The 57,671-nt window shown below is 40.7% G+C and carries 39 protein-coding genes (2 of these 39 cut by a window edge); 22 read left to right on the top strand and 17 right to left on the bottom strand.

Annotated features, from left to right (window positions below):
• The 5 genes in view from CBW18_RS16160 to CBW18_RS16140 are tightly spaced (at most 56 nt apart) and all read left to right on the top strand, a layout consistent with a single transcriptional unit that may run on beyond the window.
• On the top strand, window positions 1–663 hold the 3' portion of the coding sequence (locus CBW18_RS16160; protein ID WP_088302356.1) for a response regulator transcription factor. It extends 15 nt beyond the left edge of the window; only the last 663 of its 678 coding nucleotides appear in the window; its start codon lies off the left edge, out of view; the stop codon is at window positions 661–663.
• Entirely contained in the window at window positions 663–2,015 is a 1,353-nt protein-coding gene (locus CBW18_RS16155; protein WP_088302355.1) for an ATP-binding protein, read from the top strand. The genes CBW18_RS16160 and CBW18_RS16155 overlap by 1 nt, the downstream gene beginning before the upstream one ends.
• 56 nt (window positions 2,016–2,071) lie before the next feature.
• Window positions 2,072–3,340 (top strand): TolC family protein, encoded by a 1,269-nt coding sequence (locus tag CBW18_RS16150; RefSeq protein ID WP_088302354.1) that lies wholly within the window; start codon window positions 2,072–2,074, stop codon window positions 3,338–3,340.
• 1 nt (window position 3,341) lies between these two features.
• Entirely contained in the window at window positions 3,342–4,442 is a 1,101-nt protein-coding gene (locus CBW18_RS16145; protein WP_253249066.1) for an efflux RND transporter periplasmic adaptor subunit, read from the top strand.
• Between the two features lie 30 nt (window positions 4,443–4,472).
• Window positions 4,473–7,601, top strand: coding sequence for an efflux RND transporter permease subunit (locus CBW18_RS16140; protein WP_088302353.1), 3,129 nt, complete (start codon window positions 4,473–4,475; stop codon window positions 7,599–7,601).
• An 87-nt stretch (window positions 7,602–7,688) separates the two neighbouring features.
• On the opposite strand, the gene CBW18_RS16135 is transcribed toward CBW18_RS16140, so the two are convergent.
• Window positions 7,689–8,222, bottom strand: a complete 534-nt coding sequence (locus CBW18_RS16135; RefSeq protein WP_253249065.1) for a DinB family protein — start codon at window positions 8,220–8,222, stop codon at window positions 7,689–7,691.
• A 281-nt stretch (window positions 8,223–8,503) separates the two neighbouring features.
• Here CBW18_RS16135 and CBW18_RS16130 point away from each other — a divergent pair, with 281 nt between their 5' ends.
• Window positions 8,504–10,339: an ABC transporter ATP-binding protein gene (locus CBW18_RS16130; RefSeq protein ID WP_088302351.1), complete on the top strand. Its 1,836-nt coding sequence runs from the start codon at window positions 8,504–8,506 to the stop codon at window positions 10,337–10,339.
• A gap of 198 nt (window positions 10,340–10,537) precedes the next feature.
• Here the strand turns inward: CBW18_RS16130 and msrA are convergent, their stop codons facing one another.
• The 4 genes from msrA to CBW18_RS16110 form a co-directional block, all read right to left on the bottom strand.
• A complete protein-coding gene (msrA, locus tag CBW18_RS16125; protein ID WP_088302350.1) occupies window positions 10,538–11,029 on the bottom strand; it encodes a peptide-methionine (S)-S-oxide reductase MsrA in 492 nt (163 codons plus the stop codon).
• Between the two features lie 367 nt (window positions 11,030–11,396).
• Complete coding sequence (locus CBW18_RS16120) at window positions 11,397–12,440, bottom strand: NAD(P)-dependent alcohol dehydrogenase (RefSeq protein WP_088302349.1); 1,044 nt, start codon at window positions 12,438–12,440, stop codon at window positions 11,397–11,399.
• Between the two features lie 143 nt (window positions 12,441–12,583).
• Entirely contained in the window at window positions 12,584–14,644 is a 2,061-nt protein-coding gene (locus CBW18_RS16115; protein ID WP_088302348.1) for an ATP-binding protein, read from the bottom strand.
• Between the two features lie 159 nt (window positions 14,645–14,803).
• Window positions 14,804–16,300, bottom strand: coding sequence for a PLP-dependent aminotransferase family protein (locus tag CBW18_RS16110; RefSeq protein WP_088302347.1), 1,497 nt, complete (start codon window positions 16,298–16,300; stop codon window positions 14,804–14,806).
• Between the two features lie 64 nt (window positions 16,301–16,364).
• Between CBW18_RS16110 and CBW18_RS16105 the strand changes: the two genes are divergently transcribed.
• The 5 genes from CBW18_RS16105 to CBW18_RS16085 all read left to right on the top strand — a co-directional run bounded on the left by CBW18_RS16105 (window position 16,365) and on the right by CBW18_RS16085 (window position 21,873).
• Window positions 16,365–18,230: a TonB-dependent siderophore receptor gene (locus CBW18_RS16105; protein ID WP_088302346.1), complete on the top strand. Its 1,866-nt coding sequence runs from the start codon at window positions 16,365–16,367 to the stop codon at window positions 18,228–18,230.
• A gap of 110 nt (window positions 18,231–18,340) precedes the next feature.
• Window positions 18,341–19,345, top strand: a complete 1,005-nt coding sequence (locus tag CBW18_RS16100; protein ID WP_088302345.1) for an SDR family oxidoreductase — start codon at window positions 18,341–18,343, stop codon at window positions 19,343–19,345.
• Between the two features lie 369 nt (window positions 19,346–19,714).
• On the top strand, window positions 19,715–20,521 hold the full coding sequence (locus CBW18_RS16095) for a phytanoyl-CoA dioxygenase family protein (protein ID WP_088302344.1): 807 nt from the start codon (window positions 19,715–19,717) through the stop codon (window positions 20,519–20,521).
• Between the two features lie 160 nt (window positions 20,522–20,681).
• Window positions 20,682–21,362, top strand: a complete 681-nt coding sequence (locus CBW18_RS16090) for a CDP-alcohol phosphatidyltransferase family protein (protein WP_088302343.1) — start codon at window positions 20,682–20,684, stop codon at window positions 21,360–21,362.
• A gap of 49 nt (window positions 21,363–21,411) precedes the next feature.
• The gene (locus CBW18_RS16085; RefSeq protein WP_088302342.1) at window positions 21,412–21,873 is read left to right on the top strand and encodes a GtrA family protein; all 462 of its coding nucleotides are present in this window, start codon (window positions 21,412–21,414) and stop codon (window positions 21,871–21,873) included.
• 31 nt (window positions 21,874–21,904) lie between these two features.
• On the opposite strand, the gene CBW18_RS16080 is transcribed toward CBW18_RS16085, so the two are convergent.
• The gene (locus tag CBW18_RS16080; protein ID WP_088302341.1) at window positions 21,905–22,897 is read right to left on the bottom strand and encodes an MBL fold metallo-hydrolase; all 993 of its coding nucleotides are present in this window, start codon (window positions 22,895–22,897) and stop codon (window positions 21,905–21,907) included.
• Between the two features lie 104 nt (window positions 22,898–23,001).
• Between CBW18_RS16080 and CBW18_RS16075 the strand changes: the two genes are divergently transcribed.
• Both CBW18_RS16075 and uvrA read left to right on the top strand, forming a co-directional pair.
• On the top strand, window positions 23,002–23,355 hold the full coding sequence (locus tag CBW18_RS16075) for a helix-turn-helix domain-containing protein (protein ID WP_088302340.1): 354 nt from the start codon (window positions 23,002–23,004) through the stop codon (window positions 23,353–23,355).
• A 94-nt stretch (window positions 23,356–23,449) separates the two neighbouring features.
• Window positions 23,450–25,957, top strand: coding sequence for an excinuclease ABC subunit UvrA (gene uvrA / locus CBW18_RS16070; protein WP_088302339.1), 2,508 nt, complete (start codon window positions 23,450–23,452; stop codon window positions 25,955–25,957).
• 126 nt (window positions 25,958–26,083) lie between these two features.
• On the opposite strand, the gene CBW18_RS16065 is transcribed toward uvrA, so the two are convergent.
• On the bottom strand, window positions 26,084–26,692 hold the full coding sequence (locus tag CBW18_RS16065) for a GIN domain-containing protein (RefSeq protein WP_088302338.1): 609 nt from the start codon (window positions 26,690–26,692) through the stop codon (window positions 26,084–26,086).
• A 288-nt stretch (window positions 26,693–26,980) separates the two neighbouring features.
• On the opposite strand from CBW18_RS16065, the gene CBW18_RS16060 reads away from it, so the two are divergent.
• Window positions 26,981–27,898 (top strand): hypothetical protein, encoded by a 918-nt coding sequence (locus tag CBW18_RS16060; protein WP_088302337.1) that lies wholly within the window; start codon window positions 26,981–26,983, stop codon window positions 27,896–27,898.
• 88 nt (window positions 27,899–27,986) lie between these two features.
• On the opposite strand, the gene CBW18_RS16055 is transcribed toward CBW18_RS16060, so the two are convergent.
• Window positions 27,987–30,782 carry a substrate-binding domain-containing protein gene (locus tag CBW18_RS16055; protein WP_088302336.1) on the bottom strand — a complete coding sequence of 932 codons (2,796 nt, stop codon included), beginning with the start codon at window positions 30,780–30,782 and terminating at the stop codon, window positions 27,987–27,989.
• Window positions 30,783–31,034: 252 nt separating this feature from the next.
• Here CBW18_RS16055 and CBW18_RS16050 point away from each other — a divergent pair, with 252 nt between their 5' ends.
• The 8 genes from CBW18_RS16050 (at window position 31,035) to CBW18_RS16015 (ending at window position 44,700) form a co-directional block, all read left to right on the top strand.
• Window positions 31,035–32,369, top strand: coding sequence for a sugar porter family MFS transporter (locus tag CBW18_RS16050; protein WP_088302335.1), 1,335 nt, complete (start codon window positions 31,035–31,037; stop codon window positions 32,367–32,369).
• A 7-nt stretch (window positions 32,370–32,376) separates the two neighbouring features.
• Complete coding sequence (locus tag CBW18_RS16045; RefSeq protein ID WP_088302334.1) at window positions 32,377–33,336, top strand: carbohydrate kinase; 960 nt, start codon at window positions 32,377–32,379, stop codon at window positions 33,334–33,336.
• 77 nt (window positions 33,337–33,413) lie between these two features.
• Window positions 33,414–36,485 (top strand): TonB-dependent receptor, encoded by a 3,072-nt coding sequence (locus CBW18_RS16040; protein ID WP_088302333.1) that lies wholly within the window; start codon window positions 33,414–33,416, stop codon window positions 36,483–36,485.
• Window positions 36,486–36,503: 18 nt separating this feature from the next.
• Window positions 36,504–38,201 (top strand): RagB/SusD family nutrient uptake outer membrane protein, encoded by a 1,698-nt coding sequence (locus tag CBW18_RS16035; protein ID WP_088302332.1) that lies wholly within the window; start codon window positions 36,504–36,506, stop codon window positions 38,199–38,201.
• 19 nt (window positions 38,202–38,220) lie between these two features.
• The gene (locus tag CBW18_RS16030) at window positions 38,221–39,591 is read left to right on the top strand and encodes a DUF4960 domain-containing protein (RefSeq protein WP_088302331.1); all 1,371 of its coding nucleotides are present in this window, start codon (window positions 38,221–38,223) and stop codon (window positions 39,589–39,591) included.
• Window positions 39,592–39,615: 24 nt separating this feature from the next.
• Window positions 39,616–41,175: a glycoside hydrolase family 32 protein gene (locus CBW18_RS16025; RefSeq protein ID WP_088302330.1), complete on the top strand. Its 1,560-nt coding sequence runs from the start codon at window positions 39,616–39,618 to the stop codon at window positions 41,173–41,175.
• Window positions 41,176–41,183: 8 nt separating this feature from the next.
• Window positions 41,184–43,145: a glycoside hydrolase family 32 protein gene (locus tag CBW18_RS16020; RefSeq protein ID WP_088302329.1), complete on the top strand. Its 1,962-nt coding sequence runs from the start codon at window positions 41,184–41,186 to the stop codon at window positions 43,143–43,145.
• 37 nt (window positions 43,146–43,182) lie between these two features.
• Window positions 43,183–44,700 carry a glycoside hydrolase family 32 protein gene (locus CBW18_RS16015; protein WP_216359255.1) on the top strand — a complete coding sequence of 506 codons (1,518 nt, stop codon included), beginning with the start codon at window positions 43,183–43,185 and terminating at the stop codon, window positions 44,698–44,700.
• A gap of 228 nt (window positions 44,701–44,928) precedes the next feature.
• Here CBW18_RS16015 and CBW18_RS16010 read toward each other — a convergent pair whose 3' ends face one another.
• From CBW18_RS16010 to CBW18_RS15970, 9 genes are all read right to left on the bottom strand, one after another.
• Window positions 44,929–46,329 (bottom strand): MFS transporter, encoded by a 1,401-nt coding sequence (locus CBW18_RS16010; RefSeq protein ID WP_088302328.1) that lies wholly within the window; start codon window positions 46,327–46,329, stop codon window positions 44,929–44,931.
• Between the two features lie 386 nt (window positions 46,330–46,715).
• Window positions 46,716–47,891: a TlpA disulfide reductase family protein gene (locus tag CBW18_RS16005; RefSeq protein WP_088302327.1), complete on the bottom strand. Its 1,176-nt coding sequence runs from the start codon at window positions 47,889–47,891 to the stop codon at window positions 46,716–46,718.
• Window positions 47,892–47,931: 40 nt separating this feature from the next.
• Complete coding sequence (locus tag CBW18_RS16000; protein ID WP_088302326.1) at window positions 47,932–49,368, bottom strand: PKD-like family lipoprotein; 1,437 nt, start codon at window positions 49,366–49,368, stop codon at window positions 47,932–47,934.
• Between the two features lie 11 nt (window positions 49,369–49,379).
• The gene (locus CBW18_RS15995) at window positions 49,380–50,114 is read right to left on the bottom strand and encodes a DUF4843 domain-containing protein (RefSeq protein ID WP_172406553.1); all 735 of its coding nucleotides are present in this window, start codon (window positions 50,112–50,114) and stop codon (window positions 49,380–49,382) included.
• A 13-nt stretch (window positions 50,115–50,127) separates the two neighbouring features.
• Window positions 50,128–51,561, bottom strand: coding sequence for a RagB/SusD family nutrient uptake outer membrane protein (locus tag CBW18_RS15990; protein ID WP_088302324.1), 1,434 nt, complete (start codon window positions 51,559–51,561; stop codon window positions 50,128–50,130).
• Window positions 51,562–51,587: 26 nt separating this feature from the next.
• Window positions 51,588–54,908 carry a SusC/RagA family TonB-linked outer membrane protein gene (locus tag CBW18_RS15985; protein WP_088302323.1) on the bottom strand — a complete coding sequence of 1,107 codons (3,321 nt, stop codon included), beginning with the start codon at window positions 54,906–54,908 and terminating at the stop codon, window positions 51,588–51,590.
• Between the two features lie 211 nt (window positions 54,909–55,119).
• The gene (locus CBW18_RS15980; protein WP_088302322.1) at window positions 55,120–56,313 is read right to left on the bottom strand and encodes a FecR family protein; all 1,194 of its coding nucleotides are present in this window, start codon (window positions 56,311–56,313) and stop codon (window positions 55,120–55,122) included.
• 94 nt (window positions 56,314–56,407) lie between these two features.
• The gene (locus CBW18_RS15975; protein ID WP_088302321.1) at window positions 56,408–57,007 is read right to left on the bottom strand and encodes an RNA polymerase sigma factor; all 600 of its coding nucleotides are present in this window, start codon (window positions 57,005–57,007) and stop codon (window positions 56,408–56,410) included.
• Between the two features lie 374 nt (window positions 57,008–57,381).
• Window positions 57,382–57,671: the 3' portion of a PleD family two-component system response regulator gene (locus CBW18_RS15970; RefSeq protein ID WP_088302320.1), read on the bottom strand. Its footprint extends 67 nt past the window's final position; the window shows 290 of its 357 coding nt (coding positions 68–357); its start codon lies beyond the right edge, outside the window — the gene reads right to left on this strand; it ends in the stop codon at window positions 57,382–57,384.

The following is a 57,671-nucleotide window of genomic DNA, read 5'->3' as shown; positions in this document are numbered from 1 at the left end:
ATAGCAGAAGATGATCATAAAATTGCCGGACTGCTGAAATCAGCACTGGAAGAAAATGGTTACCAGGTTTGGAACGCCTATAATGGAACAGATGCCTTAGAAAACTTTATCAAAAATGATTTTAATCTCCTGATTATAGATATTATGATGCCAGGTTTAAATGGCATCCAGCTGTGCAAACACTTGCGTGAAAGCCAGATCAATATCCCTATTCTACTGCTTACTGCAATGGGAACCGTAGATGATAAAGTGATGGGTTTAGATGCCGGGGCGGATGATTACCTGGTTAAACCCTTCCATCTGAAAGAACTTCTGGCCAGAGTAACAGCCCTATTAAGACGTCAGTTAATGACCGAAGTTCCTGAAAGCCATCATCTTTGTTTTCAAGACCTTTGCCTTAACACCTCAAGTAAAGAAGTAAGCAGGGCAGACAAAAAAATTGAGCTGAGTGCCAAAGAATTTGACTTGCTAGAATTGTTTTTAAGGCATCCAAACCGATTGCTTTCCCGCCAGTATATTGCCGAACAGGTGTGGAACATCAACTTTGATACCGGCACCAATGTGATAGATGTGTATATCAATTTTTTAAGGAAGAAAATTGAAAAGGGTTTTGAGCGCAAACTGATTCATACCAAAATTAACATGGGTTACATCCTTAAATAATGAAAATAAAAGACCGCATTGCACTGTATTTTACCCTCATCAGCACCTCCATGCTGTTTGCGGTACTATGCATGGTCTATTTTACGTTCATGAAGTTTCTTCAGGCCGATTTTTTTGAACGCCTGACAGACCGCACCATGGTTACGGCGAAGCTCTACCTGGAAGCAGACGAGATGAGCAGAGATGCCTTGAGCAGTGTTCGACACCAATATTTACAGAAACTAAAGGGCGAAGTCATCCGGATTTATGATGCGCGGGATCGGGCAACCTTTATCGGAGATTCTGCCCAATACTGGACAAAGGCCACCATCGACCTGGTTAGAAACCAAAAACACCTGCAATACAAAGATGGCGAGCGGCAGGTAGTTGGCATTTACTATAAAGACAATCAGGGCGATTTCGTAATTCTGGCTTCTGCTACCGATCAGGGTACACATAACCGATTAGAAAAATTGCTCAAAATTATGGTGGTTACTTTTGTTTCCATTTCAATCATCGTTTTATTGTTGAGCAGGTGGGTGGCCGTAAAGATGCTGAAGCCGCTTAAAAAATTCATGGGAGAAGTAAAACAGGTTGGCTCAGAAAATCTGGCTTTCAGGGTGGAAGAAAACCAGACCAAAGACGAAATTAACCTGATTGCACAAAGTTTTAACCATTTAATGGAAGAGCTGGAACAAGCCTTCATCTTACAGAAAACCTTCGTAGCCAATGCATCACATGAATTAAGAACGCCTGTAACCAGAATAATGATGACTGCCGAGCTGGCGCTCTTGAAAGAAAGAGACGTTCAGGCTTATCAAAAAGTTATTCAATCCATTTTAGACGATGCCGAAAATATGGAGCACATCATCAATGGCTTACTGGCTTTGGCTAAAATGGATCTTGAACTAATTAATTCGCAGTTATCAGCTGTTCGACTGGATGAACTTTTAATTAAAATTCAGTCTGACTGGCAATTGCATCACCATCAACAGTTAGACATTCAGAATTTACTGGAAAACGGCACCATACCCCTTGTCTCTGTGAATGCTGTTTTACTGCAAATTGCCATTGACAATATGATTTCCAATGCCTTTAAATTTTCAGGAAATCAACAGGTATTGGTGCAACTGGAATATTCACACCATCAATTCCTGGTTAAAATTATTGATCAAGGTCCTGGAATCCCACCGTCAGCTCATGAGGAAGTTTTTAAGCCTTTTTACACAAAATCTGCTGAAATCGGTCAGAAAGGTGAAGGCATGGGCTTGTATATGGCAAATAAGATCATTACACTGTTTAAAGGAAAAATAGAAATATCGGTTACAGCAAACCAACAGAATTGCCTCATCATCTACCTGCCTCAACTTTAATCTGCTTTTAATTCCGATTTAATTCGTGTTTAATTCGGCTGGGATAGATTTGCGGCATGATAAGGACAGGTACCCTGATTTTTTTATTGCTGGGCATTTTCGCCACAATTACCCATGCTCAAACCGATACTTTAAAATTAAACCTGCCCCAGGCAGAAGTACTTTTTCTAAAACAAAACTTCGATTTACTGGCGGCCAATTATCAGATTGATCAGGCTAAAGCAGAAATCATCACCGCCAGGCTTTTTGATAATCCGGAACTGGAATACGAAAATTTATTGTACAACCATGAAACGGGTAAATTTTTGCAAACTTCCTATGCCTATGGTCAGTTTGCAGGTTCCGTTTCACAGCTGATTAAACTGGCGGGTAAAAGAAATAAAAACATTAAACTGGCACAATCCGGCGTAAGGATGGCAGAAATGGAATATTTCGATGTACAACGAACGCTAAAATTTGAGCTGCAGAATACTTTCTACAAAGCATATTTCACTGCGCAATCAGTCAACGTTTTTGATGAACAGATCAAATCCACACAAATGCTTATTAAGGCATATGAAACGCAATTAAAAGCTGGGAATGTAGCGTTGAAGGATGTGATTAGAATTAAATCTTTACTGATCGGACTCCAGGCAGAACAAACCAATCTCCTGAATGAGCTGGAAGATCAATACCGCGACCTTCGTATGCTCTGTGGTTTAGCGCCAAATGCAATTTTATCTTTAGCCCTAGTGTCAGCTGAACCCGACCTTCCCCTAAACCAGATCCCTTACCTCACGTTATTAGATTCGGCCAGAAACAACAGAAGCGATTTAAAACGATCTAAAGCAGCCTTGGATTATAATGAGCTCAACTTAAAACTTCAGAAAGCAATGGCTATACCTGATGTTGAAATTTTATTGAGCTACGATTTGAAAGGAAATTACCCGGAGAAATATACTGGTATAGGTTTAAAAATTCCCATTCCGCTATTTAACAGAAATCAGGGAGAAATTAAAAAAGCCAAAATTGGCATTGATGCAGCAACGACCGAGGTTAACAAATATGAACTTTTGCTGAGTAACGAGCTTTTTAACAGCTACCAGAATGCACTTCGAAATGAAAAACTTTTTGAGGCAATCGATCCTGACTTTAACACCGGTTTTTCCAAACTGATCTCTGGCCTGATTAAAAATTTCAGGGAAAGAAACATCAGTTTAATGGAATTCCTGGATCTCTACCAATCCTACAAAGAAAATGTATTGCAGATCAACCAGGTTCAGCTACAAAGATTGAGCTCAAGAGCAGAATTAAATTATGTAACCGGTACCAACCTATTTAAATAACATGATGCATTACATTTACAAAAATACAATAAAGGTAATTTTACTTTCTTCAGTTGGTTTAGCCTTTGGGTGTGGCAGCCATCAAACAGAAGCTCCCCCCGAAAAATTTGCCATTACAGATTCCTTACTGAACAGGTTATTAATTGATACGGTGCAACAGGCCAACAGTAAAGCAGATCTTATTTTTTCTGCCAGGATAACGGCTAATGAAGACCGCAAATCGGAACTTTTTCCTATGGTAAGCGGATTGGTAAACCGGGTAAACGTGCGCCTGGGCGATCAGGTGAATACCGGGCAAACTTTAGCTACGGTAACCAGTTCAGAAATGGCGGGATTTGATAAAGAAGTAATAGCCGCCAGGGCCGAAGTTCAAAATGCCAATCGTGCCTTAAAACAAGCTGAACAATTATATGAAAGTGGCCTATCATCAGCAAAGGAACTGGAAGAAGCTAAAAATGATTTCCTCATTAAGCAGGCAGAACTGAAAAGAGCTAATGCCGTTTTAAAGCTTAATGGCGGCAGCAACACCGGTTCATACGCCATTAAATCTCCCATCAGTGGTTTTGTGATTGAAAAAAATGTGACCAATAACATGCAGCTGCGTAGCGATAACGACAAAAGCCTGTTCACCATTGCCGATCTTTCTAATGTGTGGGCGATGATTAATATTTATGAGTCTGATATTTCACGCATCAAAGCGGGAGACGAGGTTAGTCTCTCTACCCTATCCTACCCCGAACAGGTATTTAAAGGTAAAATTGATAAAATATACAACCTGATTGACCAGGAAAGTAAAGTGATGAACGCCCGTGTAGTGATTGCCAATACCCAGGCTTTATTAAAACCAGGTATGCTGGGTACGGTTAAAGTATCTGCACATGCTGGTATTGATCTTCCGGCAGTAAATGCGAGGGCGATTGTTTTCGACAATAATAAAAATTATGTGCTGGTATTAAATAACGAGAATAAGGTATGCATTCAGGAAATTGAAATCGGAAGAAAAACGGCCGATCGGGTATACATTAGTAAAGGCTTAACCGCTGGCGACCGCGTAATTGCTTCTAAACAGGTTTTTCTTTTTGAAAACCTTAAAACCCAGTAACCTCCGTTTCACCCAACAGATTTTTCTCCTATGAATAGATTTATCAAAAGCATTATCGGCTTTGCGCTGAAGAACAAATATTTTATTTTCTTTGCCACCTTTATCCTCATCCTTGCAGGTTATTTAAGTTTTAAAAACACCACTATTGATGCCTTTCCTGATGTAACCAATACCAACATTACCATTATTACGCAGTGGCCCGGACGAAGTGCTGAAGAAGTAGAGAAATTTGTGAGTCGCCCGCTGGAAATAGCGATGAATCCTACCGAAAAGCGGACAAGCATCCGTTCATCATCCCTGTTTGGGCTTTCTATTGTTAAAGTAAGTTTTGAAGATGATGTGGACTATGCCGAAGCCCGGGTTCAGGTAAATAACCATTTGGATGAAGCCGATCTTCCGGAAGGCATTCAGCCCGAAGTACAACCGCCCTACGGACCAACAGGTGAGATTTTTCGTTATACCTTAAGCAGTGATACCAAATCTGTCCGCGAACTTAAAACCCTGCAGGATTGGGTAATTCAGCGGGAGTTATTGGCTGTTTCGGGCATTGCGGATGTGGTGAGTTTTGGCGGAGAAGTGAAAACCTATCAGATTACGGTTGATCCGCAAAAATCCATTCAGTATGGGGTAACGGCAACCGAACTTTTTGAAGCCGTTTCTAAAAGCAACATTAATGTAGGTGGTGATGTGATTGTACAAAGCGGCCAGGCTTATGTGGTTCGTGGAATAGGTGTGCTCAATAACATTGATGAAATCAGGAATGTGGTGGTGGATAACATCAACGGAACACCAATTTATGTTAAAACCATTGCCGAAGTAGCAGAATCGGCCTTGCCCAGATTAGGACAGGTAGGACGAGACAGCGATCCGGATGTGGTAGAGGGCATTGTCGTGATGCGAAAAGGTGGAAACCCAAGCGAAGTAATTGCCCGCCTGAAAGAGAAGATTGAGGTAATTAACAACAATGTTTTACCTGATGATGTGAAGGTTAAAGCTTTTTATGATCGGGAAGATTTGGTTAATTATTCCGTGCATACAGTGATGGGCAACATGCTGGAAGGAATTTTATTTGTTACCCTGATTGTATTTTTATTCATGGCCGATTGGCGGACCACCCTCATAGTTTCCATCATTATTCCACTGGCATTACTGTTTGCCTTTATCTGTCTGAAGCTGAAAGGAATGCCTGCAAATTTACTATCTATGGGGGCGATTGACTTCGGGATTATTATTGACGGCGCAGTGGTGATGGTAGAAGGGATTTTTGTAACGCTGGATATGAAAGCCAAAAAACTGGGGATGGAGCGCTTTAATAAAATGAGCAAACTGGGCTTCATTAAAAAAGCCAGCCTTGAAAATGGAAAAGGGATCTTATTTGCCAAACTCATCATCATCACCGGGCTATTACCTATTTTTACTTTTGAAAAAGTAGAAGGCAAAATGTTTTCTCCACTCGCCTGGACACTAAGTTTTGCCCTTCTTGGCGCCCTCATTTTAACCTTTACACTGGTGCCTGCAATGGCGAGTGTATTGCTTAAAAAGAACGTTAAAGAAAAACACAATGTGTTTTTAGAATGGATTACTAAAGTAACGCTTAAATTTTACGACAAATGTTTCAGTAAGAAAAAACTGGTGTTTTCCATTTCGATTTTGGTACTGGTTCTGGGGATTTTCAGTTTTAAATTTCTGGGAACAGAGTTTTTACCCAGCCTGGATGAAGGTTCTATCTATGTAAGGGCAACGGGGCCATTGAGTATTTCTTTAGATGAAACCAAAAAGCTTTCCAATGAGATGAGAAAGATCTTTTTAAGTTTTGAAGAAGTGAAACAGGTGATGTCGCAAACTGGTCGCCCGAATGATGGTACAGATGCCACAGGTTTTTATAACATGGAATTTCACGTGGATATTTATCCGAAGAAAGAATGGAAGCGAAAACAAAGTAAGGAACAGCTGATTGAACGGATGCAGGAAAAACTAAAAGGCTTTCCGGGCATTAGCCTGAACTTTTCTCAACCGATATCAGATAATGTAGAAGAGGCCGTTTCCGGTGTAAAGGGCTCCATCGTGGTGAAGCTATTTGGCGAAAATTTCGATTTTATGGAAATGGAGGAAGAGAAAATTGAAAAAATTCTGAAAACTGTAGATGGAATCGAAGACCTTGGCATATTGCGAAACTTAGGTCAGCCGGAGTTACAGATTAACCTTGATCAGAAAAAAATGGCGCTTTATGGTGTTAGTACCGCTGATGCCAATGCCGTAATTGAAATGGCTATTGGTGGGAAGGCTGCCACGCAAATTTACGAGGGAGAGCGAAAATTTGATCTCATTATACGCTATCCTGAAGATTTTAGAAATGATGAAAGTTCCATAGGCAAACTGCGCATTCCTACCCTTTCCGGATCAAATGTTCAGCTGGCCGAGATCTCAAGCATTAGGAAGATTACCGGCCCCAGTATGATTTACCGCGATAAACATAAACGTTATGGCGCCATCAAATTCTCGATTCGTGGACGGGATATGGGAAGTGTAATTGCTGAGGCACAGCAAAAAGTAAATGCTGAGATTAAGCTGCCAAAAGAATATAAACTGGAATGGGCGGGCGACTTCGAAAATCAGCAACGGGCTATTTCCCGCCTGTCACAAGCGGTTCCGGTAAGTTTATTGCTGATATTTTTTATCTTGTTTGTACTTTTCGGCAACATTCGCGATGCCCTATTGGTATTAAACAATGTACCCTTTGCCATGATTGGCGGCATACTGGCCTTATTGGTCGCTGGGGTTAACTTCAATATTTCTGCCGGGATTGGTTTTATTGCCCTGTTTGGTATCTGTGTTCAAAATGGAGTGATCCTGATTACCAAATTTAAATCAAACCTGGCGGACTTAAAACACCATCAAAGCTGGACTTTTACCGATGCCATGCGTGATGGAATTGCCAGCCGATTCAGGCCTGTATTAATGACAGCACTGATGGCTGCTATTGGGTTAATGCCCGCAGCACTCTCTACCGGAATTGGATCTGAAGCTTCAAAGCCCTTAGCTATTGTGGTAATTGGTGGATTAATCACCAATACGCTTTTCAACCTTTTTGTTTATCCGATTGTTTTTTACTGGTCTTACCAGAAAAACGTGCAAAAGGTTAATCTGGTTCAGGCTTGATAACGCGCCTAAATGATTAACCAAAAAAGATTCAACATTTTAAAAAAGGCCATTAACGCTTAATAAAGGGTTAATGGCTTTTTTAAGTTAAAATAATTTTTCTTGTGGAGGGGTGGTTTTAGCCAAACGCAAATAAACAGTGGTTTGTCCGCGGTGATGGGTTTGGTGTTCAAATCCTTTACCTAAGGCCTGCTCGCGATTCATATCAAAACGGCCAAAAAGTTTTACCTTTTCGTTTAGTTGAGCCGGAGTCATCTTTTTAATGGTGGCGATCATATAATCGTAACTTTCTAACACATCCTTAGTCACTGCAGCCTTTGTTTTCTCAGTGGTTTTCTCCAGCTGATCTTTACCTTCCGGACTTTTCTCACCCGCAGCAGCGGCTGCAAAAACATAGTTATCTGCTGCCAGGTGTAACATCTGCTCAGCAAATGACCTCATTTCTGGTGTAGGTTTTAACGCATAACCTGTTTCTGGCATGGCATTTAAATATTCCGAAGTGTAAGTTTTAGCACGCTCCCATTCCTTCAATAAATCGGCAGTGGTGGTTTGTGCTTTGGCAACATTCATTAATACAAGAAACATGAATGTGCTGGTGAAGAGTTTTATAATTTTCATCATCTGTTTTTTTACAAAGTTAGCTTTCAGCTTTATATATTATAATCAGGCTGCATAGAAAGTTGTCAACACTGAAATATCAATATGAATTAAAGAAGGTCTTTAAGCAACTAAGAAAATATTAATCTATATAATTCAATAGACTTTAATGCCTTATATGCTAAAAAAATAATTATAACTTGAGACTTAAGAGCATTTTACAAACTTTAACTATCCAAAGATTTTACAAGCAACTGAATCTCTGACGCTGCATTAAGCTTAGCTTTGCAAGCGCTTCCCTACCTATGGCTAAAAACAGAAATACCATTTCATTAGAAAACATATCCTTCAAAGACAGGCTTACTTCGCTCAAAAATTTACCAGATTTTTTTAAACTGGTTTGGAAAAGCAGTCCTGGAAAAACAAGTATCAGTTTTATTCTTCGCATACTGCGATCGGCTATGCCCGTTGCTTTATTATACGTGGGCAAACTCATCATCGATGAGGTGGTGGCATTAAACAGTCATGCCGGTAACGGAGATTTGCATAAGTTATGGGAGCTGGTGGCTTTAGAATTTGCACTCGCTATTGTTACTGATGGATTAAACAGAATGATTAACCTGACGGATAGTTTACTGGGTGATTTATTCTCGAATTATACGTCAATGCGCATCATGCAACATGCGGCTACACTGGATCTGGATCAGTTTGAAGATTCTGTATTTTACGATAAACTGGAACGTGCCAGGCAACAAACCGTAGGCAGAACGGTATTGCTCTCACAAGTGATGAGCCAGATTCAGGATTTTATTTCCATAGCCTTTCTCCTCACCGGACTCATTGCCTTTAATCCATGGTTGATTGTATTGCTACTGCTCTCTATTATTCCTTCTTTTTTAGGTGAATCTTATTTTAATAGTAAAAACTATGCCCTTTCCAGAAGTCAGACACCTGAGCGCAGGGAACTGGATTACCTGCGTTATCTGGGAGCGAGTGATGAAACAGCGAAAGAAGTGAAGATCTTTGGCCTTTCAGATTTTGTAATCGGGCGTTTTAAAATGCTGTCTGATCAGTTTTATGCAGATAACAGCAAACTGGCCGTCAGGCGTTCGGCTTGGGGTACTTTCTTTTCCGTGCTGGGTACTTTAGGTTATTATGCGGCTTATGGTTTTATCATTTACAATACTGTGGTCGGGAAATCCACAGTAGGTAGTCTTACCTTTTTAGCAGGTTCTTTCCGACAATTAAGCAGTTTAATGGAAACCATGTTATCCAGGTTTACCATCGTATCACAGGGTGCTATTTATTTAAATGATTTTATAGATTTTTTTGAGATTAAGCCCAAGATTACCAAGCCTGAAAATGCAATTCCCTTTCCGCATCCCATTCAAACCGGCTTTGTGTTTGAAAATGTTGGTTTTCAATACCATAATTCCACACGTTGGGCAAACAGAAACCTGAGCTTTGAACTTCGCCCGGGTGAAAAACTGGCATTGGTTGGTGAAAACGGAGCAGGCAAAACGACATTGGTTAAGCTTCTGGCCCGGCTGTACGATCCAACTGAAGGCCGCATTTTATTGGATGGAAAGGATTTAAAATCTTATGATCTGGATGACCTGAGACATCATCTCGGTATTATTTTTCAGGATTACATCCGTTACCAAATGACATTTTATCAAAACATTGCCGTCGGAAATATCAAAGAAATCGACAACCAGCAATTGGTTAAAAAAGCGGCTGAAGAGAGTCTTGCAGATCAACTGGCCGCCAAACTCCCGGGGGCTTACCAACAATGGCTGGGAAGAAAATTTAATGATGGTATAGAATTATCAGGTGGCGAATGGCAAAAGGTAGCTTTAGCAAGGGCTTATATGAAAGATGCACAGGTATTAATTCTTGATGAGCCTACTGCTGCTTTGGATGCCCGTGCAGAATATGAAGTTTTTCAACGCTTTGCCGAGTTAACGAAGGGAAAATCTGCTGTGCTGATTTCGCATCGCTTTTCTACCGCACGGCTGGCTGACCGGATTTTGGTTTTAGACCAGGGCACACTTCTCGAATCTGGTACACATGCAGAATTGCTGGAAAAGAATGGCAGGTATGCCGAGCTTTTTAACCTGCAAGCCAAAGGTTATCAATAGAAATTTAATTGCTGTATAAAATGGTAGATCATTTAATTGATTTTGGAGTGTGACCCCTATCCAAAGGTCGTCCTCTCGATTGTAGCGCAGCGTAACGGAGAGATCTTTGAACTTAAGTCTATTAATTACATAATTTAACTGGTTCAAAGATTCCTCCACTGCGTTAAGAATGATGAATCTTTATAAATTCTTATCAACTTAGCTTAATTTCCACTCAGGCCTTTCAAAATGACAGGTATAACCATAAGGATATTTCTGTAGGTAATCCTGGTGATCTTCCTCTGCATTCCAGAAATCTTCAGCAGGAACTACTTCCGTGATAATTTTACCTGGCCAGATTCCAGATGCTTCCATCTCCGCAATCAATTCATTTGCAGTTTCCCGCTGAGTATCATTTTCAAAGAAGATAGCAGAACGATAAGATGTTCCGACATCATTTCCTTGTCTGTTTTTAGTTGTTGGATCATGAATTTGAAAGAAATATTCCAATAAACGTCTGTATGATAATGTCTCCGGATCAAAAACAATCTCTATGGCTTCAGCATGTGTGCCATGGTTGCGGTATGTTGCATTTGGTACATCTCCACCAGTGTAACCTACTACAGTGGAAATTACACCGGGCTGATGACGAATCAGTTCTTCTACCCCCCAAAAGCAACCGCCAGCCAGAATGGCTTTTTCAGTATTCATATTATATTATTTATGGATTAAAGTTAAGGGATGCTTATCTAAAATAGAAATATCTATCATCGATATGACGCCCTTATTGCGAATAATGTATGTATCCACAATTAAAAATGACAACACGATAAAAGATATAAAGTTTTCGCGCTTGGCTAACATCATCATTTCTACAGGTTCCGGTGAATTAAAGTTCAGCTTTTCCAATTACCTCAGATTTCCGAAGTTTGATGGGTTGCATTCAGGAGAAACTTCGTAAGTTACCTTAAAAAACAAACAAGGGATAAGCATTTGGCCATCCCTTGTTTGTACTAATTAACTGTTGTTGTCAGATGAATCGGTTTTAATAATAACCTATTGAAAGATCTGTTCAATCTTATAAGGTTGCCATATCAATTACGAAGCGGTATCTCACGTCACCTTTTTCCATCCGCTCATAAGCTTGATGAATGTTTTTCATATCAATAATCTCGATATCTGAAACAATGTTGTGTTCAGCACAAAAATCCAGCATTTCCTGGGTCTCAGCTATTCCTCCGATTCCTGAACCGGCAAGGCTTTTACGTCCGCCCAATAAACTGAATGCTGCAATTTCAGCTGGTTTTGGTGGTACGCCCACGCAAATATGTGTACCATTCGTTCTTAAAAGCGATAAATACATATTAAAATCGTGCTCGGCTGAAACTGTATCCAGAATAAAATCAAAGCTACCTTTTGCCGCAGCCACCTGATCCGGGTCTGTAGTCACCACAAAGTGATGTGCGCCTAACTTTTTAGCATCCTCTTCTTTTTTTGGCGAAGTACTTAAAACGGTTACTTCCGCTCCAAAAGCCACACCAAATTTAACGGCCATGTGGCCTAAACCGCCTAAACCTAAAACAGCAAGTTTATGGCCTTTGCCAACTTTCCAGTGTCTTAATGGTGAGTAAGTGGTGATACCTGCACAAAGTAATGGTGCAACAGCTGCCAGATTCAGCTTATCAGAAATATGTAATACAAATTCTTCCCTTACTACAATGTTATTTGAATATCCGCCATAAGTTGGCATTGAACCATCACGCTCCATGCCGTTATAGGTCTGCGTATTACCTTCAAGGCAGTATTGCTCTAAGTCTTGTTTACAGTTTTCGCAAACCTGGCAAGAATCCACCATGCAGCCCGTACCGGCAAGATCTCCTACTTTAAAATTTTTAACATGATCACCTACATTAATTACGCGACCAACAATTTCATGACCCGGAACCATTGGAAAAATACCTGGGAACCAGTCGTTTTTAATTTGATGTAAATCAGAGTGGCATACGCCGCAGAAAAGTATTTCAAACTGTACATCGTGTGGTCCAACCTCACGGCGTTCAAAATCCCAGGGCGCCAGGCCTGTTTCGGCACTTTGTGCCGCATATCCTTTTGTTGCTATCATAAATATCTTAGTTGTTATTCTGTAAACAAATATAAATCGATTCAGTGTTCGGAATCAAAAATAAATGTCTGCAGTAATTCATTATTTAAAAAATAAGCGGTAAAAACACGATTATCAATGTGTTAAATCAGTCATACTAAATACTAATTATCCAGATCATCTGATTGAAGGATAGGTTGCGGGACAGCAGGAAGGCTAAAATTAAAAACAGAACCTTTTAAAATTTCACTTTCCACCCATATCTTGCCATTGTGTCTTTTCACAATCTCTGCACAAAGATAAAGACCAATTCCGAAGCCAGCTATGGATTTGGTATTGTGTTTTTCTACCCGGTAATAGCGCTCAAATAAATGAGGAATATCCGAGGCTTCTATGCCCATCCCTTCATCACGAACACTAATCACCGAACCTTGCTTGTCGGAAATGCAGGAAATCCGTACTTCTGTACCCATTGGCGAATATTTAATGGCATTGCTGATAAAATTGTTAATTACCTGCCCGATTTTATCTTTATCCGCATTCACCCAGGCAGTTTCCACCGGATCAAAAATGACGGTATGTCCGTCAGCATTTAAAATGGTATCGTCTTCAATTTCACGGATAAGTACACTAATATCAAAAAGTTCTTTTTCTATGTAAATTTTTCCTGATTCCAGTCTGGATACATTCAGAAAACCATTGATCATTCTGGTCATCTTGGTGATTTGTTTGTCTGCCTTATCCAGAATATTTTTAGTGAGGATATCATCGATCCGCTGTGTTTTCAGTTGCAGGAGCTGCACAAACCCTTTTAATGAGGTAAGCGGCGTTTTAAGCTCATGACTTACCATTCCTATAAAATCATCCTTCCGTATATTGTCCTCTTTTTCTTCCGTGATATCCAGAATGGTACCTGAGAAATGGCCATCAGGTTCTTCTTCGGTTTTATAATGTTTTCCGGTTGATTTAACCCATCGGATCAGTCCGTCATTGCGTTTAATAATGGTATATTCCATATCAAAAACGAGATCCTCTTTAATCACCGCTTCTGCTGAACGGATGACCTGCTGCCGGAATTCAATACCTACCTGATCAATTACAGACTGAAAAGTCATTTCCTCATCATTGCCATAACCAAAAATTTCCTTCAGTCTGGCGGATGCCCACATTTTACCAGAAGTGCCATCAATGGTATAGGTTCCAAGCTTAGCCTGTTCAATCGCGCTACTCTGTTTCTGCTCACTCTGTGCTAAGCGGATGTAGGATGCACGAAGATCGTGACTCACTTCTTCCACCTTTTTTCTGGCCATTACCTGTTCGGTGATATCAATGGCCATATTAATGACACCGGTAATTCTGCCGCTTTCAATCAAAGGGCAATAAGTGAAATTATAATAGCAGGTGATTTCCTTGTTTTTGCGAATCAGTTGTATCGCGTGTTCATTCACGTAAATGGTTTCACCAGTGCGGTACACTTTCTGTAATAACCCGTAAGCGGGCTGTTTGTCAAACTCAGGGATTGCGGAAAGGATCGGTTGGTGCAGGATGTTGGCTTCCTGTCGTAAAAGCTCAAGCATAGGCGGATTAATTGCCTCAACCTGAAAATAATTACCTTTAAATAAGGCCATGGCAATGGGTGCCTGCTGAATGAGCATATGACTTCGCTGTTCGGCTAGAACAGAGCGCTCAAGCAATGCAGCATTTAGCTTTTCTGATTTTTCAAGCAAAGCCATTTTCCGGCGTAACTCCATCTTATCCATCACCTGCTTGGCCAGAATTTTTAAAGCCATACGCTGTGATTCGCTGAGTTTTCTTGATACAGAATCAATTACACAAAGTGAACCAATTGGGAAACCCTCTTCATTAATCAGCGGTACGCCAGCATAAAAAGCAATGTAAGGCTGCCCCGTTACAAGTGGGTTATGCATAAACCGTACATCTTTTTTGGCATCTTCAATTTCCATTAGTTCATAAGGATCCTGAATGGCATGTGCGCAGAAAGAATAATCCCTGTGGGTTTCTGTCACGTCCAGTCCTTTCCTGGATTTAAACCATTGCCTTTTCTCATCAACCAGACTAACCAGGGCAATGGGAGAATTACAAATAATGGAAGAAAGTTCTGTCAGATCATCAAACTCGCGTTCCGATAATGTATCCAGAATATGATAGGATTGCAACGCTTTTAAGCGCTCAATTTCATTAGCAGGCTGTGGCACAAACGACATTTAATTTATGAATCATAGTTGATCAAATATTATTGATTGAACCAGTAAAATTAATGGATATTTAATTCTCTGTCATTAACCTGATAAACTCAAAAAGATTTATGGGTTAATGGCTGACCGAAATAACATAAAAGGGGCTAAAATGTTTGACCTGGAAGGCTAATCATTACGTTTATTTAACAGACTTTTAAGTGATCTGGCCAGAATATCAACCGCATTTTCCATCTCGTTCAGATTCATGCTGCCAAACCCCAGGCGGGTGGCGATCATATTTTTGGTTTGGTACAAAATGGTTTTGGGTAAAAACAGACCATTTTCAGCACATTTTTGCTGCATTTTAATGAGGTTAAAATGATCTAGCCATTCTATCCAGACGGCCAGGCCGCGTGTGGGAATATTAAACCGGATTCTTCCCTTCAGTTTATCGTTCAGCAAGCGTACAAAAGCATCACGCCGTGCTTTATAAATAAGTTTATTTTTTTTCGAAAGCCGGTGCACTTCCCCATCCTGAATCCAGTTTGTTAAAACCTGTTCTTTCATTACATCTATCCCTGGTTCCAGAATCCGCTGGTGCTTTTCCAGTTCTTTGATAAATGCGGCAGGCGCGGTAATAAAACCATAGCCAAAACCAGCAGGCAGTGATCTGGCAAACGACCCCAGGTAAACCACATGCTCATTTGCATCTATGGCTGCCAAAGGCAAAACAGGGTTACTATCCAGGTGAAAATCAAAGTCGTAATCATCTTCCACAATTACAAAACCGTATTGATGGGCCAATTCCAGCATTTCCATCCGTCTTTTGGCACTCAGCAAAATCGTACTGGGGTAATGATAAATGGAGGTGAGGTAAACCATTCTGATTTTTTGTGTTTCACATACTTTCTTTAACGCGGCTAAATGCAGTCCCTCTTCATCCACAGCAACAGGAATGATCTTTGCGCCACTGTCAGTTAAGGTCATATTGGATAAATAATAGCCTGGTGAACCCACTACTACATAATCACCTTCCGAAAGGAGTAATTTCGCCACAAGATACAGGCTTACTTCATGGCTGCTGGTGGTCAGAAGATTGGATTCAGAAATCCGCAGACCACGTGTAAGGTTTAAGAAGTTGAAAAACTGTTTTTTAAAATGCTGGTGAGCCTGTGTTTGTATTTGCGCCCAGGGTTCGCGGACTTTCTGCCGTTTCAGTTTTGACACATATAGCCTTGCCACGATATCAGTATGAACCAGCCTTATATCAGGCAATCCATCATTAAACTGCAAAGGCAAATCACTCCATTCTACCGGGTTTTCTAGTACGGATGAGCATTTAAAACTAAAACCACCTACTGCTTTATTGCTTTTTTCAGCTTTTGAAATCTCCCTTTTACCCTGATACTGCTTTTGATCTGATAAAATAAAAGTACCCTGATTGGGCCTGATCTCGATAAAACCCTGTGCTTCCAGATCCTGGAAAGCTTTAATCAGCGTATTTCTATTCACCAAAAGGATTTTACATAATATCCGTGTACCCGGAAGTTTTGTACCTTCAGGAAGCAAACCCAGTTGAATTGCCTTAATAAACTCAAAAATAATTTGCAGGTAAACTGGCGTAGCATCCTCAGCCTTGAGTTGAATAAAACTTTTAAAGGGAATTTGAACCGGACTATCCATTATATTAAAACTGGTATACTTTAGTGGTACGGCAAGGTAGTACTTTTGCCGAAAATTATAACAAATGAAAAAAATTTACCTGGCTTTATCACTCTTCTGGTGTACTAACTTATATGCCCAGCAAAAGCAAGATACCGTAATCACTTTTAAAGACGTGGTCATTAATGAAAATGGCTTTCATACACCCATATCCAAGCAAAACAGAAACGTGTATATCATTGATCAGGCCATGATTGCTAAACTGCCCGGACGTACCATTCAGGAACTTTTGCAATATGCCAATGGTGTAGACTTAAGGCAAAGAGGTCCCTTTGGCAGTCAGGCAGACATTAGCATTGATGGCGGAAGTTTTGAGCAAACGGTTGTGCTGTTAAATGGAGTCAAAATTATAGATACGCAAACGGCCCATAATATGCTCAACCTCCCTATTCCGGTAGAAGCTATTGAGCGCATTGAAATTGTTCGCGGACCAGCTGCCCGGATTTACGGCATCAACAGCCTAACCGGGGCCATTAACATCATTACTAAAAAATTTACCAAATCAGGCTTTCTGATTGACTCCTATGCGGGTTCAAATTTCAAAAAAAATGCTGAAGGTAACGGGAAAACATTTTATGGTGCTGGTGTTCAGGCCGGAGCAGTGTTAAGTCAAAAAAATAATCAGCATGCTATCTTTGGTTCACGCGATCAAAGCAATGGTTACCGTTTTAATACCCAGTTTGAAAACCTCAAATTACTTTATCAGGGCAATATTCAGATTGATAGTGCAAATGAAATTATGACTTCATTTGGTTATACCAAAAATGAATTCGGTGCCAATGGATTTTATGCCGCTCCAGGTGACCGGAATTCTACCGAAGCAGTACAAACCACATTGGCAAGTGTACAATCGAAACATAAACTTTCAGAAAAATGGCTGCTGATGCCCAGATTGAGTTATCGCTATAATTTTGATGATTACCGCTATTTTGGCAATACCAATCCTAATGCAGGGGTAAGCAGGCATGCTACCCATTCACTTGCAGCAGAAGTAAACAGTACCTATAAAACCAAAAGTGGTGAATGGGGATTGGGTGCAGAAGTAAGAAGTGATGCCATTAATTCCTCCAACATTGGCAAACACCAAAGAGAAAATATGGGTATGTATGCACAGTACAGAACTTTCCTCACCGAAAAACTGAATGTTAATCTGGGATCTTACGTGAATTATAACACATCTTACAAATGGCAGGTCTATCCGGGGCTTGATGCCAGTTACGCTTTTACGGAAGTTTTCAAAGTTATAGGAAGTATTGGTACCAGCCAGAGACTGCCATCATTTACTGACCTCTATCTAAACCAACGACCTGGAAACATTGGCAATCCAAATGTCGTCCCTGAAAATGCATTCCAGGGCGAAACGGGTTTTAAGATTTTAAAAGGAGATTTCACCTTCAATTCTAGCTTTTTCTACAGGCGAATTACAAATTTTATCGATTACACCAGATTGGTCAGTACAGAACCATTTGAAGCCAACAATGTAGGCAACCTGATGACCAAGGGGTTCAATCTGCGATCCAACTATAGCCTTGAAATGACAGAAAATGCGAAGGTGAATATCAATCTGGCCTATTCTTATCTTCAATCCAGATTTGGAGGCATGCAGCCAGGAATTGCTTCTAAATACCAGCTGGCTTCCTTAAAACACCAGGTAACCAATACCGTTGATTTTAAATACCATAATTTCACTTTATTGGTGGCCACACGTTTTAATCAGCGACTGTCAGGATCAAGCTATTGGATCAATGATCTGCGGGTTAGTCAGTCTATTCAGAAATTTACCATATACCTGGATGCGCAAAACATTTTCGACACCCAATATTTCGAAATCGGTACTATTCCGCTCCCATCCCGTTGGGTAAGCCTGGGGGTAAAATTCGTAAGCTTTTAAAGTTGCGCGAATGATGTGATTTCCTGGTTTTGATTTATGGTTTATAGTTCATCAGATTTCTGAAACTTAAAAAATTTGAGCGGGTTATAAAGATAAACCTAAACATCATCATGGAAAACGAAAAAATGAGCAGACGAAAGGCACTGGGTGGCCTGAGTTTAGCAATGGCTGCCGTTGCAGCTTCTCCTATTTTAAGCAATGCCGCAGTGCCGGAAGATACAAAATTCGGCCCTGCGGATTTGCAAGATCCCACTACAAAATACCCGCGCCCGCCCTTTACACATCAAAACCAACCCTGGCCGGCGCTGGCAAGCAAAATGGATCCCAAACCAGATCATGGTGAAACCAGCTACAAAGGATCAGGCCGTTTAGCAGGTAGAAAAGCACTGATTACCGGTGGTGATTCGGGTATGGGCAGAGCTGCGGCAATTGCCTATGCACGTGAAGGTGCCGACGTAGCCATTAACTATCTGCCACAGGAAGAACCTGATGCACGGGAAGTAGTAGAACTGATTAAAAAAGCCGGCCGGAAAGCCTTTGCTATTCCGGGAGATATCAGGGATGAAAACTTTTGCAAAAAACTGGTAGATGAAGCGGCCAGACAATTGGGTGGCTTAGATATCGTAATCAGTAATGCCGCCCGTCAACAATCTAATCCCTCTATTACAGACATTACCACTGAACAATTTGACTGGACCATTAAAACGAATATTTATGCGCCTTTCTGGATCATCAAGGCTGCATTGACCTATTTAAAACCAGGCTCATCCATTATCGGCACCACATCGGCACAGGCCACAGATCCTTCGGCAGATTTATATGATTATGCACAAACCAAGGCCGCTACCACCAATTTTGTGAAATCGCTGGCTAAACAACTCGGTCCGAGAGGAATACGCGTAAATGGTGTAGCACCTGGTCCCATCTGGACACCTTTGCAAATGGGTGGAGGATCTACACCAGAGAAATTAAAGGCATTTGGAAAGGATACACCGCTTGGCCGCCCCGGGCAACCTGCTGAATTGGCCTCCATTTATGTGCAATTGGCTGCAAATGATGCCAGTTTTTCTACCGGGCAGATTTATGGCGCAGCTGGCGGATCTGGTCAACCATAAACTAAAATGCACTGATCTTAAGAATAAGATTAGTGCATTTTATCACAAGGATTAAAGCCGTTGTATTTTCCCTGACAAGATATTTTAAAGTGAAGCATTTACGCCTGTAAAAAATTGATCTCAACCTCAGTTTTCAAAGCCCTAATCTTGATTTTAAAAAATAATCAGAAAAAAACACTACATTGTTCTTTAGAATATTAAAAAAACATTAAGTTTGTATTATACACTACTAAATCTATAGATTATGTATAATAAAACAAAGCTGTTTTATTTTCCGGCACAAAACTCATCGCGAATGCGAATGTATTGTTGCGGCGCATAATTTTCTCTTCTACCAATGCTTTATTTTCAACTATTAACTTTATTACAATGGCATCATCGTATCCAACCTTCACCCTATCAGAAAAACTCACCGATCAACAGGTAGAATTTTTTAATATTCATGGATTTATACACTTTAAAAATTTTATTACCCAACCAACCGTTGAATCCATTATACAGGCTTCAAAGGAAGTTCAGCAAAAATGGATTGATACTGACATCCAAAAGGTGAATGGTGTTCCTATAAAATATGGAAGAGATATAGATGGTGAAAAAATCGTACAACGTTTCGCTTTTATCAATCAGCACCATAAAACCTTAAGTGGATTATTAATGGATCCACGATTATCGGCTCTGCTGCCATTGGCTGGAGAAGATGCAAGATTAGGAGTGGAAGAAAAGGACGGGATGGTATTTAATCATTACGTTAACGGCCCGCAAAGTGGTTTCACTAAAATGGGTTGGCATACCGATGGTTTGAGGGATATTTTTTATGGCGGCAAACTAAACCCAATGCTAAATGTTGGTGTTCATTTAAGTACGCAAACAGAAGAAAACGGTGGTTTAAAAATTATTCCCGGTACTCACAAACAAAGTATCTACCAAATGCTTTTCCGTAAAAAATACTTTCTGGATAACCGCCCGGATAAAGATGAAATTTCCATTTTGCCTGAGGCCGGAGATTTGACTGTGCACGACGGGAGACTTTGGCACCGTGTGGCACAATCTTCACTTCGGGGTGAACCAAGCCGCAGAAGGGTGATCTACGTCCCGATCATTGCCGGAAAATACGTGCCTAAAAATGAGAATAGTCCAACGGTGTTTTATCAGCGTTTCGCTGGAATAGTCAAATAACGTATGCTAATAATCCTATTTTTAAGTTATCTTGCGCGAACGGGCAAACTCAAACGTCAGCTTAGCCTGATCAAGTCTTTGCCTGGAAAAATCAATGGAAAGCTGATCAGATCCAAAATGGCCATACTGGCTTGCCTCTTAGCTTTTGGTCAATAATGGAATGGAAAATAAGATAACAGAACGGGCACAGATTTTTGCAGACAGAAAACGAACAAATATCTTAAAGGCAGGGGAACAACAATTTATTCATTTTTTACTCAGGTATATACCGGCTTTTATTTCTCCAAATATCATGACCGGAGTAGGCATGTTTGGATCAGTTATCGTATGCACAGCCTTTCTTTTGGCTGCAAATTTCGGACATGCATTTTTACCGATCGGAATTATCGGACTTTTTATCAACTGGATTGGTGATTCGCTGGATGGAAGATTGGCTTATTATCGGGGTATCGCCCGAAAATGGTACGGATTTGCTCTAGACATCATCATGGATTGGCTCAGCATTATCCTGATTGGGATAGGATATTACTTTTATGCTACAGATTCCACCCGGATCTTAGGTTTCATCTTTGTGGTTTGCTACGGCTGGTCTATGATTATCTCATTGCTTCGATATAAAATTATAGGGGTTTACCGAATTGATGCAGGTCTTTTAGGCCCTACTGAACTCCGCGTCATTATTGCGATGATCTTGATACTGGAAACCGCTATTCCAGGCTCAATCACCTATTCTGCCCTGATCACCACAGTGATATTATTGGTAATTAACCTCAAAGATACCAATGCTTTACTGGATCTTGGAAATGAACGGGATCGCGAAGAAAGAGAAATAAAACCTTAAAAATTACTACGCAATCTATAAAGCTGTTGCTGATCAATCAGAAAATATCATGAGTAAAAAGAAATCGATTTTGGTTTTTCTGAAAGCACAGGTAGCTGCATTTGCCGGTGGAGTAACAGATTATGGCCTCATGATTCTTTTTACTGAAATGCTGGGTATTCACTTTACCATTTCTATTCTGCTTTCCGGCACATTGGGTGGCATTGTTAATTTTTGTATCAACAGGTTCTGGGCATTTAATGATGGTGCTGAATATGTTGCATCTCCAAAGAAACAACTCATCAAATTTGCAGTAGTCGTACTGGGAAGTATTTCCCTAAAATCAGCAGGAACTTATCTATTACAAAAGTTTTTTAATCTCGATTACCGCATCGGCCGACTATTGATAGACAGTCTTGTTTCTTACGGCTTTAATTACCCGATGATGAAATTTTGGGTATTTAAAACACAAGTGATGGAAACGGTACCCTGTGAATACGGTAATACCAATAAGCTGATAAATCAACGATAATAACTATCGGGCACACGACCAATAGACTTTATCATGATTCATCTGGGCCCATAGCCAACTGTTGTACCCATTCATATGCATTACCTTTTTTGCGTACATGCCCTAAGCCCGGCCATGGCAAATGATAAGAAAAAATCAGCGATCGTGATGCGGCTAAATCACTCATCACTTTTCTTCTGGTTTGTACCGCCTGGTTAAAATTGCTGTCTCCTTCGAAACCCCATTCTGGGTGGGCGACCACTAAAATTGCTGAATGAACCAAATCTGCAATATGATATAGCGATGCTTCATTCGAGAAAATTTTAGCCACACAATGACCTGGTGTATGGCCAGGTGCCAATTGCATGGTTATACAATCAACGATAGTATCTCCATCTTCAAAAAGATGTAATTGATCACTCAAAGCATTTATATTTTTTTTAGCCACATCTTTTACAAATTGGATTAGCTGCTGATCGGTAAGCTTACTTTTTGAAAAATCAGGATTTTCTGATAACCAGAAATCATGATCAATGCGTGATAAATAAACCTTTGCTTTTGGAAATAACAATTGATTTTCTGCACCTGTTAATCCGCCAATATGATCAGGGTGTGCATGTGTAATCACCACATCAGTTACGTCTTCCGGATTGATGCCAGCCTTTTGAAGGTTTTTAATCAATCCGCCAGACTGTTCGCCAAAATTTGCGCCACATCCGCTATCCAATAAAATCGTTCTGCCTTTCGATTTGATCACCAGAATATTAATGCCCAGTTCAATATGGTCTGTTGGAGCAAAGTTTCGCTCCAGTTCCTGTTCAACCCTACGGGAATTGATACCTGGCGCAAAATTCGGTTGAATAGGTTTCATTACAATTCGGCCATCGCTGACTACCATCAGGTCTAATTCACCAAGTTTAAACTGATGAAAGCTATTCCTTTTCTTCCCTATAGCGTTTAGCGGCTTAGCCACCAAACTTCTGATATCTGTAAACCCGATGAGTGCGAGTCCGGCAAATCTTAATAATGCTGTTCTTCTGTCCATTTTTTTTCTTCAAAGCTATCATATTGATATCTTTTCGTCAAGTATGTACTTTTAAGTATCCTACATACTTTTTGTATTCTATTGCTAAAAATCAGCTACATAAAATGAGAAAGGAAAAAGACGAACCTTATTGCGCCGTTGATTTTGCATTCCAAAGGATCGGCGGAAAATACCGTGGCAGAATTTTGTGGTACCTTCATTTACATCAGGTATTAAGATATGGAGAATTGAAAAGACTGCTTAATGGAATTACAACTAAAATGCTCACCCAAACATTAAGGGAACTCGAACAGGACGAAATGGTTAACCGTAAAGTATACCTGGAGGTTCCGCCAAAGGTTGAATATTCCCTAACAGCAAATGCCAAAGAGCTTATTCCGTTGATCAATGAACTAAGAGAATGGGCCGATCGCCGAATAATGGAAAATCCAAGAACTGGTACTAAAATGCCATGCTAGTGATATTATATTGTTGTTGAAACATCCATAAATTAAAAACTTAGTCTGGTCTCTATTGTTGCATAAATGAAATTGAAAGTCACTCCATAAAGTAATGGCAATAGATAAGCAGAGTAGCATGATCAGGGTTCGCGGAGCCAGAGAAAATAATTTAAAAGACATTAACTTAGACATTCCCCGGGATAAGCTGGTGGTATTTACAGGTGTATCCGGTTCGGGAAAATCTTCACTCGCCTTTGGAACCTTATATGCGGAAGCACAGCGAAGGTACCTGGAGTCTGTTTCTCCCTATGCCAGAAGATTATTTAACCAAATGAGTGTGCCGGATGTAGACACGATAGATGGTCTTCCACCGGCGGTAGCCCTCCAGCAACAACGGGGCGGAACAAGTACCAGGTCATCAGTAGGAAGCGTAACTACCTTGTCGAATTTAATGAGAATGCTTTTTTCCAGAGCAGGAGATTACCCTGAACACCAGGAAATTATATACGCAGAAGGCTTCTCTCCCAATACCCCCCAGGGTGCATGCCCTGAATGCCATGGACTGGGCAGTGTGTTTGAGATCACGGAAAGCACGATGGTGCCTAATGATCAGCTGACGATCCGGGAGCGGGCGATTGCATCATGGCCGCTGGCATGGCAAGGCCAGAATCAGCGGGATATCCTGGTATCTATGGGTTATAATGTTGATATTCCATGGAAAGACCTTCCAAAAAAAGATCGCGAATGGATTCTCTTTACAGAGGAAACGCCAACCGTTCCGGTATACCCGGGATACTCTCCAAAAGAAACTGCCGAAGCGATCAAAAACAAAAGAACACCCGATTACATGGGTACTTTCATCGGCGCGAAACCCTATATCCTTAAAACCTTTTCATCCAGCCAATCTGAGCTGATGAAGAAAAGGGTAAGTCAGTATATGCGAAGTGCTGTTTGTCCGCTTTGCGAAGGCAAGCGGCTTAAAAAAGAATCGTTATCAGTTAAATTTGATGGAAAGGATATTGCTACAATCTCCAGGCTATCTTTAGCTGAACTAGCCAAAATTTTCGAAAAGCATGCCCAGCTAGGAAAAGATAAACGATCGGCAGAAAAGCAAATTGTTACCGGTCGTATTTCTTCAGATATCCTATCGCGGATTAAAGTCATGCTCGAGCTTGGCCTTGGCTACCTGAGTATGGAGCGTACCACGCCTACCCTTTCTCCTGGTGAGCTTCAACGCCTGCGACTGGCTACCCAGGTACATTCTAATTTATTTGGGGTTATTTATGTGCTTGATGAACCTTCTGCCGGACTCCATCCTGCAGATACCAGGGCTTTATTGGGTATTCTTGACAAATTAAAGGCTGCCGGGAACACCATTTTTGTGGTGGAGCATGAGCTTGAGGTCATTAAACATGCCGACTGGATTATTGATGTGGGTCCTATGGCTGGTGAGGAGGGCGGTTACATTTTATACAGCGGACTGCCTGAGGGGCTAAAAAAAGTTAAAAGATCACAAACTTCAGCTTTCCTTTTTAATCAGGAAGTGAGGAAAATGACTAATCCACGAATACCTACAGGCTGGCTGAGCATCAAAGATGGGTCTCGGCACAACCTGAAAAATTTAAATATCGATTTCCCCCTTGGTGTGATGACTTGTGTAACCGGAATTTCTGGTTCTGGCAAAAGCAGTTTGGTAAGTCAGTTGCTGGTAGAACTAGTTGCTAAAGGCCTCCATCAAAAAACTGAAGATCAAACAGATGAAATTACAGATGGACCGCAAATTACTGATACGGGCTCCATTAAAGGAAGCATAACCGCAGGCCTGGAGCAACTGTCCAGGCTAATTGTAGTAGACCAGCGTCCGATTGGACGCACGCCCAGATCAAATCTGGCCACCTATACCGGCCTTTTTGATCATGTGAGAAAGCGTTTTGCTGAAGTTCCACTCGCCAAAAAGCGAAAATATGATGCGGGCCGGTTTTCATTTAACGTTGCAAAAGGACGCTGTCCACATTGCCTTGGTGAAGGTTTTGTAATGGTTGAATTGCTTTTTTTACCAAGCGTGTATACGCCCTGTCCTACCTGTAAAGGCACCAGGTATAATGCAGATACACTTGAAGTAATTTATAAGGAAAAAAACATTGCACAGGTATTGGAAATGACCGTAGCGGAAGCCTGCAACTTTTTTGATGAAGATCCGCTTATTTACCGGGCATTGGATATTGTCAGGGAAGTTGGGTTGGGATACCTCAAGCTGGGGCAGGCTGCAACAGAACTTTCAGGAGGCGAAGCGCAGCGTATTAAACTGGCAACCGAACTCCAAAAGAATCAGAAAGGATCTGCCATTTATATCCTGGATGAGCCAACTACAGGCTTGCATCCCGCAGATGTTGAACGGTTATTGATTCAGCTCCACAAACTTGCTGATGCAGGGAATACGATTGTACTGGTAGAACATGATATGCAGGTAATCGCACAAAGCGACTGGGTGATTGATGTTGGACCAGGTGCAGGTGATGCAGGTGGAAAAATAGTTTATACCGGAACTTTAAATGGACTTGCAAAATGTAAAAACAGCAAAACAGCACCATTTTTAGCGAACTATTTAAATGGGCAGTAATTTTGAACAAATCACTATTTTAGAATTATCCATCATTTAAAAAAAATCAAACACAATTCTTTATTACGCAAAAGAGCCTGAACCATCTTGCTGATGATCCAGGCTCTTTTAAAATGATGCTATAAATTATTTAGCGAGCACTGCTGTTTGAGGTGCATTAAAAAGAGCCTCTGATGCATAAGACTCTGATTTCATACAGGCAAAATTGTTCATTCTTACATTTTTCATATTGCTGGCAATAAGCGTGCTGTGTACTGCTGTACCATTTAATTTTACCACTGCCTCTTCTTTCACAACCATATAAAGACTTTTCGCTGTTGTTTTAATGTTAGCATTCGCACCCTGACTGATAAAGAGCTGAAGATTATTGACATCAAAGTTATTGCTCGTCGCTACTACAGATCCTCCGTAAGCCTCTATCCTTTCCAGATCTTTCAGTGTAAGTTTAATCACCACTTCATTGGTTTCTTCTGAATTAATAAACAAGGTTTTTCCGTTGGTTGATATAGAAGTTTTAGTTGCATCATAATTCTCTGTTTCAGTAACGCCTTGGGTTTTACCTTGTGTAAGCACAAGCTTAACATTTCCACTTACCCAGATGCGGTTAACGGTTGATAATTTAACATTCATTGTGGTTGATGAAACCGGTTCGGATGCACAGGCAGTTAATCCTGTTGAAGAGAGTACTGCTGCTGTAATTGCTACTGCGAATAATGTTTTGGCTAAAGTTTTCATATCTGTATGTTTTAGATTTTTTATTTTGTTTTTTGTTAATGAGACGTTGTCGCACCCAAAACGTTGCACAAAAAAACCTTGTATTATACCAGCGCAAGTAACTTCCAGACTAACGGCTCTTATTTCTCGACGAACCGGACGTAACCGCTCCGGCTTTAAGTAGGAATAACCTGTAAATAGGTATCTGAACCATCACCAGTAATAGTTCAATAATTAGTGTAAAATTAAAGATGTACTTCACTGAGAATCAAATAAGAATCCTACCTTACACTTTCCAAATATGTTATTATGATTAAACGTCTCTCATCCTTACTCCTTTTACTGGTTTTATTTATCGGTTGCAAAAAAAAGGATTTACCACCTGAGATTAAACTTTTTGATGATCAGTACAAAAATCTACAACTAAACAGCGGTTTTAAAAATAACAACTTTACCATCAACGGATCAGATTGGTCAGTTGAATATGTGAAAGATGCGCTTTCAGGAGAGGTGTTTCTGGATCAGGCCGGCAAACCCGCAATACTGAAATCGTTAGGTAGTGTATCATTACAAAATGGATGGCTGAAATTAGAAAGAAAGCAAGCAGGTGATCAGCTTATTTTGTCATTGGAGGAGAATTTAAGTACTCATCCAAGAAAATTTCTGATCGGAATTCTTTCTGATGGAAATCGGGGTCAACTCTCTTTTACCCAAAGCCGTGGTCAGGGTTACGCAATTGTGAATAAACAAATTACAGAGATTCCGGGAAGCAGAAAAGAATATACCACTAATGAGGGTTTATATCCGGTAACCGTTACCAACAATGACTGGGTAGCAAAATATGTAGATATTTCAGATATCTACAGAGAGGTGAAGCATATGTCTGAATTCACTAGTGATGATGACAACGCATTCAATTGGGTAAATACACAGGATACAACAGTTTTTATGCAGGACATTCTGATAGATAACAAAGTGTACTGGTCACAAAGTGTACCTTATAAAAAGGGGCAGTCATTAACGCCTTATGTAAAAACCGGAGGTGGCAAAATTGAAATGCTGGTTAAAGCAAATAGCAGTGTTAATGTCAAAGGAAAGATAACCTACCTGTCACGAGAAAGCGATTATTCCTTTACGATTAAAAATCTGACTTCAGGTAATACCTTTGATGTGTCAGGCAAATGGAAACAGAAAGTACCAATATCAACAAGCGTTGAAATATATTAACGATTGATTCGTGATGGATTTACTCATCTTTCTGAAGTGATCATACCGGAATTCGTTTACATTTCCTTCTTTATCATACCGCTTTAAATTAACTGCTTTGCTTTTTTTTAAATTCGCTTGGACTTATTCCATATTTACTTTTAAATAAAGTTGAAAAATAGGTTGGTGAAGAAATGCCTACTTTAAATGCAATTTCTGAAATCGAATAATCTTCATTTATTAAGAGGTAGCTTGCTTTTTTTAGCCTGCGGTTAAGAATATAATCGGTAATGCTACAGTTAAGTAAAGCCTTTACTTTTCTATAAAGCTGAATACGGGAAATGCCAATTGTCTTGGCCAGATCCTCCACGCTCAAGGCTTCATTACTGAGATGATGCTCCACAATTCCGGCAAAATCATTGAGGAATTTCCTATCCAGTATACTCAGCGTTGATTTCTTTTCGGTGTTGCCGCTGATATCACTGATATAATGTTCTTTCAATATCATACGGTTCATAAGCAGGTTCTGAATATTTGCCAGCAGATAATCAAAATGAAAAGGTTTGGTCATGTAAATATCGGCCATGCTATTTATGCCTTCAATCTGTTGTTCGGGGCTACCTTGCGCAGTAAGTAAAATAATGGGAATGTGCGATGTACGAAGGTCAGTCTTTAGCGTTTTTGCGATCTCCTTACCCGACATTCCGGGGATGACTACATCAGAAACAATTACATCAGGAATTTTCTCAAAAGCCTCATGCAGCCCCTGATTCCCAGTAGATGCAGTAAAAACCTCATAATTGGCTGCAAATTTTTCACGAAGATAATTTAACAAATCGATGTTATCCTCAATGATCAGGACAGCGTACTCTTTTATATGTTCCTGAATCAAATTTTGTGGCTTTTCCTCAACCGGTAGATCCTGCGTAATAAAAACTTTAACCTGTTCAGTTAAGGTGCTGCTACGGTCAGCTGCATATAGGGCTAAATGTTCTCCGATCACCGTTTTTCCATAAGGCAGCACAACCGTGAAAGTGCTTCCCTTCCATTTACTGCTTTGTACTTCAATAGTCCCCCCGTGTAAGTAAACGAGTTCACGTGTTAGAGAAAGTCCGAGGCCAGACCCTCTTGATTCATTGGTATTGGATTGATAAAACTGATCCCACACATGATGTACCTCCTCCTGAGTCATGCCACTACCATTATCCGTAACCTCTATAGAAAAATCATTTTCTCCACCTGATAATTTCACCTGTATCTTACCGTGACTTGGTGTAAATTTCAATGCATTACTTAACAGATTCAAAATCACCTTTTCCAGGATGTTAGTATCAAAATTGGCCACAATATCTTCTTGAGGTCCGGAAAGCTTTAAAGCAATATCTTTTTTTGATGCCCAGTAGCGAAAGCTTTCTACAATTTCATTTAAAAATGACTGGACCTTATTTCTGGTTGGATGTACCTGGAATTTTTGATGCCCGATTTTTCTGTAATCAATAAGTTCATTCACAAGCTTAAGGAGGCGATATGCATTCTTCTGGATCATGATAAGTTCCCTTTTTTCTCCGGCATTGATATTGCTATTTTTAAGCAGATCTTCTAATGGAGATAGTATCAGGGTAAGAGGGGTTCTGAACTCATGTGATATATTGGTAAAAAAATTCAGCTTATCTTCGGTTGCAGCTTCAATCTTTGCTGAAGCATCCAGCAGCTGATTGCGTTGGTCCAGTATCTCGGCATTTTTTTGTTCTAGGCTTTTGTTGATTTTCCTGTTCTCCAATAAGGAAAAGAATGCCAGTCCGCCAAATATCACGGCTAAAACAAGGGTAATGACAATAATGTTGAGCACCAACTTTTGACTATCATAAATCTGGAGCTGATCGGCCAACATCGTTTGCTGGCGTTCGATATCTTTTTGCTGACTCGATACCTTGGCCCATTGAAGTTTCATTAATTGCACCGATGTACTGTCTATCACTAAACTCTGCAGAATGTTTTCTTTTGAAAAGGGCTCTTTATTGAGAATTTTAAAAGCGATATTAATGGCTTCCTTTCCTCCTGTAGGATATAAAACACTGGCTGTAATTTTTTTATCACTTACCATCTGTAGTCCGCCGCCTGCACCGGGAAGGGCATCCACACCAATTACCTTGATGGGTTTACTTGATTTATGGTAGCGAAGAAATGCTCTTGCACTTGCGGCCATAACATCATTGTGAGCAAAGATGGCATCTGAGGCTAATATTTTTTCCTTGTTTTTACCCAGTTCCTGGTATGTACTGCCGGCGATCCAGTTGCCATAAAGCTGCGATTCCAGCTTTATTCCCGGGAAATTACGAAGTTCATCAGAGAATCCCTTGTCGCGTTCTATGGCTGGTGAAGATCCCGGCAGTCCAAGTATTTCAACCACCTTTCCCTTTCCATGTAACAGTTTATTGATGTATTGCCCGGCCATTTTTCCTACCTGATAGTTCTCTGCACCTACATAAGCGGTATATTGTGTGGAGGATGTTTTGCGATCCAGCACAATTACAGGTATTCCTTTATCATAAACCTGTTCAACAATAGCGGTTAAGGGAGAAGCCTCATTTGGAGATATAATTAAAAGATCAATACCATCACTGATCATTTCTTCCACTTGTAGAATTTGCTTCTTGCTGCTGTTGTTCGCATCCATATAAATGAAGTTGGTTCCCGAACGCAGGGAAAGTTCCATTTTCATTTCTTCGAGCATGGTCTTCCGCCATAAATCAGATCCTACACATTGGGAAAAACCGATAGTGAACTTTTTCGCTTCCTGTTTTTTGAAGCAGGAAGTGAGAAAAAACAGGCAAAAGATCAGGCTCGAAATGCAAATATTAAAACGTTGTATTGGATAAGTTTTAAAGAATATCTGGTTATTCATCTACTAAAGCTAGAGATTACTTTTCAATTTCGGAAACGCCGGATAAATCCCATCAGGCAGACATGTAACCATATTTAAAGAATTGTGTTCAAATATTGAAAGTATGGGGCATCCCGAAGCAATAAATTAAATTAATACACTGATTTACAAATAGTTGAGTTATTTAATTTTTTAGAGGTTTTTGAAAGATTTTTAATAGCAGGCTTTTCTCATTTGGTATAATTTGCAACCCTTAACCAATAATAAACTTTTATGAAAAAACACTCTGTCCTGGCATGGTCCATGGTTGTGGCCTTAGGCGGCTTTTTGTTTGGCTTTGATACAGCGGTGATTTCAGGTGCTGAAAAATCTATTCAGGAATTCTGGAACCTCTCTGCATTCGCCCACGGACTTACCATATCCATCGCACTTATAGGAACAGTAATCGGCTCATTGGTGGGATCACGTCCCTCTGATTATTTCGGCAGAAAAAACACACTTTATTTTGTAGCACTGGCTTATCTGCTATCATCTGTAGGTACTGCACTTGCAGATAATTGGTATATATTTTTGATCTTTCGCCTGCTTGGCGGACTTGGTGTGGGCATCTCCTCTGTAACCGCACCCATTTACATATCAGAAGTGTCACCCGCCCACAGACGGGGCACACTGGTTGGTCTTTTTCAGTTTAATGTGGTATTGGGAATACTGATTTCCTATCTTTCAAACTATTTATTAAGTCAGGGTGGTGATGCTTCCTGGCGATGGATGCTTGGCGTTCAGGCATTTCCATCAATCATTTTTTTAGTACTGATTATCTTTATCCCCGAAAGCCCGAGATGGCTTATACTAAAACGAGGTGCATACGATAAAGCACTGGAAATTCTGCGTATCATCAATCCACTAAACTGCAATGAAGAACTTGCCGCTATACAGAAGTCAGGTCAGGATATGCAACAAAATAAATCATCTGACGGACTTTTTTCAGGCAAGTACAAAACACCTGTTATCCTCGCCGTGCTTTTTGCATTCTTCAACCAGGTATCGGGAATAAATGCCATCATTTATTATGCGCCAAGAATTTTTGAAATGGCAGGACTTGGTGCACATTCTTCGCTTTTATCTACTGTGGGTATCGGAATGGTCAATTTCATCTTCACGCTACTGGCCATTAACATTATCGATAAAGTTGGTCGAAAAACCTTGATGCTGATTGGTTCTGTAGGTCTTATTGTATCTCTTGGACTTGTTGCATTTGCTTTTCTGGGCGGTTCATCCAGCGGTTTCGAAATCCCGATTTATGTCATGCTCTTCATTGCCTTCTTTGCTTTTTCTCAGGGCGCGGTGATTTGGGTATTCATTTCCGAAATCTTTCCCAATCAGGTCAGGGCAAAAGGACAAACCCTCGGCAGTTCTACCCATTGGGTAATGGCAGCACTAATTGCATTTTGCTTTCCCTACCTGGCAGAATCATTCGGAGGTGCAAATATATTTTTCTTTTTCTCTGCAATGATGGTCCTGCAGTTGGTGTTCGTTTGGAAAATGATGCCTGAAACAAAAGGCAAGTCACTCGAGCAGATCGGAGAAAATGTTGTTTTGATGCATTAATTGATATATGAATAATATGATAAATAATCCAAACTATAGTTCTACTCCAGCTACATGTTATGGAGAAATTCTGTGGGATGTACTGCCAGACGGTCCACAGCCTGGAGGGGCGCCGTTGAATGTTGCTTATCACCTCAATAAGCTTGGCATGGACTCAAGTCTGATCACCCGGATCGGGAACGATGAAAATGGACAGAAACTTGTTGAATTGATGGAAAACTGGGGAATAAACACAGGGCTTTTACAAGTTGATAAGCAATATGAAACCAGTCAGGTTCTGGCCAGAATGAACAATGGCAATGAAGTAAGTTATGAGATCGTGTTTCCGGTGGCCTGGGATTTTATTGATCAAAGTCAGCAACTGCTCCAGCACATCAAACCATCAACTTACTTTATTTTCGGAAGTTTAGCGTCCAGAAATGAAACCTCAAGGAATACCCTTTATCATCTTTTGGATAATGATGCCATTAAAGTATTTGATATTAATCTCCGTCCACCTTTTATCAATCAGGCGCAATTAGGTCATTTATTATCGAAAGCAGACATTGTCAAGTTTAATGAGGCGGAACTGGGTATTGTACAAATCATGTTCGGAGGTTCTTTGAAAGGGGAAGCGGATAAAGTACGGTTCATACAAGACCGGTTTAACATCCCAGAAGTTATTGTAACCAAAGGTGAGTTTGGTGCCTCATACTATAATTTAGACAAAACCTATAATGTTTGGGGAAATGAGGTAAAAGTAAAGGATACCATTGGCAGTGGTGATTCCTTTCTAGCGGCCTTTATTGCGGCCCACAACCGCCGGGATCAACCTTTGCAAATCCTGAAGAAAGCAATTGCGATGGGTGCATTTATCGCAACCAAGAAAGGCGGATGCCCTGAATACAATTTTGACGAATACCAGGCCTTTTATAACGAATTATTTACGACAAAACCTGACAGTAACAGTGCGCATACTGCTGCTTAGAGGTTAAAAAAACAAATAAACTATAACCGGCAAATGCTGATTATATAGAAAAAACTAACCATTATAAACCATATTTTATGAGAAAAGTAATACTTTGCTGTGTTCTCGTGTTTTGCTTTATGGCAAGTACATATGCACAAATCCGAAACATTACAGGTACGGTCACCGATAAATCCTCAAAACCTATTCCGGGGGCTTCCGTCTATAATGTAGAAACGGGTAAGTCCACCCAAACAGATGAAAAAGGGAAGTTTTTAATCCAGGCTGCAGCGGGGCAAACCCTCCGGTTTATTTACATGGGTGCCCAGACGGTCAGTTCAAAGGTTGGCCCTACCGCTGTAGTAGACGCGCAACTTGAAGTCTCTGCCACCAACCTGAATGATGTGGTGGTAACGGGCTACCAGACGGAAAGGAAAAAAGATCTGACAGGTGATGTGGCCATTGTAGATGTAGATGAACTTAAAAAGCAATCTGTAGCCAATCCAATGAAAGCATTGCAAGGCCAGGTAGCGGGCGTATACATCACAGGAAACGGAGCGCCCAGCGCTCCGGCAACCATTCGAATCAGGGGTATCGGAACTTTAAATAACAACGACCCTCTATACATTATTGATGGCGTACCCACTAAATCAGGCATGCATGAACTTAATCAGGCAGATATTGAATCCATGCAGATTCTTAAAGATGCTTCGTCTGCCAGTATCTATGGTGCCAGGGCAGGAAACGGTGTAATCGTTATCACGACTAAAAAAGGAAAAACAGGTAAGACACAGTTGAGTGGGAATGCGTATTCATCGCTTTCAACTTATGTCAATAAGTTAGAGATGCTGGATGCAGAAGGTTATGGTAAAATTTTGTGGCAGGCCTATGTCAACAAAAACCTCGATCCTAATTCTAATGGATTGCGTTATCAATTCGACTGGAAGGTTGATCCAAACACCAATCAGCCCGTATTGAATAAGGTACTTTTACCCGAATTTCTAAACTCGACACAAACCCTTCGCACTTCAAATACAGATTGGTTTAAAGAAGTATCTCAGCTTGGTATTATTCAGAACTATGATGCCCAGGTTTCAAGCGGAACTGAAAGCGGACACTACTTACTTTCACTCGGCTACTTTGACAACAAAGGTATTGTAAGAACGACCGGATTTAACCGTATTTCAGCGAGAATAAATTCAGACTATAAGTTATTCAATGGTGGATTGACGATAGGTCAGAACCTGAGCGTAACCAAAACAAAAGAAGTTGCTGCCGACATTATTAATTCTGCACTACAGGCATTGCCTATTATACCGGTTCATACCGTAGATGGCATAGGCTGGGGTGGTCCTGTTGATGGGATGAACGATCGCCAGAATCCTGTTCGGGTACTGGAAGATAATCAACAAAATGGCTATGATTATATGAGGTTATTTGGTAATTTCTTTGCAGATGTTAAAATCGCTAAGGGTTTGACATTCAAATCCAATTTCGGGATTGATTACGGTGACTATACCAGCAGGAACTGGCAAAAAAAATACCAGAGCGGTTACCTGGTTAATGATGTGAACAAAGTAATCAATACCCAGACACACAATGTGAAAACCACCTGGACCAATACCCTGAACTACAGCCTGGAGTCGGGCAATCACCGCCTGAATGCTTTTGCAGGAACAGAACACTTTGTGGAAAATAACAATACTTTTATGGCATCACGGGAAGGATTTGTTTTAGAAGATCCTGATTACCTTTATTTAGATGCGGGTACGGGCATAAAAGACAACAGCGGCAGTGGTGCAAAAAACGTACTGATGTCTTATATAGGCAGGGCGAATTATTCATTTATGGATCGCTACCTCCTATCTGCAACCATCAGAAGAGACGGCTCTTCCAGGTTTGGAGCGAACAATAAATATGGCTGGTTCCCTGCATTCTCAGGTGCCTGGAGAATTAGCGAAGAATCTTTTATAAAGAACAATACCTCCATTGTAGACGATTTGAAACTTCATGCAGGATGGGGAAAAACCGGTAACCAGGAAATTAACAATAACGCAATTTATAATATTTACCTGTCTAACTACAATATCACTTCTTATGATATTAATGGTAACAAAAGCGGCGTGCTTCCTTCAGGGTTTTATCTGTCTCAGAATGCCAATCCAAACCTGCGTTGGGAAGCAACAGAAATGAGCAATGTCGCCCTCGACTTTTCGCTCTGGAAACAAAAATTGTATGGTAGCATTGGCTATTACCTTAAAAACACCACCGGCATCTTATTGCTTCCTCCATATATTGGTGTGTTGGGAGAAGGCGGTAATACCTATGTAAACGGGGCATCCATGCAAAACCGTGGATTTGAATTATCCCTGGGGCACAAAAGCAGCTTAACGGATGATTTAAGCATCGATGTGAACGGTAATTTCGATATGGTTAGAAATAAGGTTACCTATTTGCCTCCGGCAGTTGTAAACGCCTACGGAGGTGATGGCCAGGGACAGAATATCCTGGGAAGAACTTTTGGATCATTCTTTGGTTATGTTGCCGATGGTCTTTTCAGAACGCAGGCTGAAGTAGATAATCATGCTGCACAGCCCAACAAGGGACTTGGGCGAATCCGCTATGTGGATTTAAACAATGATGGCGTTGTCAATGCAAATGACCGTACCTGGATCGGAAATCCTTTGCCAAAATATACTTATGGCTTTAATGCAAACATCAACTACAAAAATTTTGATTTCTCTTTTCTTCTGCAGGGCATAGGTGATGTTGCTATATTAAATGAGGCCAAATCATATACGGATTTCTGGAGCGCCATTGAGTCCTCCTCAAATAAAGGGGCAAGACTATTAAATGCCTGGTCACCTTCCAATCCGAACTCCGATATTCCGGCAGTGGCACTGACAGATGATAATTTCGAATCCCGTCTTTCAACCTATTTTATAGAAAATGGATCTTATCTGAAACTGAGAAATGCGCAAATTGGCTACACATTTAATAAGCAGCTAATCAGCAAGTTAAAAATGCAAAATCTTCGTGTGTACGTAGGAGGAGATAATTTAGCCATTTTAATGAAGTCAAAATCCTTCACCGGTCTGGATCCGGAAACTCCTGGGTTTGGCTACCCTAATCCACTGGTTGTCACCGCCGGAATTAATGTAAGATTTTAAATAATTGAAGATTTTATTATGAAAAAATATATAATCACCCTTGCTGTCTCGCTGATATTAGCCACAGGCTGCAAAAAAGCACTTGAAGTTGGACCCAAAGGTTCGCTTAACGAAAACCAGGTTGCCACTCCGGCACAAGCCGAGGGATTTGTAACCGCAGCCTATTCACAACTAGGAAACGATGAAATTAACAGGGCATTTAGCATGTACCAGTATGGAAATATCCGCGCTGATGATGCCTATAAAGGCGGTGGTGGCATCAATGATGGAGATGTTTTCCATAATATGGAGACTTTTATTGCCTCCAGACCGGATCAATGGAACTATGATGTCATCTGGTTTAACATCTATGTAGGCATCAGGCGTGCAAATGAAGGCATCAGGGTGCTGAGCAAATTTAGCGAAGCGGAATATCCATTGGTTAAAACCCGTTTAGCCGAACTTCGTTTCTTACGCGGATACTGGTACCTGATGGTAGAGAACCTGTTTAAAAATATCCCGTATATTGATGATACAGTACCTTCAGATGAATACAAAAATATAAAGAACAACGCACTAACCAGGGATCAGATTCTGGAGAAGATTGCCGGTGACTTCCAGGCGGCTGCTGAGGCACTACCTGCAACCCAACCACAGATCGGAAGAGCCAACAAATTTGCGGCTTACGCTTTTTTAGCGAAAACACGTTTGTTCCAGGCGTACACGCAGAATACAACACACGCTGTAACAGGAATCGACCAGAACAGGTTGCAGCAGGTTATTGATGCATCAGATCAGGTGTTGGCTTCATCCTATAAGCTACAGGCAGATTTTGCAAATAATTTCACGTCAGGAGCATTCGAGAATGGCATTGAAGCAATTATGTCTGTTCAGTTTTCCAGTAATGATGGCGCAGGACGAGGCCGGGTGAACTTCGGTGATATGCTTACGGTACCACAAGGTATCGGATGCTGCGATTTCCAAAAACCGTCACAAACGCTGATGAATGCTTTCAGAACAACAACCACCGGAATACCATTATTTGATACTTTCAACCAACAGAATGTCGATTTCGCTACAAACACAGTCGATCCACGAGTAGACCATACCATATCCAGACCCGGAGCGCCATGGAAATATGATCCGACAAGAGTGGTTACGGCAAGTTGGAGCAGGAATATTCCGCTGTACGGAACTTATAATTCGATGAAAGAAAACGTATCCCCTGATTGCGACTGTTTTATAAATGTTGCTCCGTTTTTCGGCAATACAAAAGCCAGAATTATGATCAGATTAGCTGATGTGATGTTATTTAAAGCAGAAGCGCTGATTGAACTGGGCAGGCAAAGTGAAGCTTTACCAATCATAAATGCGATAAGAGACCGGGCATCTAAAAGCACGGCAAAACTGGTGATGGCCAACGGACAGCCCACCTCCAGATACAACGTACAGCAATATGTTCCGGGAACAAATATAGTATGGGATCAGGTAAACGCCAGAAAAGCCCTGCGATTTGAACGCCGTTTAGAAATGGCACTGGAGGGAGAAAGGTTTTTTGATCTCATCCGATGGGGCGTAGCCGATCAGGTGATCAACTCCTTTTTTGATTCGGAAAAAAGCTTCAGAAGCATCTTTACGAGTGCGAGATTTACAAAAGGAAGGGACGAATACCTGCCAATTCCTCAGAACCAGATATTCTTTAGTGAAAACAACTATGTTCAAAATCCAGGTTACTAAACCGTTAAAATATTAGAAAATGAAATTAAAGCAAATATTGAAAGCATTTTTTGCTTTTGTAATGGCCTTAACCATCCTGGGCTGCAAAAAGGATAAGAACAATGATTTTAAACTTGACAGTCAGGTACAACTCATGTCTTATTCGATTAATGGTATTGCTGCTACTATCGACCAAAAAACAGGTGCGATAAGCGTTAATGTTCCTTTTGGCACAGATATTTCAAATTTGATGCCTAAGCTGGAAATGCCAGATGGCGCAACAAGCTCCATGAATTTCAATAAACCCATCAATTTTACCGGTGTCGTAGATTTCAGGGTAGTGAATGGAAATCTCTTCAAAGATTATTCAACAACGGTGAAAATTACGCCCCCACTCAAAAGCGTTTCCGTAGGCAGCTTAAAGGCATCAATTAATCACGATAACCGTACCGCAACGTTAATCCTTCCCGATGGAACAGATTTGTCTGGAATTAAACCAGTCATAGAATCAGATGTTGTGGTTAGCCCACTAAGTGGCACAGCACAGAATTTCAATCAACCCGTAACCTATACGTTCACTAAAGGCAATTTTACAACAAGTTACCAGGTCACCTTTATCAGCAATTCGGTAAGTGAATATGCATTTTTAGGCACGGCAAGTTCAAGATCGGCAATAACGAACCCTGACGAAAAAGCAGCAAGTGACTGGTTTTTCTCCACCTACCCTACTGCAGACTATATTTCATTTGGTGCTTTAGAAACCGGAAAACGCCTTTCTAACTATAAGGTAATCTGGTGGCACTTCGATTCTGCACAGGACCTCCCAACGCAGGCTACCAGTACGGCCAGTTTAACGGCCCTGAAAGCTTACCGGAATGGAGGTGGAAGTTTGCTGTTAACCTCTTTTGCCGGCAAGTATGTTGAAGCATTAGATGTAGTGCCAGCCGGTAAAGGGCCAAATAATGTTTTTGGCGACTTTCTCCCGAATGGATTTATCGAAAATGGCAGCGATTGGGGTATCTCTTTCAAAGGCAAGGAATCTCATCCCCTGTTTCAGGGTTTAGAAACCTATGAAACCGGTAAGGCCAACCTTCTGCAAAAGGGAACTTTCAGGCTTAACCACACAGCCTGGTGGTTTCTTCCGGAATGGGGAGGCTACATGAACGGTGCAGGATGGCGTCAGCAGACTGGTGGCATAAACCTGGCATCTGAAGCATGGGATGATAACCTTGACGGCCGCGTTGGCATTGCTGAATGGCCTCAAACAAATGGCCTAGGAAATGTAGTGGTTATCACTTTTGGTGCCTACGACTGGTATTCCGAACCTCAAAATGGTGCACCTACAAGTAATAGATTCATCACGAATATTCGCAGGCTGACTAAAAATGCGATCGACTATCTAAAAAAATAATTCACAATTAAATAGTGAAATAACATGGCATTGAAAAGAATATTATTAGCAGGAATGGCGATTTCGCTTTTCCTGTCTTGCACCAAAGAAAAAACCTACGCCCCGGCGGAACCTTTTAGCGAAGAGAAATTTAACATTTTCCCGAAACCACAGATAAGCCCGAACTCTACTACAGGACAGGCCACGGGTTGGGTTGGAGATGTGATGCCCAGCTATGTGAACGGGCAGTTCGAACTGTTTTTTCTGCATGATGATCCGGATCAGGTGAAGCAAAGCAGCACTGGTCAGCATGCGATCCATAAGCTGAGCTCTAAAAACCTGCTCGATTTCAACTATGATGGCGAGATGATTCCATATGGCAATAAATCTACACAAGATCACCTCATTGGCACAGGGTCTATGGTAAAGGCTGGAAATACCAATTACTTTTACTATACAGGTTATAATGCAAATAACAGCTGGTTGCAGAATAACAACAGCGCATTGGTTTCAGCCAATACCCGCGAAGCGATTATGTATGCCACCAGCAGCACAACCACCGGTTGGACAAAGAAGGCTGGTTTTGCGCTAAAAGCACCAGACGGTTATGCAACAACAGACTTTAGAGATCCTTATGTATTCTACAATACTGAATTTTCTACCTACTGGATGATGGTGAGTGCTCAAAAAGACAACAAAGGTGTAATTCTCGTTTACACCAGTGCCGATCCGGCAAGTGATAACTGGCAGTTAAGGGGGCCTCTTTCGGTTGAAGGTGATTACCTGATGCTCGAATGTGCGGATGTTTTTAAAATTGATGACAAATATTTTATGCTTTTTGCAGAAGATTGGAGCACAAGTCCGGGAACCCATTATAGGGTAGCATCGTCTTCAGCGGGGCCATGGTTGAAGCCAACAGATGGCATGGATATGTTCGACGGGCATCAGTTTTATGCCGGTAAAACAGCAAGTAATGGTACTGAACGTTATGCCTTCGGCTGGGCACACCGCCGCAGTCCGGAAAACGATAATGGTGTTCGCACCTGGGGAGGAAACCTTATCAGCCAGCAAATTACTAAGCTGGGTAACGATAAGCTTGCGGTGAAAGCCCCAAGTAGCGTAAAAAGTTATTTCAGTAAAGATGCTGACGCTACCGTGAGCGCTCAGATCGGCACCGTTAGCGGATCGGCCGGCAACTACACCCTAACCGGAACCTCTTCAGCTTCAGGATACAGGTTTGCAGCGCTTAACGGAACAACTATGGTTAAAGGAAAACTATCTTTAAGCAATCTTAGCGGAACGGCTTCCTTAAACTTTAATGCAAAAACTGATCTTAGCGGATCTTACCAGATCAGGTTCGAACCGGCATCAAAACGTATTGCCGCCTATAACAATGGCCAGGAAGTTACCCGTGTTCCGTTTGTTTTCGAACAGGGAAAAACATACGACTTTAGTGTTATCGTGGATGGATCGATCATCGTACTCTATCTTAATGACCAGGTTGCACTAACCAACAGAAGTTATGGTGCAAAAGGAACGTCATGGTCGCTAACTGCTACTGGATTAGAGTTAAAAGTGACTAGTTTGAAAGTATCAACCCATTAATCCTCAAGATGATGAGCAATAAATCTGGATATGGTTTTGATTTTCGGTATGTACTTGGACTGTTTTTATTGTTGAGCGGCTATGTAAATGGCCAGGAAATCGATAGAAAAGCACAGGAATACCGGCCTATGTATCATTTTAGTCCTGCAAAAGGATGGATGGGCGACCCGGATGGACTTGTTCATTACAATAATACCTACCATCTTTTTTGGTGGGGCCATGCGGTTTCGAAGGATCTGGTTCACTGGCAGGAAATGCCCAGACCTATGAAAGAAGGAATGGGATTTTCTTACTTCAGCGGATCGGTGGTTGTAGACAAAATGAACACCAGTGGATTTGGAAAGAATAGCATGATCGCTTTTTACACCAAACACCTTCCCGGTGATTCACTTCCTGAAACACAAGCCATTTCCATCAGTAATAATGAGGGGCAAAGTTTTGACTATTACCAAAAGAATCCGATTCTGGATATCAATAAAGTGTTTTTCAGGGATCCACAGGTTTTCTGGTATGAACAGGACAAAAGCTGGAAGATGGTCGTTTCCCGGCCTGACGTGCAGCAGGTTCATATTTATCAGTCATCAGATCTCAAAAACTGGGCATTTTGCAGCAGCTTTGAAGGCTTGGGTGCCAAAAATTCATTTTGGGAATGTCCTGATCTTTTCGAACTTCCGATTGAAGGATCTAATGAGAAGAAATGGGTGCTCATTATTGGAAGAGGTCCGAACCGGGTACAGTATTTTGTGGGCAATTTTAATGGGAAGACTTTTGTAACGGATAAAAAAATTGCAGAATACCTTAGTGTTGGACAAGGTATTAAAGGATCTGTTTTTGAGGATTTTGAGGGCAAAAATTTAAAATGGCCGAAGTTTGCGGAAGAGCATGAAAACAAAGTATCTGGTGTGACTGATTATCTAGGTAAGCATTACCTGAGTACCGAAAATGCTTCTGCAACAGTTTTTCGGTCAAAATCCCAGCCTTTCACCATCAGCACAAAAGCCATTAATTTTTTGCTGATTGGTGGAAATCACCAGGATAGTACCTGTATAAACCTTTTGGTAGATGGCAAGGTAGTAAAGACAACTCATGGTGATAATACCAAGGTATTTAAATGGAATGGATGGGATGTACGATCCTGGATGGGTAAAAAAGCACAACTAGAGCTTGTAGATTTGAGCAAAGATACGACTACCGGATTCATCGCTATTGATCATATCGTGTTCTCAGATCAGTTGAGCAATCAACACCTTGAACATGCTTTGTGGCTGGATTACGGACCTGATTATTATGCGATCAGAACCTGGAGGGATTATGACATCAAAAACGGACTGACCGACACCGTTCATGCCATCGGCTGGATGGGAAACTGGGACTATGCACGCAAGGCACCGTCAAAATGGGGAAAGGGATTTCAATCTATTCCCAGGGTGATGACTTTGAGAGAGATGCCATCCGGATGGAGGGTTTTTCAGCAGCCGATACCGCAGCTCCCCCAACTTCGCGACAGCGGTATTCACCAACAGTTACAGCTAAAAGGTCTCCAATCTTTAAAAAACTTTAAGCCCGACGTAAATTCTTATGAACTTGATGCCACATTTACCCCCGGAACCGCTAAGGCTTTTGGATTGAACCTATTCGTTGGTGAAGGCAGAAAATTAGCACTCAGGTACGATCCGCAGCTTGGTGAACTTACCTTAGACCGGCGCAACTGTACCAACTTCAATACAGATACCGCTTTTACAAAATCATTTGCAAAAAAGTATGCTGTACCCTTAGCTTTGGATAAAGGCAGCCTTCGTTTACATATCTTTGTCGATCGATCCTCAATTGAAATATTCGCAAATGACGGAGAAAATGTGGTAAGTGCCACAACTTTTGCTGCTGACGCTCAAACCGGTCTGGAGACTTTTTCCGAGGGTGGAAATACAACATTAAATATCCAGGCATGGAAACTCAAAAGCATATGGTAAGCACTAATCATTTTAATTATATTTTAAACTTATAAAAATGGCAATAAAAAGAAATTTATACTTTGGTTTACTCGTTGCATCTTTTTTTTATGGATGTACGTCAACGAGAATGGTGCATCAAAAAAGCGCAGATATGGAACCCTATCGCCCGAAATACCACTTTACACCTAAAGCCCATTGGATGAACGATCCAAATGGAATGGTCTATTTAAATGGAAAATATCATTTGTTTTTTCAGTATAATCCCGATTCTACCGTTTGGGGCCCTATGCACTGGGCCCATGCAATAAGCAAGGATATGATTCATTGGGAAGAGCAGCCCATCGCCTTGTATCCGGATAGCCTTGGAACCATATTCTCTGGAAGTGCGGTCATCGATAAAGATAATACGGCGGGTTTTGGGAAAAACGCCATGGTAGCGATATTTACGCACCACAACAAGAAAATTGAAGATCAGAAGACAGGACTTCACCAATATCAAAGTCTCGCTTATAGTCTTGATGAAGGTAAAACCTGGACGAAGTACACTGGAAATCCTGTTCTTCCTAATCCGGGCATCTGGGATTTTAGGGATCCAAAGGTAATGTGGCATGCGGCTACCGGAAAATGGATCATGACATTGGCCACCAAAGACCGGATCACATTTTATTCTTCTCCTGATTTAAAGAAATGGAGCAAGGAAAGCGAGTTTGGCGAAAAGCTGGGTGCACACGGCGGTGTTTGGGAATGTCCTGACTTATTCCCACTCGAACTTGATGGTAAAACACATTGGGTACTCCTGGTGAGCATCAACCCGGGCGGGCCAAATGGTGGTTCAGCCACACAGTATTTTACGGGTGATTTTGACGGAAAAACTTTTAAACCTGATGCTGAAAAGCAAAAATGGATGGACTATGGCACGGACAATTATGCGGGTGTCACGTTCTCCAATACAGGGGCAAGAAAAGTGCTGATGGGATGGATGAACAATTGGAATTACGCCAATGTGGTACCAACTACGGCCTGGCGTGGCGCTACCACCCTACCCCGCGATTTGACCCTTAAAAAAGTTAATGGAGAGGTATATCTTGCTTCAAATCCTGTTACTGAATTGTCGAAACTGGAAAAGGTGGTATTTGAACGCAAAGGATTGACTGGAATTAATTCATTAGATCTTTCTACGGGATTAACTGAAGGAAAAGGCACCAGGATTGAGCTGCAGATTAATAGTCCTGGTGACTTCAGCATTGAACTTGGAGACGGAAAAAATCAGAAGCTAATTATCGGTTTCGAACAGAACAAAGGTTATTTTATCGACCGCAGTAATGCAGGTAATGGTGCATTTGAAAAAAGTTTTGCTGAAAAACATTTTTCACCGCGGATTTCAGCTGCAGATCATAAAAAAATAATCGTCTTTATTGATGCCACATCTGTAGAACTATTTGCAGATGATGGACTTACGGCGATGACTGAAGTATTTTTTCCAATCCAGAAAAACAGCTCACTGGAAATAAAAAGTCCACAGAAAATTGATGTTCCAGTGGTAAAAGTATCTACAATTGAACGCGTTAATTAAGCCCTGTGCTACGAAAAAAGCTTTAACATGATTATTAATTTTTATTAAGACTCGTCACGTTGAGCCTGTCGAAGAACTTTTTCATAAGTCCTTCGACAGGTTAGCATTGATAGGCTCCAAAGGAAGGACGAAGCAATCTATCATGCTGGCAATCCTTACTGTAAAGATTGCTAGCATAAAATGAATGCTTAAAAGCCAAAACTTAAACAAATCCAGGTCACTGTCGGCTTATTTTAAATTCTCACCGTCTTTAAAATGCAGTCTTCGAAAGATAAAACCAGATAAAATTGTCAAAATGCCTACTACCAGGAAAGTATACCTGAACGCATAATGGATGTCATCATGTATCAGTTTTACATCCCCCCTGAATGCCTTCAGCACGATCAGTCCAAAGGCAACACCAAATCCAATAGCCAGCTGCTGATTCACTGAAATCAAAGAATTGCCACTGCTGGTATGATATTCACGCAAATCTGCAATCGAAATGGTGTTCATCGCGGTGAACTGTATGGAGTTGAAAAATCCCAATACGGCAATAATGGGTACATAATAATAGATGGACGCTCCAGTTGCGGGTATAGCCATAAAGCAGATCAAAACACCAATGATAAAGGTATTCGCCATCAATGTGGTTCTGTAACCAAATTTATTCAGAATTTTTATTACTGTTGATTTTGCAATAATTGCCGTTAATGCCATTGGAGCCACAATCCAGCCAGAGATTACAGCAGACTGGCCATAGGCAATCTGGATCATCATGGGCAATAGAAGCGGTATAGAACTGATGCCCAGCCTGGTCGCCAGATTGCCCAGTATCCCTACCCTGAATGTTCTAACCTTAAACAGGTTGATAGGGAAAATAGGATTGTTATCTGTTGTAGCATGCCGATAGTAGAAATACAACATCACCATACCAAATAACAGAATGGCAAGGGCGGGTGTAATATAATGTGCGTTTCCAAATAATTCAAGAGAGATGGAAAGCAATAATGAAGCTGCGGCAAAAATGAGAAAGCCCCTTAAATCAAAATCAATTACAGGGGAGCGATAGTCTGGCATATACCGTAAGCTCAGAAAAATGCCCGCCAGGCCCATGGGAATGTTGATCAGAAAAATCCAGTGCCAAGAGAGATAATCTACCATGTAACCCCCAACCAGGGGGCCCAATACCGGCCCGATGAGGGCAGGGATGATCGCGAAATTGATAGCTTTCAATAAATCTTTTTTTGGAAAGGTCTTTACCAAAGCCAGTTTTCCAACCGGCGTCATCAGACTTCCACCTACCCCCTGTATCATTCTGGAAATGACCAATTGTGTCAGACTGCCGGAGAGCGAGCAAAAAAGCGATCCCACACTAAAGAGTGTGAGGGCAAAAATAAATATCTTTTTGGTACCGAATTTATCTGAGAGAAAACCACTAACCGGCATAAAAACAGCTAGCGTAAGTACATAACCAATGATTGCATTTTGCATATTGAGCGGAGATTCATTCAGATCTTTCGCAATGGACGGAAGAGAGGTATTCAGGATTGTTGAATCAAGCATCTGCATAAAAATTGCAGTGGCCAATATCATGGGCAAGACCTTTTTGGTAGTTTCTATTTCTTTAATAGATAAATTCTGAATCATAGTTAACTTTTTATCCGGCTAAGCCACTTCTCTCCTTAATTGAGTACGCTTTTGATCAAGCTTCCCGCTAATCGCTTTATGGCAAAATAAACACAAAAATATCTGTCATGAAAGTAACAGCAATAAAATGACAGTTAAGGGAAATTCATGGCAAAACATAAGTATGCTAACTTTTAGCAATTGGCTAAAATATGGTTATCTAAGATAATTTATTCAGAAAGCGGCAAAAAATCTGTTAAAGATGCTATTTTGCATTAAAGGAAATCATCCACCTGGATAAAGATAAATACATACTTACATTTAATTCATAAAGAAAAACCCTCATATACCATTCGGCATATGAGGGTTTAATAAAGTATGGTTCAGCCATATTGGGCTGCCTAACTTTACCTCGATATCTCTATCATGGTTGAAAGTTGTCTGACGGCTACCTCATTTGGCCAAAGCAATCCAAGTTCCTTAAAGCGTATTTTACCATTGCCATCAATAATAAACTTTGCGGGGATTCCCGATACGTCAAATGACGATACTGCAGGATTCTTTTTTGTAACGGGATCTTTAGTATCCATATACAAAGGCAAATCCAGGTTATGGGTCAATAAATAGTTTACCGCATCATATTTTGGGTCTGAAACCGTTTCCCAGGTGTGTATAAACAAAAACTTTACCGTTGGGTCGTTTTTATATTTGTTAACCATCATTTGCATCGCCGGAAGTGATTTTTTACAAGGTCCGCACCAGGTTGCCCAAAAATCAAGCACAATGGTCTTTCCCTTAAAGTCTGATAAGGATACTTCTTTACCATTTATATCTTTGACTTTAAATTCAGGTGCCTGCTCTCCTATCATTTTGGCTGCTATTTCTGCCTTATATTTGTCGTCAAACTGCTTGGTTAAAGCAGCCAGGTAAACATTTGAATCTTTTCCCGGATGAATGTTCTCATAAGCATTTTTCAGTTCATTTTTATAATCATCATTAGCCAAGCCTGACAAAACTGCTTTTTCCAGCTCCGGAAGTGCTTCCTGGTACCGGCCTGTTTTGCTCATCAAATAATAATATTGTGCGGTCAAGCCTGCACTTTTCCTGGTCGCCTGCTCATAGCACTCCTTAATGGCGGCAAAAGCTTTGGCGTGATTGCCCATTTTATCCATTACCTGACTATACAGCTGTAATAGGTACAACCGCTCCTCTTTCGCATTTTTTGGGTTATTCAATTCTTGTCCAAGCAATGTTTCAGCAGCTTTCAGATCGTAAGCCATTATCCCTGTTGCAACGTTTTCCACATACATGATCCGTGCGGTTTGTTGAATCTGGTTGAAATAATGTAAAGCCTTAGCTGAGTTTTTTGCAATCACAAAGTTATCAACCAATATAGCCCTGGATGGGTCAAAATTATCTTTCGGATGGGCCTTGACCAGGCGATTAAGAATGGCCTCTTTTTTTGAAAGATCGATGAAGATCTTCAAAGAATCAAGACTTGCCTTATAAGCCGGTTGCGCCTGCTGGGTAAATGCAGACTTTCCTATAGCCAGAATTGCTAGGAGCAGGACTATTTTTTTCATAATGTATATGTTAAATAATTATTTAAAATTCAATTGGAGTCTACAGGTTCTGTCTGGCAGGTGCTATTTGTATAATTTCACCAAAGCCTGTAAATTTCTTAGCAAAAGTAGCATTGGTAAATTCGCCCTGGCCATTGATGCTGAAGTAATACACTTCACCAGCCGTACCGTTGTTCACGCCAATCACCAATTGTTTACTGGTACTACGCAACATTTCAATGTCTTTAATTGCATAGCCTGCCGGGAAAGTGTAAATCAGACGTGCGGCGTTTGCAAGCATGTCGTACAAATAAACCCTATTGCCAACCGTGTAATAGAGTTGTTTTAAAATAGATGAGGTTGCAAAGTTCGTTGCACTACCTATTTCCGGACTGTTCATCATTTTTTGATTAACTCCAGGGAAACTATTATCAGAGTCACCAGTCAGGGACATCAGGTAACGGCCGTTATTATCTTCCATGATGTAATACCACTCAATTCCTTCCTGAGATAAGGTTGTTACCCCACGATCATAGGCTATCATTTTCTTACCCACATTTGCCATATCGAAAGGCCTAGATGGTGTTGCACGAGACGGTTGTAGAACTCTTGACAATATGCCCATCTCCATAAAACTCATTGTTGTATTATCATAAAAATAGGTGGTGTTAAAATTGCCGGGGAAAACGCCCGGGAATAAATCATAATTACCGGGAATGCGTTGTGATAAAGGCTTCAGATTCTCCGCGTTTGTTCCTGAAACGCCAACATATAAATTACCATCTGCGACAACATACTGCTCAAATTTTGAGGTATTCATTATAAATGCCGGTGCTGCCTTAAATGGAAGTGGTGTTGCCAATCCCGGAAGTATCGAACTTCTATCACCAAGTTCCAACCAGTCATTCATGTTAAAGCGATACACATTTTGGTCAGTGAAATAATAAAAGAAGCTACCTTTTGCAAAATTATATAAGGCTAATGGTTTCCCCGGATAGGTTTTATTATTGGCTACTTCCATTGGGTTATCAAAAATCACATCATCCGTACGAATCAAAGAAGCTTTGCCTTTTCCATCCTTACTGTTAAGAACATACCAGCCGTCCGGATAGGCGCCGTTGACAGTGATGGTATATTGCTTTAGCGTATAAATACCATTTCTATTGCTCCTCACTTTGTATATTACCGGATAAAGGCCAGGGCTTAATGTTACTTTGATGCGGAGATTTTTTGTTGTAGCAATTGTTGTTGTATCTGTTGCTGTATTAAGTTTCCAGCTATAGGTAAATGAATCACCTTCGGGCATTGTTTGCGACAAAGTTGGCGTGATGATTAATGAATCCAGTTGAGAAACCGTAAAAGCTATCGTTGCATCAGTTATTTTAATGTCGTTGATTTGATCATATTTAAACGATTGATTGTCTTTTTTACAGGCAGCAAATGCCAGCATAATGACAATAAAAACTGGACTGAGCTTTAAAAAGTATTTTAAATGCATAATATTTTAAATTAAGGGAACGATATTTCCTGACCGTTCTCATCTAACAATGGACCATTTGCAGCCTCATAAGCGGCCAGTGCATTCCTTAGTGTAACCGGAAAATTCAATAAACCATCAGAACCAATTTTATCGTAATTAAAATCAGTAATACCTAATGTCTTCACCATGAACTTGTATTTTACGGCACTGAATTCCCCGAAATCCTGAAGGAGGTAGATCCAATAAGCTGGTTCGATGTACTGGCTGGTTACATCTACCTTCAGGTATCTGAAGTTTTCCTCCGGCTGGGTAGTGTTGGTCCTTGGAGTCTGGCCCAAAGTACCCAAAATAAAGTCTTTAGTTTCTGCTGGCTCCAATACAATTCTGTACACATTTTTGGCCATTCCAGCAGAATTGAGTAATATCAGGGGATAATCAAATTTCGATGCGCCTGCCGGAACGGTGAATTCTTTCAGCTCAAAGTCTACTCCCGCGGTAGCGGTTGTTCCCTGAGCCGTTTTCAACATTACCGTACGTGGCTGATCGGTTAGCTTCCCGGTAATGCGCATGGGTATAAATAGGGTATCCCTCTGCTTTTGAGTTGCCTGTAAGGCAAAAGAGTAATTTCTAACAGCTGTGGTATGTAAAAGTTCGAAAGTGTAGGCAAAGAAACTCACGCCATCCTTTCCCTGATAGGTCTCAACGGTTTCTTTCTTACATGAAAAAAGACAGACCACTATCATTATATATAATAAATATTTCATAATACGCGTTTGATTAGTTTCCATAATTCGGATTAAATTGAAGTTCTCTATCTGGAATAGGTAGTTTGTAGTCCGCCGGTGTCATATTGATGTTGCGAAACTGCATTCTCGTTGCCTTAATACGTTTATAGTAGAAAAACAACTGTCCTTCTGCATAAAATTCTTTCTGGTATTCCTTAGTGATTGCAGCGGTAAGATCTGTAGCTGTAATGGTTGTTGCCAAGTTAGAGATGCCCCTGTTTTGACGCACTGTATTTAAATAGCTCACACCTGCAGCCGGTGTTTCCGCTGTTTCAGCGAGGATATAATACATTTCTGCAAGGCGTATGCCTGGAACATACTGATCCAGTAAGTTGTCACTAATTGTAGTGGTAGCATCGGAGGCTTGCCAGAATTTAGAAGGGAATAAATTTCCGCCATCCTGTTCGATACGGTAAACGTACCTGATGTCTGAACCGCCGCCGGATGAAGTTTCATACAGCGTAGCAAAGTTAGCAGGGCTACGCGTAAGACTTTGATCTAAACTACCTCTAAACCGGAAATAGCGTTGTACAGTAGGCAATATATCCCTAACCCGGATCATAAATACCTGTTCATTGAAATATAGTCGGTCTCGTACGGTTAAACCTGAACTAATGGCACCGGCCGCAGCCTGGGTTACGAATGCATATTTACCTGAACTGATTACTACATTTGCTGCTGCAGCAGCACCTGATTTATCACCACTGTATAGTCTTATTCTGGCTTCCAGTGCTTTTACGCCGTAATAATTCAGCTTATTTCGTCTGCTTCTTAAATCGCTGGTCACGATCGGGTCGACCGGTTGTAGTAAATCTGCTGCTTCTTTCAAGTCGGCTAATGCAAATTTAACCACATCAGCAGTTGTAGAAGGAATAATTGCATTTTCGTTTACATCTTTTTTATAAGGGATGGCCTTCAGGTTTGCACCTGCCGTGTACTCCGGACCGAACATACGCAATAAATCAAAATGTAAAAATGCCCTTAAGGCCAAGGCTTCGCCGCGCAGCTGTGCATATGAATTATTGCTTAACACAGAACGGTTTATTGCGGTATTTGCAATTATCTTATTCGCAGCGGCAATTGCACTATAACTGGAAGACCAGATGGAATCGGTATAATTTATTACTTCCGTTGAAGCGTAGTTAAGAAGTTGTGTTTGTTGCAGCGAAACGGCTGCACTGATATTGAGTGTTGAATAATTTTGTGCCAGGGCAGAAACGAAGCCCATAGACAGGTTATCTCCGTAAAGATTAGTTCCGGCCAGTTTTCCGTAAACACCCGACAAAGCCTGTTGAAAGCCAACTTCTGAAGTATACAGCTGTTCTTCAGCCAGACTCGTTTTCGGCGTTACATCCAAAAATTTCTTACAACCGGAAAACACCGCAACTATTGCCAGGATTCCTATAATTAATGTTGTTCTTTTCATTGGGATATGAATATGTTTTTTTGAACTTAAAATCTTGCACTTAAACCAAATGTATATTCTCTGGCAAAAGGATTATCTGTACCACGTTCAATTTCAATTGAACTAAAAGTGCCCAGGTTATTCGTTGTGGCACTCACGCTAAGGTTCTGTAAACCTAATTTTTTTACAAATGTGGTTTTGAACTGATAACTCAAGTTTATGGAACTGAGCTGAATGTTATTATCGCGTTGAACAAAGCGTGAGGTAAGCTTTGTTGGTGTCGGGAAGGTTGTAATTCTGCGGTAAGGGCTCAAACTTCCGGGTCCGGTCCAGCCCAGGTCGTAGGCTCTGCGGTCTACGTTGTTACGTGCATCTACAGCCTCCACCCTATTTAATAACGTACTGTTATACAGGTCAGCACCATAATTATAATTGAAGCTAAAATTTAAGGCAAAACCTGCATACAGGAAATTTGAATTGATGGCACCTGTCCATTTAGGACGTGTATCGCCAACATAGGTTTTATCATTAACGTCCCATACAAAGGTTGGGGTACCATCTGCTTTCAGGTAAACTTCCTGACCGGTAACCGGATCAATACCCAGTGACCTCACCGCATAAATGGCTGTGGTTGATTGTCCTTCAATAAATTGTACATTTTCGGTTGTTTGATCAGCGTTATTCTTATTTAATGCGGCGTTAAGGGCTTTAAGCTTACCTGAAAGTTCTTTCAATACCGATTTGTTAGTGGCTGCGTTCACTGAAACATTCCATTTTAAACCTTTACGAGGGTTAGATAATATGGTATAACCGAGGTCGACTTGCATTCCCCTGTTCTGAATCTTACCTAAATTTTCGGTGTACGAAGGGAAACCAGTACTGGGTGCCAGCGAAACTGTGGTCAGCGCATTCTGCGTGACTTCATTATAAAATTCTGCATTGAAAGTTAAACGGTTATCCAGAAATGCGGAAGCAATACCAATATTCGATTTCAGTACCTGCTGCCAGCTCAGGTTCGGGTTGCCCAATGCGCCGGGAAAAGCCCCTACTTCACCGAAATAACCTGTGGACGTACCCAGGTTATATCTGAATTGTGCAGCATAAGGATCCTGTACAGATGTACCTGTAGAACCGTAACTACCGCGAATCCTCAAAAGGTTAATTGTTTTGCTATCCTTCAGGAATTTTTCATTGTTAATGTTCCATCCTAAACCTGCAGACCAGAAATTACCGAATTTATTATTTACTCCATAAGCAGAAGAACCATCTCTTGTATAGGTAAAATCGGTAAAATACCGGTTATCATAAGAGTAGTTCGCACTTCCTGTATAGGAAAGGTTGTTAATTGTACTTTCAGTTCCGGTAGGCCTGCTGTCCATATACTGTGCGGCAAAAAGGATGTTATCCAGACGATCGAAAGGGAAACCCTGCGTTGTTACGTTATATGAATTGAATTTGGTGCTGGCAAGCCTGAATCCTGCATACACGGTAACACCGTGCTTTCCAAAATTCTTGTTGTAGTTCACAGCACCTGTGCCATCCATGGTAAAAGCATCACTATTGTCTTTCGAATAGGTACCTCTTGCACTTATATCTGAAATGCCATTAAAACGGCTGTCTAAAGCGGAGTAGAAATTATCTATCGTACCGTTCACTTTGGTGATGCCCAATGCACCGGTGAACCATAGCGACTTACTATAGTCGTAACGAATGGTGGTGTTGTTCCTTAAATTAAAGTTCTTATTTCTGTTGTTAATGGTATTATAATTAATATCCATTAAGGGATTTAAGACAACAGAACTGCCTACACCGAAGCCAAGATTGATGTTCTCCAGGTACTTATTTATATTACCGTTTTCATCGTATGGTTTCCAGTATGGATTTAAAGCCAGGTACTGGCTAAATTCCCCATAAGGCGAGTCATTCGAAATAACCTGGGTAGCAATCGTATTATTCTGGAACGTTAATTTATTGGTCTTATAACTCAGCGTAAAACTTCCCGCATAATTTTTCCTGTCCTGCTCCTTCATTACGCCCTGTAAGAAATTGCCGCTGAACGTAAGGTTGAAAGTCAGCGACTGGTCGCCACCACGTAACGAAAGGTTTGTTCTGTTGTTAATGCCTGTTTGAACGGGAATAGATTTCCAGTCTGTATTTACACCGCTCACCACAGCTTTATACCGTTCGGCATTAATGGCCTGCCCAAAATAAGTGTTTAGAAAACCTACACGACGTTCAAAATCCAGTTTCTCTTCTGCATTCAGCATATGGTAAACAGAAAGATCAGGTGATGCTAAAGTGAAGTTATTGGTGATGGAAACTTCTACTTTTCCCCTCGGCGGGAGAATTGTGGTAACAACCATTACACCATTACCCCCACGTGAACCATACATTGCGGTAGCAGAAGCATCTTTTAACAAAGTAACAGATGCAATTTGATTCATGTCTAAATCTGTGATGGCTTGTAATGAAACCTGAAATCCGTCAAGAATAAATAAGGGCGTATTTGGATTTCCAACAAGTTCCGAACCCAGTGTTGGGTAGGAGTTTTGCCCACGCATGGTAATTTCAGGCAAAGCATTGATGTTACCTCCAATTTTATTGTTGGGAATAATTCTGAATGATGGATCGAGGGCAGCAATACCGGCAAATACATTTACCGGACTTACAGCCTTAAGTTCGGCTCCGGTCATGGTTTTAGCCGCTCCGGTATAGGTACTTACCTTCCTGTCTACCATACCGGTAATAACGGTCTCATTCAGTGTGAGCTGATCCTCCTCCATGTAAATGGAATAATTTGAATTAGGCGTGATGGGTACATTAACAGTCTTATAGCCTATAAATCTGAATTCCAAAGATTCTGCGCCTGCAGAAATGCTGATGGTAAATTTTCCATTTTTATCCGTCTGGACTGCAGACTTTGTTCCCTTAATTGAGACCGTAGCACCTACAATGGGCTTGCGGTCTTTGGCATCACCTACGAAACCGGAAATCACTTCCTGTCTGGCCGGTGTACCTGCTTTGATCACCACCGTTTTGTTGTGTATCGTAAAATCCAGGTTTTGTCTGGCAAAAATCTGGTTAAGTACAGCGGGTAAATCAGCATCTTTAACGTTGATGGTTACCGGAGACGAATTTTCCAACAAATTGTCTGTATAAAAAAAGTTATAACCTGTCTGCTGGTTCAATTCTTTAAAGACAGACCGGAGTGAAGCACTTGACTTGGTTAGCGTCACTTTTTGAGCAAGACTTGATGCACTTACCTGCATAAAGCATGCTATTAATATTACGATGGTTAAGCGCATGATTAACAATAATTTGAGGCACAGCCATTTAGGCATACCTAGTTTGCTTGATTTTTGATACATTAGTAGTCGGTTTGGTTAAGCAGCCTCTTTTGCGTTGGACCGTATAGAGGGCTGCGGTTATTAGTTTGATTTTCAATCGGATGCTCCAAACTTTTACCAGGTTCTGATGGCTAATCGGAGCCTGGTTTTGTTTAAAACATTTTAGTTAGTATAGTTTTCTTTCATGCAGTTTAGTTAGAGATTAGTATTCTGTTAATTATGAGTTTAGGTATTATTTTGATACATATACGGTTCTTCCACTGACTTTGAAACGGGCTTCTCCGGTTGATTCTACGATTTCAAGAACTTTTGACATTTTATCAAACCTGGACACTTTACCACTGAACCGCTGGTTGGTTTTTTCGCCGATATAAACGACCTCTACATTATACCAACGCTCAATCATTGTCATAATGGTTTCAATGTGTTCACTCTCCACTACAAATTCATTGTTTTTCCAGGCCACGGCAAGCTCGGGATCTGTTTCATTAACCTGTATTTTACCACTATACAGCTTAGCTTGCTGCCCGGGTTTTAACATCCTCGAATTACCTGAAGCCGTTAACCTCACGCTTCCTTCCAGCAAGGTTGTTTTCTCCACTTCATCATCAGCATAGCTACTGATGTTAAAATGCGTTCCCAATACTTCCACTTCCTGTCTGTTCGTTTTCACAATAAATGGGTGCAGCTTATCTTTCGCTACTTCAAAATATCCCTCTCCAATGAGTTTAACTACGCGTTTTCCGTTTTCAATGAGCGCAGCACTATAGGTAAGGCTTGAAGCTGCGTTTAAATAAACAAGTGAACCATCAGGTAAACGTACCTGATAAGTCTCACCCCGGGCAGTCGATAATGTATTCAAGGCATTTGGATCAGAAACCTTTTCATCAATTTTGTACACCAGTCTGCCCTCATCGGTTTTAGTAATGATAATTCCCAATTCTCGCCCTATTTCCCCCTTCGATACATTGGCTAAACTGATCTTCCGGCCATTTGCCATTGTAAGTGTAGCACCAAAGTCACCCGGACTCACATCTGGTGCAGCTGATTTAACAGCAACCGGAAGCTTTGCTGGTTTGTAATTAAAAAAATAAATTCCTGAGCAAATTATCGTCAGAACAGCAGCTACGGCAGCAATTTGTAGCCAGAGCTTAAGTTTTTTGTTTTTACCTTCAGGCGCAGTTGGTGTTGCTGATTGAATCTGAACGAACAAATCACGGTCAACTTTAGCCAATACCTCAGCAATGGCAGAATCAGTTTCTTTATATTCATCCTGAGTTTCTAAAACGTCGATGATGATCTCTTTTAACTGTTCCCTATTTTCATCCTGATGAAAGTAATTCATCAGATGCTGTGTTTCTTCAGCACTACAGGCATTGTTCAGGTACTTTTTGAAGAGAATATGGAGTTGATCAGATGGTTTCAAGGTTAAATTTTACAGCTAATACGGAGCTCAGCAAAAAAATCCTTAGTTAGTTAATAAAAAATTAACAATTAATTTACGAAAGGAATGATTTGGTTTAAAAACCTTTCAGTAAAACACTTAAAACCAATGAAATGGTAAGTGCGGAAGAATCTTTATAATACGCCCTGAGAAATCTGTTTGCCTGCAGCATATGGCTACTGATGGTTTTAGCATTGATACCCATAATCTCCTCAACTTCTTTATAGGATTTACCTTCCAGTTTGCAAAGTGTGAATACCATTTTACGTTGAATGGGCATCATATTGATGGCCTGCTGCAGCTTTTGGGCTTCCTCTTTATTCAGCATGTCTTCTTCAATGTGCAGATATAGCTCTGAACTTGAAGCGACCATTTTAGCCAGTAAACGTTTATCTTTTGCAACTTTCCGGAAATAATCATAGACCAGATTCTCTGCTATTCGAAAGAGATAGGATTTAAAAGACTTTTCAGGATCAATCTGTGCCCGCACTTCCCATATTTTAAAAAAAAGCTCCTGCAGGATCTCTTTAACCAGGTCGTCAGATTTAAGAAGTTTGAATAAATTTCCGGCGATGCGGAATTTATAACGATTGTAAAGTATTTCGAATGCACGCTGATCACCGTTCTTCAGTTGAAGCAATAAAGCCTGCTCATCAATTCGATCAACGTTAACCATCGTAAACAAATATACAGTTACTACAAGAACAAGTTAGAAATATTTTTTGAACATCTCAAAGCCAGATGGTATAAATTAGCATGACTAATTAACATTTTGAAATGACATCCAGACTTAAGCTTCATTTTATTAAATTTTCATTAAAAATACATATAAAAAGGATAAAAAGCAGATAAATACGATCGAAGCCCTGCTCATTGTCACTTCAAAACTGAAAAGGCAATCATCGCTACCTTCCAAACTAACTGAAATCATAATATTTGCATGTAGGCATAAAATTTATAGAAACATAACTATAAATTTTAACAGAGATATCTGGAATGAAACATTTTTTCACCGATAAAAAGCTGAATATCGATAATAACCTTCGGTGATTATAATAATGTATTTATGGTGAGCAAAAGATTTTGCATATGATAAGGTTTCCCCAGTATGGCATCTGCCATACAGTCAATTTTGCTTATTTCATTGAAAGAAAGGCCTGTAACAAGAATTATTGGTATATGTTCAGTGAATGAATTTTGCTTCATTTCATTGCAAAGAAGCCTTCCATCTTCATTTCCTAATCGGATATCCATCAAAATCAGGTTAGGCGTAAAGTCCATCAGAGAATCTGCGATCAGAGTTGGTGAGTTGATTGATTTGACATGATAACCTTCTGACT

The organism is Pedobacter sp. AJM (assembly GCF_002197755.1).
In the GTDB taxonomy this organism is placed as follows: Bacteria; Bacteroidota; Bacteroidia; order Sphingobacteriales; family Sphingobacteriaceae; genus Pedobacter.
Note: the sequence above shows the minus strand (reverse complement) of the source record. Positions and strands in the feature narration are given on the sequence as shown.

What these genes read in the sequence shown, in the direction of transcription:
- CBW18_RS16155 (WP_088302355.1), top strand. Translation starts at nt 663, where the DNA reads ATGAAAATAAAAGACCGCATTGCACTGTATTTTACCCTCATCAGCACC.
- CBW18_RS16150 (WP_088302354.1), top strand. Translation starts at nt 2,072, where the DNA reads ATGATAAGGACAGGTACCCTGATTTTTTTATTGCTGGGCATTTTCGCC.
- CBW18_RS16145 (WP_253249066.1), top strand. Translation starts at nt 3,342, where the DNA reads ATGATGCATTACATTTACAAAAATACAATAAAGGTAATTTTACTTTCT.
- CBW18_RS16140 (WP_088302353.1), top strand. Translation starts at nt 4,473, where the DNA reads ATGAATAGATTTATCAAAAGCATTATCGGCTTTGCGCTGAAGAACAAA.
- CBW18_RS16135 (WP_253249065.1), bottom strand. Translation starts at nt 8,222, where the DNA reads ATGATGAAAATTATAAAACTCTTCACCAGCACATTCATGTTTCTTGTA.
- CBW18_RS16130 (WP_088302351.1), top strand. Translation starts at nt 8,504, where the DNA reads ATGGCTAAAAACAGAAATACCATTTCATTAGAAAACATATCCTTCAAA.
- msrA (WP_088302350.1), bottom strand. Translation starts at nt 11,029, where the DNA reads ATGAATACTGAAAAAGCCATTCTGGCTGGCGGTTGCTTTTGGGGGGTA.
- CBW18_RS16120 (WP_088302349.1), bottom strand. Translation starts at nt 12,440, where the DNA reads ATGATAGCAACAAAAGGATATGCGGCACAAAGTGCCGAAACAGGCCTG.
- CBW18_RS16115 (WP_088302348.1), bottom strand. Translation starts at nt 14,644, where the DNA reads ATGTCGTTTGTGCCACAGCCTGCTAATGAAATTGAGCGCTTAAAAGCG.
- CBW18_RS16110 (WP_088302347.1), bottom strand. Translation starts at nt 16,300, where the DNA reads ATGGATAGTCCGGTTCAAATTCCCTTTAAAAGTTTTATTCAACTCAAG.
- CBW18_RS16105 (WP_088302346.1), top strand. Translation starts at nt 16,365, where the DNA reads ATGAAAAAAATTTACCTGGCTTTATCACTCTTCTGGTGTACTAACTTA.
- CBW18_RS16100 (WP_088302345.1), top strand. Translation starts at nt 18,341, where the DNA reads ATGGAAAACGAAAAAATGAGCAGACGAAAGGCACTGGGTGGCCTGAGT.
- CBW18_RS16095 (WP_088302344.1), top strand. Translation starts at nt 19,715, where the DNA reads ATGGCATCATCGTATCCAACCTTCACCCTATCAGAAAAACTCACCGAT.
- CBW18_RS16090 (WP_088302343.1), top strand. Translation starts at nt 20,682, where the DNA reads ATGGAAAATAAGATAACAGAACGGGCACAGATTTTTGCAGACAGAAAA.
- CBW18_RS16085 (WP_088302342.1), top strand. Translation starts at nt 21,412, where the DNA reads ATGAGTAAAAAGAAATCGATTTTGGTTTTTCTGAAAGCACAGGTAGCT.
- CBW18_RS16080 (WP_088302341.1), bottom strand. Translation starts at nt 22,897, where the DNA reads ATGGACAGAAGAACAGCATTATTAAGATTTGCCGGACTCGCACTCATC.
- CBW18_RS16075 (WP_088302340.1), top strand. Translation starts at nt 23,002, where the DNA reads ATGAGAAAGGAAAAAGACGAACCTTATTGCGCCGTTGATTTTGCATTC.
- uvrA (WP_088302339.1), top strand. Translation starts at nt 23,450, where the DNA reads ATGGCAATAGATAAGCAGAGTAGCATGATCAGGGTTCGCGGAGCCAGA.
- CBW18_RS16065 (WP_088302338.1), bottom strand. Translation starts at nt 26,692, where the DNA reads ATGAAAACTTTAGCCAAAACATTATTCGCAGTAGCAATTACAGCAGCA.
- CBW18_RS16060 (WP_088302337.1), top strand. Translation starts at nt 26,981, where the DNA reads ATGATTAAACGTCTCTCATCCTTACTCCTTTTACTGGTTTTATTTATC.
- CBW18_RS16055 (WP_088302336.1), bottom strand. Translation starts at nt 30,782, where the DNA reads ATGAATAACCAGATATTCTTTAAAACTTATCCAATACAACGTTTTAAT.
- CBW18_RS16050 (WP_088302335.1), top strand. Translation starts at nt 31,035, where the DNA reads ATGAAAAAACACTCTGTCCTGGCATGGTCCATGGTTGTGGCCTTAGGC.
- CBW18_RS16045 (WP_088302334.1), top strand. Translation starts at nt 32,377, where the DNA reads ATGAATAATATGATAAATAATCCAAACTATAGTTCTACTCCAGCTACA.
- CBW18_RS16040 (WP_088302333.1), top strand. Translation starts at nt 33,414, where the DNA reads ATGAGAAAAGTAATACTTTGCTGTGTTCTCGTGTTTTGCTTTATGGCA.
- CBW18_RS16035 (WP_088302332.1), top strand. Translation starts at nt 36,504, where the DNA reads ATGAAAAAATATATAATCACCCTTGCTGTCTCGCTGATATTAGCCACA.
- CBW18_RS16030 (WP_088302331.1), top strand. Translation starts at nt 38,221, where the DNA reads ATGAAATTAAAGCAAATATTGAAAGCATTTTTTGCTTTTGTAATGGCC.
- CBW18_RS16025 (WP_088302330.1), top strand. Translation starts at nt 39,616, where the DNA reads ATGGCATTGAAAAGAATATTATTAGCAGGAATGGCGATTTCGCTTTTC.
- CBW18_RS16020 (WP_088302329.1), top strand. Translation starts at nt 41,184, where the DNA reads ATGATGAGCAATAAATCTGGATATGGTTTTGATTTTCGGTATGTACTT.
- CBW18_RS16015 (WP_216359255.1), top strand. Translation starts at nt 43,183, where the DNA reads ATGGCAATAAAAAGAAATTTATACTTTGGTTTACTCGTTGCATCTTTT.
- CBW18_RS16010 (WP_088302328.1), bottom strand. Translation starts at nt 46,329, where the DNA reads ATGATTCAGAATTTATCTATTAAAGAAATAGAAACTACCAAAAAGGTC.
- CBW18_RS16005 (WP_088302327.1), bottom strand. Translation starts at nt 47,891, where the DNA reads ATGAAAAAAATAGTCCTGCTCCTAGCAATTCTGGCTATAGGAAAGTCT.
- CBW18_RS16000 (WP_088302326.1), bottom strand. Translation starts at nt 49,368, where the DNA reads ATGCATTTAAAATACTTTTTAAAGCTCAGTCCAGTTTTTATTGTCATT.
- CBW18_RS15995 (WP_172406553.1), bottom strand. Translation starts at nt 50,114, where the DNA reads ATGAAATATTTATTATATATAATGATAGTGGTCTGTCTTTTTTCATGT.
- CBW18_RS15990 (WP_088302324.1), bottom strand. Translation starts at nt 51,561, where the DNA reads ATGAAAAGAACAACATTAATTATAGGAATCCTGGCAATAGTTGCGGTG.
- CBW18_RS15985 (WP_088302323.1), bottom strand. Translation starts at nt 54,908, where the DNA reads ATGTATCAAAAATCAAGCAAACTAGGTATGCCTAAATGGCTGTGCCTC.
- CBW18_RS15975 (WP_088302321.1), bottom strand. Translation starts at nt 57,007, where the DNA reads ATGGTTAACGTTGATCGAATTGATGAGCAGGCTTTATTGCTTCAACTG.